Raw genomic sequence first — 56,343 nt, forward strand, 5'->3', positions numbered from 1 at the left:
ATCGCGCTGCCCACCGAGAAGGCGGCCCGGCTGGCGCTGCGGACCCAGCAGGTGCTGGCGTACGAGACGGACCTGACCGCCACCGTCGACCCGTTCGCCGGGTCGTACGTGGTGGAGGCGATGACCGCCGAGGTGGAGGCGGCGGCCACCGAGCTGATGGACCGGGTCTTCGACCACGGTTCGGCGGTGGACGCGATCGAGGCCGGTTTCCAGAAGCGGGAGATCGAGCAGTCCGCGTACCGGATCGCCCAGGAGATCGACTCGGGTGAGCGGGTGGTGGTCGGCCTCAACCGGTTCCAGGTCGACGAGGAGGAGCCGTACGAGCCGCTGCGGGTGGACCCGACCATCGAGGCGGCGCAGGGGGAGCGGCTGGCCCGGCTGCGCGCCGAGCGGGACTCCGGCGCGGTGGAGCGGGCGCTGGCGGAGCTGCGTGCCGCCGCCGAGGGCGACGCCAACGTGCTCTACCCGATGAAGGAGGCGCTGCGCGCCCGGGCCACCGTCGGCGAGGTCTGCGGCACGCTGCGCGAGGTGTGGGGGATCTACCGGCCGAGCGATCGGTTCTGACGGTTTTTCGACGGCGGTCCCGTCGGCGCACCCAGGTGCCCGGCGTGGGCCGCCGTCGTGCGTCCGGTAGCGGTCTGACCTGGGCAGACCGGGCCGGTGAGGCGTACCGTTGGTCCCCTTCCGGGCGACGGCGCCCGGCCGGTCACGGCGGGTTGCCGGGCGGTGGCGTCCGGTGCCGCGCGTGTGCGATTCGCCGATGCGGGTAAACCGGATCGGGTGAACGGGACGGACAGCCTGTGCGGTCGACGGCCGGGCGGTCATGTCACCGTCGGGAGTCTTCCGGCAGCCGACAGTTGTCGCGCAATTGTCCGAGCGGCAGTTAATTGCCGCGACTAATGCGACAATTCGGAACGACGGCCCGGTTTTTAGTGGCCGTTGAAACGGTTACGCGTTGTAGGAGGTGGGACGCAGATGGCGGGCTCCGACCGTGATCTACCTGCTGTCCCGCAGATAATCGAGCCCTCCCACCAGGGCATTCGTGACGCTGCGCGGTCCGACCGCTACGCGAAAGATGTTGCGCAGCGTCACCGCCGGAGGTCTAGGCTGTCTGCTGTTCTACCCGATGATCCATCCATCTCTAGTGATCGAGAATTCGACGTGACGAGTGCGTTGACGCTGCCTTCCGGCGGCCCGCTGGCGTCGTCCCGGCCCGGGGCGCCGACCGGTTCCCAGCCCCTGCCCTTCGAGCTCGACCATCTCCTCGCACTGCGCGTACCCGGCCTCATCGAAACGCGCCGGTACATTCACTCCCACCCGGAACTGTCCGGCGAGGAGTTCGAGACCGCCGCCCTGGTGCACCGCGAGCTGTCCCTCGCCGGGTTGAAGCCGCGCCTGCTGCCGAAGGGCAACGGCGTCATCTGCGACATCGACGGACGCCCGGACGGCCCGGTGATCGCGCTCCGCGCCGACATCGACGCGCTCCCGCTCAGCGACCCGAAGGACGTGCCGTACCGCTCGACGGTCGAGGGCGTCTGCCACGCCTGCGGCCACGACGTGCACACGTCGGTGATGCTCGGCGTCGGCATGCTGCTGGCCCAGCTCGCCGACATCGGCCAGCTCGACGGCCGGGTGCGGCTGATCTTCCAGCCGGCCGAGGAGATCCTGCCCTGCGGCTCGCTGGAGGTCATCGAGGCCGGCGGGCTGGAGGACGTGGCGCAGATCTTCGCGCTGCACTGCGACCCGAACCTGCCGGTGGGCAAGGTCGGCCTGCGGGTCGGCCCGATCACCGCCGCCGCCGACAACGTCACCGTCCGGCTCACCGGGCCGGGCGGGCACACCGCCCGCCCGCACCTGACCGTCGACCTGGTGGACGCGCTCGGCCGGCTGGTGACCGAGGTCCCGACCCTGATCAGCCGCCGGGTGCCGGCCAACAGCGGGCTGCTGCTGGTGTTCGGCCACGCCTCGGCCGGCACCCGTTACAACGTCATCCCCTCCGAGGCGTGCGCGGCCGGCACGCTGCGGGTGATGGACCGCGACACCTGGGACGAGGCGCCCAAGATCGTGGCTCAGGTGGTGCGGGACGTGCTCGCGCCCACCGGCGCCACAGTCGATCTGGAGTACCTGCGCGGCCGGCCGCCGGTGACCAACGACGCCCGCGCGATCGGCGTCCTCACCGCCGCCACCGCCGCCGCGTTCGGCCCCGACGGCATCGCCGAGACGCCGCAGAGCATGGGCGGCGAGGACTTCTCCTGGTACCTGGAGCACGTGCCCGGCGCGCTCGCCCGCCTCGGCGTGGGCCGGAGCGGGCCCAACGTGGACCTGCACCGGGCCTCGTTCGACGTGGACGAGCGCGCCATCGAGGCGGGCGTACGCCTCATGGTCCAGACCGCGCTGCGGGCACTGGCGGCGGCGCGCTGACCGGATCACCGGCCGGCCCGGACGGGAACGGCGGCATCGCGCCCAGGCCGGGCGGCGGCGTCCGCCGGGCCCGCCGGCGGCGGCGCCACAGGAGCAGCAACCACACCGGTACGCCGATCACCACCGCGAAGGGCAGCACCGCGCCGAGCACTGTGAGCGCAATGCGGGCCGAGGCCCGGAAGGCCGTCCAGCCGCCGTCCAGCCCGCTGAGGAAGCCCAGGTCGGCCTCCTCCTCGGCGGTGCTGGCGTCCGGCCCGAGCAACGTCACGGTGATGGTGGACAACGAGGTCAGGTCCGCCAGCCGGCGTTTGCGTGCCTCCAGCGCGGCCAGGTCCGCCTGACGGGTGCCCACCTCGTTCTCCAGCCGGACCAGCTCGTCCACCGAACTCGCCTGCGCGAGCAGCTTGCGGGCGCTCTCCACCCGCGCCCGCTGGGTGGCGATCCGGGAATCCAGGTCGACCATCTGCTCGGTGACGTCCTCGGTGCGGATCTCCCGGCGCTCCTGCCGGCCGAGGCCGGCGAGCCGGTCGATCACACCGGCGAACTTGTCCGCCGGCACCCGCAGCGTCAGCGTCGCCCGGGCCTCGGCGGACCGGCTCGTCCGCCGGTCGCCGCCGACGAACCCACCGGCCACGGTCACCGCGGTGACCGCCTCCCGCGCCGCGGCCTCCACATCGTCCACCCGGACCTGCATCGTCCCCGTGTAGATGATGGACCGCTGGTCGACCCGCAGATCCGCGCCGCCGGTGCCGCCGGGAGCGGCCTGGTCGCTGTCCGCGCCGCCCCCGGCGGGCTGCTCGCGCGCCGCGCCCCCGTCCATGGCCGGCGCGGCCGCATCGCCGCCACTGTCCTCGTCCGCGCCGCAGGCGCCCACGGCGAGCGCCGCGACCAGGCCCACCGCCACCAGGGCAAGGCCCCGGAATCGTCGTCCGCCCATTCCCCGTACTCCGATCGTCGAAGGCCCCGCGCGTCGGGACCGATACCTCGGACGTGGCGCGTGGTCGCGCCGGTTCCGGCAGACTGCGCTGAGGACATCACGATTCGGTATGCGAGGAGTCACGATGCAGGTGACCAAATACGCCCACTCCTGCCTGCGGCTGGAGCACGACGGTGCGGTGCTGGTCGTCGACCCGGGTGTCTTCAGCGATCCGGCGGCGCTCGACGGGGCGGACGCGGTGCTGATCACCCACGAACACCCGGACCACGTGGACGTCCCCGCGCTGACCCGGGCGCTGGAGCGGCGGTCCGTGCCGGTGCACGGCCCGGCGTCGCTCGCCGGGGTGCTCGGCGACGCCGCCGAGGCGCTGGTGACGGTCGAGCCCGGACAGTCGTTCACCGTCGCCGGGGTGCCGGTGCGGGCGTACGGCGGGCAGCACGCGGTCATCCACCCGGACATCCCGGTGATCCAGAACCTCGGCTACCTCTTCGCCGATGTGGTCTACCACCCGGGCGACTCGTTGTTCGTGCCCGACGACGTGCAGGTGGACACGTTGTTCGCCCCGATCCACGCGCCCTGGTCGAAGTTCTCCGAGGTGGTCGAATTCATCCGCGCGGTCGCGCCGCGCCGGGCGTACGCGCTGCACGACGCGCTGCTCAACGACAACGGCCTCGGCGTGCTGGACCGGCAGTACACCGCGTTGTCCAAGACCGACTACCGCCGTCTGGAGCCGGGCACCCGGATCGACGCCTGAACATGGCCGAGGTGCCCGCGGAGGTGATCCGGCGGCTCTACGCCGCGCCGCCGGACCGGTTCGTCGCGGCCCGGGACGCCGCCGTCGCGCAGGCCCGGCAGTCCGGCGACCCGCGTACCGCCCGGGAGATCGGCAAGCTGCGCCGGCCCACAGTGGCGGCCTGGCTGGTCAACCTGCTCGCCATCCGACGGCCCGAGCTGGTCGCCGACCTGACCCAGCTGGCCGAGTCGCTGCGCGCCGCGCAGCGCGACCTGCGCGGCGGCACGCTGCGGGAACTGTCCGCGCAGCGGCGCGCCGTCGTGGGCGCGCTCGTCGCCGAGGTACGCCGCCTGGCCGCCGCCGAACCCGCCGCGCCGCCGGCCGGCAAGCTGCCGCTGGGCGAGGTGGAGGCGACACTGAACGCCGCGCTCTCGGACACCGAGGTGGCCGAGCAGGTACGCGCCGGACGCCTGCTGCGGGCCAGCCACTACGCCGGGTTCGGCGAGGTGCCCCGCCCCCAACTGCGGCTCGTGACCGGAGGCGAGGAGGCGCCCGTCGTACCGGATCGGGCGGCCGAGCGGGCCGACGCGCGCCGGGCCCGCGACGAGCGGGCGGCGCGGGCCGAACGGGCCGGGCGGCGGCGCACCGCGACCCGCGAGCTGACCCGGGCCCGCACGGACCTGGAACGGGCCGAGAAGGAGCTGGCCACGGCGGACGCGGCCGAGCGCGACGGCGCCGCGACGCTGGACCGGATCGAGACGGAACTGGCCGAGTTGGAGCGTCGCCGCGCGGTGGCCGAGCAGGAGCTGAGCCGGGCCCGGCTGGCCCGCCGGGGCGCGGAACGGGCGGTCACCGCCGCCCGCCGCCGGGCCGGTGAGGTGGAAGCCGTCCTGGAGGCGCTCGACGCCGAAGAGGGGGATGCCGACACCGGTGACGAACAGGCAGACTGAGCGTGATGAATGGCCACGGTGGACTGACGGCGATGGACCGTCGATGACTCCGGAGCAACTCGCCGCCGCCTGCAAACCGCTGGTGCTCGAACTCGGGGAGGCGTTCAACCGCTGCCCGTCCACGCTGCGCCGGGCGCGGCTGCTCGGCATCTCCGGGTGGGCCTTCTACATCACCGGGCGGGCCGGGGCGCTCGGTGACGTCCGTGCCGAGACGGTCGCCGCAGCGCTGGGCTTCATCGCCCCGGAGGCGGTCACGGACGGCTGGGATGCCGCCGCGCGGACCGTCCCGCCGCTGGAGGTGGCCACCGCCAACCTCGCCGAGTGCTGCCGATGGGGTACGGCCCGGCTCGGTGACGGCGCCGAGTCGTCCCGGCTCGCCGCGCTGCTGGGCCGGGCGGTCGAGGCGGCGGACGGCAGCGGCATGCCGCTCTTCGCCGCCTGGCGGGCCATGCCGGTGCCCGACCCGTCACCGGGCGCGCGGGCGGCGGTCGGCATGCTGCTGCTGCGCGAGCACTTCGCCGGGGCGTACCTGCTCGCGGTGCGCGCGGCCGGGCTGACACCGCTGGAGGCGGTGCTGGCCGGGCCGGAGGGCGAGGCGGGAGCGGCCGCGTGCGGCTGGGCGCCCCCGTACCCGCCGGTCGGGCCGCTGGTGCGGCGGCGGCTCTGGGCCGAGGCGGTGACCGAACGCCTGGCGTCGGCGGCGTTCCGCGTGCTGAGCGCGGCCGAGGGCGCGGAGCTGCTGGTTCTGCTCGGCGCCGCGCGGCAGCGCGCCCGACGCGGATAAATGGGAGGCGGCCCCGCCGGTGCGGCTGTCAGGATCTGGCCCGTGACGCTCCCCGCCGGCTGGTCGGCCCGCCGCCCGACCCTCGACGACGTGCCCGCGATCCTGGCGGTGGTGCACGCCGCCGACACGTTCGCCGTCGGCCACCCCGACTTCGACGACGAGGACGTGCGATCCGCGCTGACCGCGCCGTTCGTCGACCCGGCGCGGGACTCCTGGCTGGTCACCGACCCGGACGGGACGGCGGTGGCCTGGTCGATCCTGGCCAACCCGAGCGGCGTGGGCCGGGAGTGGGTCGACGTGCTCGTCGACCCCGACCGCGGCGCCGACCTGCGCGCGCCGCTGCTGGCCCGGCTGCTGGAGCGGGTCGCCGAACGGGCCGCCGAACGTGGCCTGCCCGCGCTCACCGCCCGCGCCGGGGTCTACGCGCCGGAGACCCGCTGGGCGGGAGAGCTGACCGAGGCCGGGTTCACCCGGATCAAGCGCTACATCCGGATGAGCCGCTCGCTCGCCGACCTGCCCGCCGAGCCGGCGCCCCCGCCCGGGGTGACAGTGCGACCGCTGCGCGCCGACGACGAGAGCGACCTGCGGCTGTTCCACCGGATCTACGACACCGCGTTCCGGGACACGCCCGATCATGACCCGCTCGACTTCGAGCGGTGGCGGGACCTGCTGCCCTCGTACGGCAAGGTCTGGGACGAGTGGTTCCTGGCCGAGGTCGACGGCGAGCCGGCCGGCGCGCTCCAGTCCTCCGACCAGGCGCTCGACCAGGACCGGGGGTGGGTGCGGACGCTGTCGGTGCTGCCCGCGTACCGGCGGCGCGGGGTGGGCGCGGCGCTGCTGCGCCGGGCCTTCGCGGTCTACGCGGCGAAGGGCCGTGCCGGGGCCGGGCTCGGCGTCGACCTGGCCAACCCGACCGCGCCGGTCACGCTCTACCGCTCCGTCGGGCTGGTGGAGGAGCACTGGGCCGACATGTACGAGCGGAGCGTGCCCGCCTCGCGGGTGTGACCCCGCACCCCCGTCCCGGGGTCGCCGAGCGCTCCCGGGGGCGCTCGGCGCACACTGTCACTGTGGGAGACGCGCTACGCGGACGCGGTGCCGGTGGGGCGGGACCGCAGCTCGGTGACGTAGTCGTCCGGCGCGCCCGCCTTCTCCGCGGCGTTCGCCAGCTCCGACAGGTACCAGGCGGTGGGCAGTCCGCCCTCGTAGCCGTCGAACACGTAGACCCACGCGGTCACGTCGCCGTCGAGCGTCGAGACGCGCACCGTCAGCCGGCGGTACGTCTCGGCGGTCACGCCCTCGATCTCGTCGAGCTGCGCGGCGTCGTACGGGTGGATGTCGTAGAGGGCCACGAAGACCCGGTCACCCGGGGACTCGACAACGGTGCTGACCGAGCCCTCCCACCCGATGACGTCCTCGCCGGCGAAGGTGAGCCGCCACCCCTCCAGCCAGCCGGTACCCACCATCGGCGAATGCGGGCAGTAGGCGCGCATGCGGGCGGGGTCCAGGTTTGAGCCGTAAGCAGCGTAGAGACGCACGGCGACGACGATAGCCCGGCTGGCGGGTGGGGGAGAATACGACAGTGCGTGTCGAACCCGACGGGGAGAAGAAAGTCACTGTGAGCACAGACGAGGGGCTATTGCGGTGAGCGCGAGGAGTGCGGCGGAGCGGAGCCCCGCAGTCGCGAACGAAGGGACGGCTCTGTGAGTCAGATCGTGATCATCGGCGGCGGGCCGGCCGGGTACGAGGCGGCCCTGGTCGCCGCGCAGTTGGACGCCGAGGTCACGGTGGTCGAGGCGGAGGGGGCCGGCGGCGCCTGCGTGCTCTCCGACTGCGTGCCCTCAAAGACGTTCATCGCCAGCTCGGAGGTGGTCACCGGTTACCGGGACACCGAGGAGTTCGGCGTGCACTCCGACGGCCTGGAGGCGGTCACCGTCGACGCGCGGGCGGTGCACGAGCGGGTCAAGCGGCTCGCCCTGGCGCAGTCCGCCGACATCCACGCCAAGCTGGTCAAGGCCGGCGTCGAGTTCGTGGCCGGCACCGCCCGCCTGGGCGAGGACACGCTCGGCCACACCCACCGGGTGATCGTCACCCCGGCCGGCGGCGGCGAGGAGTACTCGATCGCCGCGTCGACGGTGCTCGTCGCGACCGGCGCGACCCCCCGCCAGCTGCCCACCGCCGTACCGGACGGCGAGCGCATCCTGACCTGGCGTCAGGTGTACGACCTGCCCGCCCTGCCCGAGCACCTGATCGTGGTCGGTTCCGGCGTCACCGGCGCCGAGTTCGCCAGCGCGTACCTGGCCATGGGCGTCAAGGTCACGCTGGTCTCCAGCCGGGACCGGGTCATGCCGCACGAGGACGCCGACGCCGCCATGGCGATCGAGCGGGTGTTCCGCAACCGGGGCATGAGCATCCTGAACAACTCCCGCGCCGAGGCGGTCCGCCGCGTCGGCGACGGGGTGGAGGTGCTGCTCTCCGACGGCCGTCAGGTCACCGGCTCGCACGCGCTGATCGCGGTCGGCTCGATCCCGAACACCGCCGACCTGGGCCTGGCCGAGTACGGCGTGGAGCTGGCCCGGGGCGGTTACGTGACAGTGGACCGGGTCTCCCGTACCAACGTGCCGGGCATCTACGCGGCGGGGGACTGCACCGGCGTGCTGCCGCTGGCCAGCGTCGCGGCGATGCAGGGCCGGATCGCCATGTGGCACACGCTGGGCGAGGCGGTCCGGCCGCTGCGGCTGCGTACCGTCGCGGCGAACGTCTTCACCGACCCGGAGCTGGCCACTGTCGGCGTCTCCCAGGACGAGGTGGACGCCGGCAAGACCCCGGCCCGCCAGGTGATGCTGCCGCTGTCCGGCAACGCGCGGGCGAAGATGGACGACCTGGCCGACGGCTTCGTCAAGCTGTTCTGCCGGCCGGCGAGCGGCCAGGTGATCGGCGGCGTGGTGGTGGCGCCGAAGGCCAGCGAGCTGATCCTGCCGATCACGATGGCGGTGGAGAACAACCTGACGGTGAACGAGCTGGCCCACACCATCACCATCTACCCGAGCCTGTCCGGCTCCATCACCGAGGCCGCCCGCCAGCTCATGCTCCACGAGCTGGAGTAGCCCCGTCCCGCCCATTCTTTCGTCGATCATGGAGTTGCGGCCCCCGATCCGACCGGAATGCCCGGTCTGTGCGGGGTCACAACTGCATGATCGACGACTCTGGTCAGGGCGAGGTGCAGGGCGAGGGTGGTTATGACGGCTGTCTCCGTGAGGATGAGCACGCGCTCGATCAGGCCGAGCAGGGCTCGGTCGCCCGGGTAGGCGGACCAGATCATCGCGCCTGCGAGCACCAGGCTGGCTGCGGTCAGGCCGCGCAGCCAGGCGGCGGCTCCGGCGACCGGGTGGCGGGCCAGCAGCCAGCCGGCCACGGGCAGGGCCAGGAACGACAGCACCGAGGCGTACCGGTGCACGTACGCGGCGGTGTCCATCGGCGTACCCGGCTCGTTCGTGGGCACCACCGCCGCGGCCAGCAACCCGGCCGACCAGGCGGTCAGCAACGCGAGCGGGACCAGGCCCGCACCGGCCCGGCGCAGCGCCGGCAGCAGCACGACACTGGCCGCCGCGAGCACCGCCATCGCGGTGTCGATGACGCCGCCCCGATCGGAGACGGCGAAGTCGCTGACGGTCAGCGACCAGGGATCCAGGTCGTCGCTGACCCCGACGTGACCGATCGTCGCGAGCACCGCCGCCAGGACGATCCCGCCGAGGGCCAACAGGCCGCTTCTCCGCGTTCCAGGCATACGGCCAGCCTGTCGCCGCAACCGCCCCAGACGGATCCGGGACCACCACCCACTTCGGTCCCCGGGTCGTCCCCTACCGGATCCCCGGAGACCCGCGTCAGGCTACGTCGAGACGAATGTTCCCGATCCGGGCGACCACATCAAGGTGTCCGCCGAGTCCGGTCACATAGGCGCGCAGAATCTCCAGGTTGACGCTCTCGCCGTTCTCGATCTGGCTGATCCGCGCCTGAGACAAGCCCGCCGCGTCCGCCAGCTGAGCCTGGGTCATGCCCAGCTGCTTGCGGATCTCCGCCAGCTGCGCGCCGCTGACCGAAGCCAGCATCTGCTCTCGCAACTGTCCCCGCCGGGCGACACGCTCGCTGTCGTCCCACGAGGGATCCACTCTGCGGGCCTTCGCCTTGACGTCGCGCCAGTTCGCCCCACCACTCATGGCTGTTCTTCCTTCAGGTTGATCAGGTGCTCCTGGAACCGCTCGTCCGCCAACGGAATGGCGAGCCGGTACCAACTCTGCCACTGCCCCGCCTTGTCCCCGGCCACCAGGAAGATGGCTTCCCGGGAGGGATCGAACGCGAAGATCATCCGAACCTCCGAGGTGCCGCTGGAACCTGGTCGTAGTTCCTTCATGTGGTGATAAGCGCTGCCCTTGAGTCGGTCAACCAGTGGCCGACCCAGTGCGGGGCCGTGCTCTGCCAGTAGGTCGAGCGCTTCGCTGACGAGGTCAGCGGTGCTCGGCTCACTCGAGCACAGGTCCAGGAACCAACGCTCGACCTCCGGATGAAGCCTGATCTCCCACACCTGGTCAATATAAACGGAACTTATATGCGGCGGGGGTCAACGCTCCAGACCGCGCGTCAGCTGCCGGTCGAGTCGGCGGTGGCCTCGGCGCGGGTCTGCCGGGCGCTGCTGATCCAGGTCATCGCCCACCCGGCCAGCGCGAACCCGGCCGCCGCCACGCCACCGATCAGCAGCAGCCGCCACGCCGAGTGGGTCAGCGCCGTGCCGCCCAGGTGACCGACGAGCGCGCCGTAACTGGACCAGGCGAGCGCCGCTGCCGCCTCGTAGGGCAGGAAGAGGCGGTACGGGTAGCGGCTGCGGCCGGCCGAGAAGCAGGCCGCCATCCGGCCGCCGGGCACGAACCGGCAGAGCAGGATCACCAGCGGCCCGGGCTCGCGTAGCCCGCGGGTGACCCGGGTGACGGCCCGGCGCGCCCGCCCGCGTGGCGTGGCACGTGCCGCCCGGCGGGTCGGCGTGGTGCGGCCGATCAGGTAGCAGGCCAGGTCGCCGATGAAGACGCCGGCCGCGCCGACCGCGATGGTGGCCGGCAGGCTGAGCCCGCCGTAGACGGTCAGCGCCCCACTGGTGATCATGACGAGCTGGGTCGGCACCACCGGAACGAAGGCGTCGGCGATCAGCAGGGTCAGCAGCAGCGCGTACGCCCACATGGGCGACGCGACGTCAGAGATGAGTTCGGCCACGACCGCCACCTCGCCGGAGTTCTCCGTTCGACCGGACCGAGCCTGACGCCGTGTCCGGCGTCACCACCACCGGCCCCACCTGGCGGTGACAGGCGACACCGGCGGGCCGTAGGTGTGAAACGAGCCGACCCGGCCGGACGTTACGGGTGGGCGAGGCCCCGGGACGGGGCGGCGGATCGACGGATCGCGGCGTACCGTTGGCGGGACGCGGCACCGGAGCCGTCGGGTCCCCCGTTCCCGATGCCCAGGCCGCGGCGGGTCGCCGACAGGTCCCGTGTCGGCGACCCGCACCCTCTCTCCGAAATCCAGGTGCGCCGGTGGCGTCCGCGCGTCTACGTTCGGGGCATGCGCAGCGCGGTAGTGACCACGACGCCGGGTGTTCCCGGCGCGCCGCACTGACGTTTCTGTCGACGAGGCCCCGGGGCGATCCGCTCCGGGGCCTCGCGGCGTTCCGGGCCTGCTCGCCTCCGGGTCGTACCCGATCAAGGAGAGCGACATGATCGACCACCGCAGGCTCGGCCGGGACCTGGAGCTGTTCGTCTCCGACCCGCTCGCGGGCGCCGGGCTGCCGATCTGGCTGCCGGACGGCGCCGCCGCCCGGCACGCCGTCGAGGAGTACGTGCGGGAGCTGGAGCGGCGGGCCGGCTACCGGCACGTCTACTCGCCGCCGCTGGGCAAACGGGAGCTGTTCGAGCTGTCCGGGCACCTGGGCTACTTCGCCGACGACATGTTCCCGCCGATGCGGCTGAGCGCCGACGACGAGTTCGTGCTGCGCCCGGCGCTGTGCCCGCATCACGCGCTGGTGTTCCGGGCCCGGGGGCGTTCCTACCGGGAGCTGCCGCTGCGCGTCGCCGAGCTGGGCGGGATGTACCGGGCGGAACGTTCCGGGGTGCTCGGCGGGCTGTCCCGGGTGCGTGCCATCTCGCTCAACGACGCGCACAACTTCTGCGCCCTGGACCAGGTCGGCGACGAGGTCCGCGAGATCCTGCGGCTGATCGGCGAGGCGCATGCCGCGCTCGGCGTCCGTCCCGCCGGGTTGCGGCTGTCGCTGCGTGGGCCGGGCCAGCGGTACGTGGGCGACGACGCGAGCTGGGCGCGGGCCGAGGACCTGCTGCGCGCGGCGCTCGACGGGGTGGACGTCGTGGAGGCGCCGGGTGAGGCCGCGTTCTACGGCCCGAAGATCGACATTCAGATCGTGGACGCGGCCGGCCGGGAGTCGACCATCTCCACCGTTCAGCTCGACTTCGACAAGCCGGAACGGTTCGACCTGTCGTACACCGACTCGGACGGCCGCCGGAAACGGCCGGTGATGGTGCACCGCAGCCTGGTCGGCAGCATGGAGCGGCTGTTCGCGTACCTGATCGAGGTGCACCAGGGCGCGTTCCCCGCCTGGTACGCCCCGGTGCAGGTGCTGCTGCTCCCGCTCGACGCGGCGCAGGCCGACGCTGCCGCCGGACTGGCCCGCCGTGCCGAGGTGGCCGGGCTGCGGGCCGAGGTGCAGCACGCCGGTTCGCTCGGCGCCCGCATCCGCGACGCGGCCCGCAGGCGCATCCCGTACACCGGGGTCCTCGGCCCCCGGGAGGCGGCCGACGGCTCGGTCTCGCTGCGTCTGCGCGACGGGCGGGTGCTCGACCCGATGCCCGCCGCGCAGGCGCTGGGCCTGATCGGCGCGGTGGTCGCGAGCCGGTCGGCCGGACTGCTCCCGCCCGGCTGACTCCGGCCCGCCCGGGTGCCGGCAAGGCACCCGGGCGGCGGCCGGTGTCGGGCCTGTGGCCGGATCCACGTCAGTTACCGACCGGCGTGCCGGCGCCGGCACGCATTCCGTTCGGCGGGCCGGCCGGGGCCGGCGCCGGAACCTCGTCGGTGATCACCGCGCCGGTGAACTGCGCCCGGTAGAGCCGGGCGTACGCGCCACCGGCGGCGACGAGCTGGTCATGGGTGCCCTGCTCCACGATCCGGCCCTGCTCCATCATCAGGATCAGGTCGGCGTCGCGGATGGTGGAGAGCCGGTGCGCGATGACGAAGCTCGTCCGGTCCGAGCGCAGCGCCGCCATGGCGCGCTGGAGCAGCACCTCGGTGCGGGTGTCCACCGAGCTGGTCGCCTCGTCCAGGATCAGCAGCGACGGCTCGGCCAGGAACGCGCGGGCGATGGTGATGAGCTGCTTCTCCCCGGCACTGACGTTGCCGCCCTCCTCGTCGATCACGGTGTCGTAGCCGTCGGGCAGGCTGCGCACGAACCGGTCGACGAACGTCGCCCGGGCGGCGGCGAGGATCTCCTCCTCGCTGGCGTCCGGACGCCCGTAGGCGATGTTGTCCCGGATGGTGCCGCCGAACAGCCAGGTGTCCTGGAGCACCATGCCGATCCGGCCGCGCAGGTCGTCGCGGCGCATCGTGGAGATGTCCACCCCGTCCAGCGTGATCCGGCCGGCGTCCAGCTCGTAGAACCGCATGACCAGGTTGACCAGCGTGGTCTTGCCCGCGCCGGTGGGACCGACGATGGCCACCGTGTGACCTGGTTCGGCGACCAGCGACAGGTCGTCGATGAGCGGCTTCTCCGGGTCGTACCGGAAGGAGACGTGCTCGAACTCGACCCGCCCGTGCGGGTCGGCGATCCGCGCCGGCTCGGCCGGGTCGGGGCTCTGCTCGTCGGCGTCGAGCACCGCGAAGACCCGCTCGGCCGAGGCCACCCCGGACTGCAGCAGGTTGGCCATCGAGGCGACCTGGGTGAGCGGCTGGGTGAACTGCCGCGAGTACTGGATGAACGCCTGCACGTCACCGAGGCTCATCGAGCCGGACGCCACCCGCAGGCCGCCGACCACCGCGATCGCGACGTAGCTGAGGTTCCCGATGAAGAACATCGCCGGCATGATGATCCCGGAGACGAACTGCGCGCCGAAGCTGGCCCGGAACAGTTCCTCGTTCTTGGCGTGGAAGGCGGCCTCGACCTCCTTCTGCCGGCCGAAGACCTTGACCAGCTCGTGCCCGGTGTACGCCTCCTCGATCTGGCCGTTCAGCTCGCCGGTGTGCTTCCACTGCGCGATGAACTTGCCCTGCGACCGCTTCGCGATCTGGCTGGTGACCACCACCGACAGCGGCACCGCGACCAGCGCGACCAGCGCCAGCAACGGCGAGATCCAGAACATCATCCCGAGTACGCCGACGACGGTGAGCAGCGACGTGAGCAGCTGGCTCAGCGTCTGCTGGAGCGTCTGCGACACGTTGTCGATGTCGTTCGTGACCCGGCTCAGCAGCTCACCCCGGGGCTGCTTGTCGAAGTACGGCAGCGGCAGCCGGTTGAGCTTGTCCTCCACGTCGGCGCGCAGCCTCAGCACGGTGCGCTGCACGACCCCGTTGAGCACCCAGCCCTGCGCCCACTGCAGGATGCTCGCGCCGATGTAGAGCACCACCGCGAACGCCAGCACCCGGCCCAGCGCGGCGAAGTCGATCCCGGTGCCGGGGATCACGTCCATCCGGGCCAGCATGTCGGCGAAGTTGCCGTTGCCCTCGGCGCGGGCTGCCTCCGCCGCCGCCTCGGTCGTGGTGCCGGCCGGCAGCTGACGGCCGATCACCCCGCTGAAGATGATGTCGGTGGCGTGGCCGAGCACCTTCGGCCCGACGACGCTGAGCCCGACGCTGCCCAGGGCCAGCGCGAGCACGCCGGTGAGCTGGAGCCGGTACGGTCGCAGCCGCCCCAGCAGACGGCGCGCCGACGGCCCGAAGTTCATCGCCTTCTCGGCCGGCATGCCCATGTTCATGTGCGGCGGTCCACCGGCGGGCCGGCGTCCGGCCGGAGGTAGTCGTGTGGGTTCGTTCTTCTGCTGCGGAACCGACGAGGTCATGCGGCCACCTCCGCCGTCTGCTGCGACGCCACGATCTCGGCGTACGTGGGACAGCTCTCCAGTAGTTCCTCGTGTCGTCCCATCCCGACGACACCCCCGTCCTCGAGCACGATGATCTGGTCGGCGTCGACGATCGTGGAGACCCGCTGGGCCACGATCACCACCGCCGCGTCCGCGGTGACCGGCTTGAGGGCGGCCCGCAGCCGGGCGTCCGTGCCGAGGTCGAGCGCGGAGAAGGAGTCGTCGAAGAGATAGATCTCCGGTTTGCGCACGAGCGCGCGGGCGATCGCCAGCCGTTGCCGCTGGCCACCGGAGACGTTCGTGCCGCCCTGCGCGATCGGCGCGTCCAGCCCGCCCGCCATGTCGGCGACGAAGTCGCGCGCCTGGGCGATCTCCAGGGCGGCCCACAGGTCGGCGTCGGTGGCGTCCGGATTGCCGTAGCGCAGGTTGCTGGCGACGGTGCCACTGAACAGGTACGGCCGCTGGGGCACCAGCCCGATCCGCCGCCACAGCTCATCCGGGGCGAGTTCCCGGACGTCCACGCCGTCGACCAGGACGGCGCCGGCGGTGGGGTCGACCAGGCGGGGGATCAGCGTCAGCAGCGTGGTCTTGCCGGCGCCGGTGGAGCCGATGATCGCGGTGGTCCGGCCCGGTTCGGCGCGGAACGAGATGTCGTGCAGGACCGGCGCGCTCGCGCCCGGGTACTGGAATCCGGCGCCGCGCAGCTCCAACTCGCCGTGGCCGGTGACCTCGGTGACCGGGTCGGACGCCGGCACCACCGACGAGTCGGTGTCCAGCACCTCCTCGATGCGCTCGGCGCAGACCGCGGCCCGGGGGACCATCATCAGCATGAAGGTGGCCATCATGACCGCCATCAGGATCTGCATCAGGTACTGCAGGAACGCGGTCAGCGCGCCGACCTGGATCTGGCCGGAGTCGACACGCGCCGCGCCGAACCAGAGCACCGCGACGCTGGAGACGTTCAGGACCAGCATCACGATCGGGAAGATCAGCGCCTGGAGCCGCCCGATCCGCAGGGCGGTGGCGGTCAGGTCGGTGTTCGCCGCCCCGAAGCGGTCGGTCTCGTACGGCTCGCGGACGAAGGCCCGGACCACCCGGATGCCGGTGATCTGCTCGCGCAGCACCCGGTTGACCGTGTCGATCCGGGTCTGCATGAGCCGGAAGCCCGGCACCATCCGGCGGATGATCAGGCCCAGCGCGACTGCGAGCACCGGTACGCAGACCAGCATCAGCCAGGAGAGCCCGACGTCCTCACGGAGCGCCATCACCACTCCGCCGACGCTCATGATCGGCGCGGCGACCAGCATGGTGCAGCTCAGCAGCACCAGCATCTGCACCTGCTGGACGTCGTTGGTGTTGCGGGTGATCAGGGACGGCGCGCCGAACCGGGCCACCTCGCGGGCGGAGAAGCTGTTCACCCGCCGGAAGATGGAACCGCGCACGTCGCGGCCGAAGCCCATCGCGGTCTTCGCCCCGAAGTAGACGGCGGCGATCGAGCAGGCGATCTGGAGCAGGCTGACCAGCAGCATCCAGCCGCCCGTACGCAGGATCTGGTCGGTGTCGCCGACGGCGACGCCGCGGTCGATGATGTCGGCGTTCAGGCTGGGCAGGTAGAGCGAGGCGATGGTGCCGACGAACTGGAACGCCACCACGGCGACCAGCCATCGTCGGTACGGGCGCAGGTGTGTGCGGAGCAGGCGGATCAACACGGATGGCTCCCCGTTGGCGGCTCGGTGTCGGACTCGCTGTCCCGGTTCAACCGACGGAGGTCCCCGTCGGACATGCCGGTGATGATTTCGATCAGGAACTCGCGGATCACCGCCCGTTTGTCCGGGTCGGCGTCGACAGACGTCAGTGGCCGATCGCTGTGGATCATGTCGATGATGGCGCGGGCGTGCTCGCCGCCCTTGTCGGTCAGGGCGAGCCGGACGGTGCGGCGGTCCTCGGGCGCGCGGCGTCTGCTGACGAAGCCGTCGCGTTCGAGGGTGTCCACGATGCCGGTGAGCGTGGCGGGCCGGACGAAGCACAGCTCGGCCATTTCCCGGTGGCTCGCGTCGCCGGAGCGGAGGAGGATCATCAGGACCCGCATGCCGGCGGACGTGAGCCCGTGGTGCTCGGCCAGGTAGCGCCCCCAGTGCTGCTCGACGACGTGACCGGCGATCGAGACCAGCCGGCCGAGCGGCGCGTGGTGCAGCGCGTCGGGAAAGCGTACGAGGGGCCCAGGATTCACGGCTGTCAGATTAGCCCCCGAACCATCAGGGCCCAAACTAATTTCTGAGAAGCTCCTCAGCCGCGTTCGGGACGCGCCCGGGACGGCTCGTCCGGCGCGGTGGCGACGTAGTCCCGCATGACGTCGGTGACCTCGCGCAGGAACGCCGCGGTGGCCTCGGCCTGCTCGGGGGTGAGCCGGGAGACCGCCCGGTCGACGCCGACGAGCAGCGGGCGCAGCGCCTCCAGCACCTCGCCGACGGCGCTCTCGGTCACCTGGAGGCTGAGCCGCCGCCTGTCGTACGGGTGCGGGGTCCGGGCGACGTGACCGGCCTGCACGAGCCGGTCCACGAGCGTGGTCGCCGAGGCCGACCGGATGCCGAGCCGGTTGCCCAGCTCGACCGGGCCCAGCGGCTCCGGGCTGGAGACCAGGTGGTCGATGGCCGCGGCGTCGGTCGCGTTGAGGCCCAGGCGGCGGGCCAGTGCGGCCCGGGTGTCACCGGCGATCCGCAGCACGTCGCGCAGCGCTCGGGAGGCCTCGCTGCTGGGCGGCGCGGCCGGCGCGGTCTCCCCGGTTGACGGCACCCCCTCCATGGGACAAAGCTAGCAGCCCGGGTAGCTAGAGAATCTAGCTAATAGAGGGGGCCGCACATGCGCAGCGACGGACGGGGACGCTGGTTCGGGCTGCTCGCCATCAGCCTCGGCGTCGCGATGATCATCGTGGACGCCACCATCGTGAACGTCGCGGTGCCGCAGATCATCCGCGACCTGGACATCACCTCCACCGACGCGCAGTGGGTGCAGGAGGCGTACACCCTGGTCTTCGCCGCGTTGCTGCTGGTCGCCGGCCGCTTCGCCGACCGGTCCGGGCGGCGGCGGATGTTCCTGGTCGGCGTCACCGTGTTCGTGGTCGCCAGCGTCCTCGCGGCGCTCGCCGGCTCCGGCGAGACGCTCATCGCCGCCCGGGTGCTCCAGGGCGTCGGCGGGGCGATGATGCTGCCCACCTCGCTCTCCCTGCTCAACGCCAACTTCACCGGCCGGGAGAAGGGCATCGCGTTCGCCGTCTGGGGCTCCACCATCGGCGGCGCGGCGGCGCTCGGTCCCCTGCTCGGCGGCTGGCTCACCACCACGTACTCCTGGCGGTGGGCCTTCGGCATCAACGTCCCGGTCAGCCTCGCCGTGATCGTGGCGACGCTGGTGCTCGTGGGCGAGTCCCGCGACGACCGGGCCGAGCGCGGCCTGGACCTCACCGGCGCGCTGCTCTCCGTGATCGGCATGACCGGCGTGGTCTTCGCGCTGATCGAGGGCCGCACCTACGGCTGGTGGGAGCGGGAGCGGCCGTTCAGCCTGTTCGGGCTGGACTGGACCGCGTCGATCTCGCCGGTGCCGGTGGCCGCGCTCCTGGGGCTCGCCGCGCTCGGGCTCTTCCTGGCCCAGCAGGTACACCGCAACCGGGCCGGCCGGCCGGCGTTGCTCGACCTGTCGCTGTTCGGCATCGGCTCGTTCCGCAACGGCATCCTGGCCGCCGGGATCGTCAGCCTGGGCGAGTTCGGCCTGCTGTTCGCGCTGCCGCTGTGGTTCCAGAACGTGCTCGGCTACAGCGCCTTCCGGACCGGCCTGGCGCTGCTGCCGCTCGCCGTCGGCAGCTTCCTGGCCAGCGGCCTCGGCGCGCCGCTCACCCAGCGCTGGGGCGCGGCCCGGGTGGTCCAGCTCGGTGTCGCCGCCGAGCTGGTCGGCGTGGCCGGGCTCGGGTTCGTGGTCGCGCCGGACACCAGCTGGTGGGCGCCGGTGGGCTTCCTGTTCGTGTACGGCGTCGGCGTCGGCCTGGCCACCGCCCAGCTCACCGGCGTCTCCCTGTCCGAGGTGCCGGTACGCCGCAGCGGCCAGGGCTCGGGCCTGCAGAGCACCGCCCGGCAGGTCGGCTCCGCGCTCGGCATCGCCGTGCTCGGCACCGTGCTCTTCGCCGGCCTCGGCGGACTGCTCGGCGACCGCCTGGCCGACCAGCCCGGACTCGACCCGGCCCAGCGGGACCAGGTGGTGAGCGCGGTCAAGGAGAGCGCGGGCGCGGCTATCGGCGGGCTGGAGGCGGACCCGCGTACCGCGCCGATCGCCGAGGAGGCGAAGGCGGCGTTCTCCGACGCCACCCGGTACGCGGCGTTCGCCGGAGCCGGGTTCCTGCTGATCGGCCTGGTCGCCTGCCTTCGCCTGCCCTCGGTGCGGCCCGGGGACGCCACGGCGCGTACCGAGGCGGAGCCGGCCCGGGCCTGAGCGCTCCGGCCGGGCGGCGGCTCACCTGCGGGGGCCGCCGCCCGGCCCGAGCCTGTGAGGCTCGCCGCCGACCCGGCGTGCGGCTCATACGGGAGGGGCGCCGCCGGCCTGGCGCGCGGCTCATCTGCCGAACGCGACCGCCAGCGCGGCGGCCACGAAGACGACCTGGAGCGCCGTGCGGGCGCCCAGCGGGGTCACCGGGCGGCCGGCGAGCGTGAGGCGGCGGCGCGCGGCAGACACGTTCGCCGGGAACATGGCCAGCATCAGCAACGCCAGCCCGGCCGCCGCCGGACGCGCGGTCGCCGGGACCAGTAGCGCGAGCGCGCCGCCGAGTTCCAGCACGCCGGTGACGGTGACCAGCAGGTCGGGCCGGGGCAGCGACGGCGGGACCATCGCGATCAGGTCCCTGCGCCGGGACGCGAAGTGGGCCACGCCGGTCAGCACGAACATCAGCGCCAGCCCGACCCGCAGCGCGGGGTGCCATCCGTCCAGGGCGTCCACGCCGAGCAGGCCGGCGACGCGGGCCAGCGCGGTGCCGGCGAGGAGTGCGATCAGGGGTGCCATTGTCGATCCCTCCGACGAGCATCTTGTCGGTGACAAGATTGCGCGACGGGTGTCATCTTGTCAATGACAAGTTAGGGTGACGGCATGGCCTCGTACCACCACGGTGACCTCCGTCGCGTCCTGCTGAGCACCGCGGCGGAGGCGATCGCCGAGACCGGGCCGGCCGCGCTGAGCCTGCGTGAGCTGGCCCGCCGCGCCGGGGTCTCGCACGCCGCGCCCGCACACCACTTCGGTGACAAGGCCGGGCTGCTCACCGCGCTCGCCACCGAGGGCTTCGACCTGCTCGCCGACGCGCTCCGGCAGGCCGGCGACGACCTGCTCGACACCGGCGTGGCCTACGTCGGGTTCGCGGTACGACACCGGGCGCACTTCGACGTCATGTTCCGGCCCGAGCTGTACCGGGCCGACGACCCGGAGCTGATCGCCGCCCGGGAGCGGTCGGGCGAACTGCTGCGCGGCGGGGTGGCCCGGCGCACCGGGCGGGAGCCGGACACCGACGCGCTGGCCGCCTGGTCGATCGTGCACGGCTTCGCCACGCTCTGGCTCTCCGGCGCGCTGCCGCCCCGGGTGGGCGACGACCCGGAGGCCGCCGCCCGTACCGTGATCAGGCGGTTGTTCAACTGAGCCGGCCGGGCGTCACCAGCTCGTCGGCAGCGGCATCCCCTCGGTGTAGCCGGCCGCGCTCTGCACGCCGACGAGCGCCCGCTCGTGGAACTCCTCCAGGCTGCGCGCGCCCGCGTACGTGAACGCGCTGCGCACGCCGGAGATGATCTCGTCGATCAGGTCTTCGACGCCGGGCCGGCTCGGGTCCAGGTACATCCGGGCCGACGAGATGCCCTCCTCGAAGATCGCCTTCCGGGCCCTGTCGAACGCGCTGTCCTCGGCCGTGCGGGCGCTCACCGCACGCGAGGACGCCATGCCGAAGCTCTCCTTGTAGCGCCGCCCGTCGGCGTCGGTGTACAGGTCGCCGGGGGACTCGTAGGTGCCGGCGAACCAGGAGCCGATCATCACGTTCGACGCGCCCGCGGCGAGCGCCAGCGCCACGTCCCGCGGGTGGCGTACGCCGCCGTCGGCCCACACGTGCCGACCCAGCGAGCGGGCCGCCGCCGCGCAGTCGAGCACCGCGGAGAACTGTGGACGGCCCACGCCGGTCATCATCCGGGTGGTGCACATCGCGCCCGGCCCGACACCCACCTTGACGATGTCCGCGCCCGCGTCGACCAGGTCGCGTACGCCATCGGCGGTGACCACGTTGCCGGCTGCCACCGGCACCGGCGGATCCAGCCGGCGGACCGCCCGCAGCGCCTGGAGCATCCGCTCCTGGTGCCCGTGCGCGGTGTCCACGACGAGCGTGTCCACCCCGGCCTCCAGCAGCGCGGCGGCCTTGCCGGTGACGTCGCCGTTGATGCCCACGGCGGCGGCGACGCGCAGCCGTCCACGGTCGTCGGTGGCCGGCTTGTACAGCGTGGCGCGCAACGCGCCCTGCCGGGTCAGCACCCCGACCAGGCGGCCCTGCGCGTCCACCACCGGCGCGATCCGCCGCCGGCCCGCCGACAGCCGGTCGAATCCGGTACGCGGGTCCGCGTCCGCCGGGACGGTGTGCAACTCGGTCGACATCACGTGCCGGAGCTGGGCGAAGCGGTCCACCCCGACGGTGTCCGCCTCGGTGACCACGCCCATCGGCCGACTGTCCGCGTCGACCACCACCACCGCGCCGTGCGACCGTTTCGGCAGCAGGTGGATGGCGTCGCCGACGGTCTCGGTCGGGCCCAGCGTGATCGCTGTGTCGTGCACCAGGTGGCGCTGCTTGACCCAGCCGACCACGTCGGCGACGACCTCGATCGGGATGTCCTGCGGGATCACCGCCACCGCGCCGCGCCGGGCCACCGTCTCGGCCATCCGCCGGCCCGCGACGGCCGTCATGTTCGCCACCACCAGCGGGATGGTGGTGCCGGTCCCGTCGGTGGTGGCCAGGTCGACGTCGAGCCGGGAGCCCACCTCGGACCGGTTGGGCGCCATGAAGACGTCGTTGTAGGTCAGGTCGTGCGCGGGGACCGCGCCGTGAAGGAACCGCACCCGGCCATCATTCCCGCCCCGGGCCGTGCCCGCCCCCGGTGGTGGCTCAGACCACCCGGCCTCGCGCTGTTAAGAAGGGGCCCCTTCTCTACCTCAGGCGTTAAGAAGGGGCCCTTCCTTGCATCTCAGGCGATGGTGCAGATCGCGGCGCCGGACGTGATCACCGCGCCGACCTCGGCGGCGAGCCCGCTCACCGTGCCGGCCTTGTGCGCGTGCAGCGGCTGCTCCATCTTCATCGCCTCCAGCACCACGACCAGGTCGCCCTCGGCCACCTCGTCGCCGTCGGCGACCGCGATCTTCACGATCGTGCCCTGCATCGGCGAGGTGAGCGTGTCGCCGCTGACCGCGGCGCCCGCCTTGCCTCCGCCGCCCCGGCGGGCCGGCTTCTTCGCGGCGGGCGCGGCTGCCGCCGTACCCGCGCCGAGCCCGGCGGGGAGGACGACCTCCAGCCGCTTGCCGCCCACCTCGATCACCACGGTCTCGCGCTCGGCCGGCTCGTCGGCGGCGCCCGGGGTGGCGGTGAAGGCCGGGACGGTGTTGTCCCACTCGGTCTCGATCCACCGCGTGTGCACGGTGAACGGCTCGGCGGTGAACGCCTCGTCGCGGATCACCAGGCGGTGGAAGGGCAGCGCGGTGGCCATGCCCTCGACCACCATCTCGTCGAGCGCCCGGCGGGCCCGCTCCAGCGCCTCGGCGCGCGTCTCGCCGACGATGATCACCTTGGCGAGCAGGGAGTCGAAGTTGCCGCCGATCACGTCGCCGGCCGAGATGCCGGTGTCCACCCGCACGCCCGGCCCGGAAGGCAGGCGCAGCGCGGTGACGGTGCCCGGCGCGGGCAGGAAGTTGCGGCCCGGGTCCTCGCCGTTGATCCGGAACTCGATGGCGTGCCCGCGCGGCGTCGGGTCCTCGGTGAAGCGCAGCTTCTCGCCGTCGGCTATGCGGAACTGCTCGCGGACCAGGTCGATGCCGGCGGTCTCCTCGGTGACCGGGTGCTCGACCTGGAGCCGCGTGTTCACTTCCAGGAACGAGATCGTGCCGTCCGCGCCGACCAGGTATTCCACGGTGCCGGCGCCGTGATAGCCGGCCTCGCGGCAGATGGCCTTGGCGCTGTCGTGGATCTGGGCGCGCTGGGCGTCGGTGAGGAACGGCGCGGGTGCCTCCTCGACCAGCTTCTGGTGCCGGCGCTGCAACGAGCAGTCCCGGGTGCCCACCACGATCACGTTGCCGTGCTGGTCGGCCAGCACCTGCGCCTCGACGTGGCGCGGCTTGTCGAGGTAGCGCTCGACGAAGCACTCGCCCCGGCCGAACGCGGCGACCGCCTCGCGGGTCGCCGACTCGAACAGGTGCGGGATCTCCTCCATGGTGCGGGCGACCTTGAGGCCGCGTCCGCCACCGCCGAAGGCGGCCTTGATGGCGACCGGCAGGCCGTGGTCGACGGCGAACGCCATCACCTCGTCCGCGTTGCCCACCGGGTCCGGGGTGCCGGGCACCAGTGGCGCGCCGGCCCGCTGCGCGATGTGCCGGGCGGTCACCTTGTCGCCGAGGTCGCGGATCGCCTGCGGGGTGGGGCCGATCCAGGTGAGCCCGGCGTCGATGACGGCCTGGGCGAAGTCGGCGTTCTCGGAGAGGAAGCCGTAGCCGGGGTGCACCGCGTCCGCGCCGGACCGGGCCGCCACGTCGATCAGCTTGTCGATGCGCAGGTAGCTGTCCGCGGCGGTGTCGCCCCCGAGGGCGTACGCCTCGTCGGCGAGCGTGGCGTGCAGGGCGTCCCGGTCGGAGTCCGCGTAGACGGCGACGCTCGCCAGGCCCGCGTCGCGACACGCGCGGATGACGCGGACGGCGATCTCGCCGCGGTTGGCGATGAGAACCTTGCGCACCTTGTGGCTCCTCCCGGGAGGTCGTTGCCGGGAGTTTAGCGGCCGACCTGCGGAGCCTAACGATCGCTCAGTGTGGGATGCGGCACTGTAGTCAAATTTGGCTATTACGCTTGTCCGGTGTCGGCAACGAGGATGATGATTCTGGGCCTGGTCCGGTGGATGCAGCCGGTGCACGGCTACGACGTGCGCCGCGAGCTGCTGAGCTGGAGCGCGGACAAGTGGGCCAACGTCCAGCCCGGCTCGATCTACCACGCGCTGCGCAAACTCACCGACGAGGGCCTGCTGCGGACCGTCTCGGTCGAGCAGGTGGGTGCCCGTCCGGCCCGCACCACGTACGAGGTGACGGCGAAGGGGGAGGACGAGTTCGAGACGCTGCTGCGCGCGCAGTGGTGGCAGGTCCAGGAGCCGCCGGACCCGTTCGTGGCGGCGTTCTCCTTCCTGCCGGCGATGCCGCGAGAGGAGGCCGCGGCGGCGCTGCGCAACCGGGCGAACCTCCTCCGGGCCGGGGTCGAGTCGATGCGCGCCTCGCTCGACTCGGACTGGGTGCGCAACCGCAAGCCGGTGCACGTCGGGTGGATGTTCGAGTTGTGGCTGGCACGGGCCGCGGCGGAAACGGCGTGGTGCGAGCGGATCGCGGAGCGGATCGAGTCGGGAGTGTCGTACCTGCCCGATGGGATGGAGCGGGCCGACGGCTGGTCGGGCTGGACCGATGGCTCGCGATGACACGACATAATCAACGTTGACTAGAAAAGCTATATCGCGTTAGCCTCGGCAGGAATCGCGGGGGATTCGTGCGTCCTCGCGGACGATCGGCGGCCGGTCAGGTCCGCCCGGACGACCAGGAGCAGAAATGATCGAGACCAGGGGGTTGCGGAAGTCGTACCGCTCCCGCGAGGGTCGCGAGACGAAGACCGTGGACGCGGTCCGCGGCGTCAACCTCGACGTCGCCGAGGGGGAGATCTTCGGCTTCCTCGGGCCCAACGGAGCCGGCAAGACCACCACGCTGCGCATGCTCGCCACCCTCATCGAGCCGGACGGCGGCCAGGCCACTGTGGCCGGGGCCGACCTGCGCAAGGACCCCGCCGAGGTGCGCCGCCGGATCGGGTACGTGGCCCAGGGCGGCAGCACCTGGGACGAGTCGACCGCCCGCGAGGAACTGGTGCTCCAGGCGCGCCTCTACGGCATCGGCAAGGCCGAGGCGAACCGGCGGGCCACCCGCGCGCTGGACGCCTTCCAACTCACCGAGTACGCCGACCGCAAGTGCAAGACCTACTCCGGAGGCCAGCGCCGGCGGGTCGAGATCGCGCTCGGCATCATCCACGAGCCGAAGATCGTCTTCCTGGACGAGCCGACCACCGGGCTCGACCCGCAGAGCCGCGCGCACATGTGGGACGAGATCCGCCGGCTGCGCACCGAGGGGATGACCGTCTTCATCACCACGCACTACCTCGACGAGGCGGACGCGCTCTGCGACCGCATCGCGATCATGGACCACGGCGAGATCGTCGCCGAGGGCACGCCCGCCGAGCTGAAGCGGGAGATCTCCGGCGAGGTGGTCATCGTCGGCCTGGACGCCCCGAGCACCCCGCGCGCCGCCGAACTGCTCGACACCGAGGCGTACGTGAGCAAGCTGGAGACCGTCGACGAGGGCGGCCTGCGTCTCTACGTCGACGAGGGCGCCACCGCCATCCCGCAGGTGCTGCGCCGCCTCGATCACGCCGGGCTGGACCTGCGCTCGATCGAGCTGCACCGCCCCAGCCTCGACGACGTCTTCCTCACCAAGACCGGCCGCTCGCTGCGCGAGTCCTGACCCCCGGAGAAGCTGTCATGAAACTCGCCCGCGACACCTGGCTGATCTTCCAACGCCAGACGCTGCTGCTCCTGCGTAACCCGGTGTGGATCTTCGTCGGCGTCTTCCAGCCGGTGATGTACCTGCTCCTGTTCGCCCCGCTGCTCAAGCCCGCGCTGAACGCCCCGACGCAGGCCGCCGCGTACAAGATCTTCGTGCCCGGCCTGCTGGTGCTGCTCGCCATCTTCGGCGGCCTGTTCCAGGGCTTCGGCCTGATCGCCGAGCTGCGCGCCGGCGTGATCGAGCGTTCCCGGGTCACCCCGGTCAGCCGGCTCGCGCTGCTGCTCGGCCGGTCACTGCGCGACGTGGTCTCGCTCATCGTGCAGGCAGTCATCATCACGCTGCTGGCGCTCGCGTTCGACCTGCGCGTCTTCATCGGCAACCTGCTCCTGGCGTACCTGATGCTCGCCCTCATCGCGCTTATGACCTCGGCCGTCTCCTACGGCATCGCGCTCAAGGTCAAGAGCGAGGACGCGCTCGCCCCGCTGATGAACACCGTCGCTCAGCCGGTGCTGCTGCTCTCCGGCATCCTGCTGCCGCTCACCTTCGCGCCCGGCTGGCTCCAGGGCGTGGCCAAGTGGAATCCGTTCTCCTGGGCGGTCGAGGGCACGCGCGCGCTGTTCAACGGCGACCTCGGCAACGACCGGGTCTGGCAGGGCCTCGGCATCATCGCGGTGCTCGCCGCCGCCGGGGTGTTCTGGGCCGCCCGCCAGTTCGCCCGCAGCGTCCGCTGACCAGGGGGCCCGGCGCGGTCCGCGCGGCTTGCCCGGCTTGCCCGGCCTGCCCGGCCTGCCCGGCTTGATCGACTCCACTTCGCCGAGGTGGCGGCATCCGCGCTCAGGGATACCGCCACCTCGGCGAAGTTGTGTTCGGCTGGCTCAAAGCACCCGGGCGAGCGTGACGCCGTCGGCGATCGGCAGCATGACCGCCTCGACGCGGACATCCGCGATCACCGCGTCGTTGAACGCGGCGATGGCCCGGTCGTCGGCGTTGCGCGGGGCCAGCACCCGGCCGTCGCGCAGCGTGTTGTCGACAGCGATCACCGCGCCGGGACGCATACGGGGCACCAGTTCGTCCCAGTAGATCGGGTAGCCGACCTTGTCCGCGTCGATGAACGCGAAGTCCAGGTAGCGCTCGCGGGGCAGCTCGCGCAGCGTCTCCGCGGCCGGGCCGATGCGCAGCTCGATCCGGTCCTGCACGCCGGCGCGCTCCCAGTAGCGCCGGGCCACACCCGTGTACTCCTCGGAGATGTCGAAGCAGGTCAGCCGCCCGCCCTCGGCGAGTCCGCGGGCGATCGCCAGCGAGGAGAGGCCGGTGAAGGTGCCCACCTCCACCGCCTGCCGTACGCCGAGCAGCCGGGTCAGGAACGTCAGGAACGCGGCCTGTTCGGGCGCGACCTGCATGACCGCTGCGGCGGGCAGGGCCGCCCGGGTCTCCTCGGCCAGCTCCCGGACGATCTCGTCCGGCGCGGACCCGTGGGCCACCAGATAGTCGTGCAGTTCCGGCGTGAGCGGCAGCGGCTTTGTGGTCATGTCCGGACGTTAGCCGAGATGCTCGATCTCCTGGCCCCCCGGCGCGACCTTCGTCCACAGGTCGACGATGCTCAGCTCCACCTCGCCGAGCAGCCGGCGCAGCAGCGGCAGCGACAATCCCACCACCGTGCCCGGATCACCCTCGATCCCGGTCAGGAACGCGCCGCCCAGCCCGTCGATGGTGAACGCGCCGGCCACCGCCAGCGGCTCGCCCGTCGCCACGTACGCGGCGATCTCCTCGTCGCTGATGTCGGCGAAATGCACGGTCGTCGACGCGACCGCCTCCGCCTGCGACTCGTGCGTCACGTCGATCAGACTGTGCCCGGTGTGCAGGACGCCGCTGCGCCCGCGCATCCGCTGCCAGCGCCGGGTGGCGTCCGCCGTGTCGTCCGGCTTGCCGAGGATCTCGCCGTCGAAGGCCAGCACCGAGTCACAGCCGAGCACGAGAGTGCGCTCGTCCGGCGACGGCCGCAGCCGATCGCGTACGGCCTGCGCCTTCAGCCGGGCCAACTCCAGGCACAGATCCTCGGCGCGCTCGCTGACCACCTGCGACTCGTCCACGCCGCTGACCAGCACGTCGGGCTCGATCCCGGCGGCCTGGAGCAACTTGCGGCGGGCGGGAGACTGCGAGGCGAGCACAAGGCGCACCGGTACGGAGGTCGACACCCCGCCGACGCTACCGGCTGACCCTCGGCGGTGGGTCGTCGGCACGTCGGCGCCGACGCCAGAACAGGTACCCGCCGCTCGCCGCCACCAGCACACCCAGGGTGGCGAGCCCGCGTACGGTCGCGCTGCTGTCGTCGCCCTTTTCCGGGGCTGCCTCCGCCGATGCCGGTGGCGTGACGTTCGAGGACTCGAAGCCGAGTGGGGGGACGTCGGCGGTGAGCGCCGCTACCAGGTCGATGACGCCGTAGCCGTACTGGTCGTCGCGGCCGGGCGGTCCCTTGTCGACGGCGGTGGCGGTCAGCCGGTGGGCGACTTCCTGCGCGGGGAGGTTGGGGTACTTGGAGCGGATCAGGGCAGCCGCGCCGGCAACGATCGCGGTGGCACTGGATGTTCCTGTGCCCTTCGAATACTTGCCGCCATAGCTGGTGCTGTAGATATCAACGGCTGGGGCAGCAATCTCGATGCTGGGCCCCGTGACTGAAATCGGGGCATGGTTTCCGGCCTGGTCGATCCCGCTTACTGCGATGACACCTTCCTCTGCAGCTGGGTAGCCAATCGCGGCGGCTTCAGGGAGGTTGCCAACGCCTGCGACAACGACTATGTCAGCGGCCAGTGCGTTCTTCACTGAACGAGTTAATTTTTCGCTTGTGACGCCTGCGCTGGAGATGCTTATTACTCCGGCGTGTTGCGTGACTGCGTAATCTATCGCCTCTGCGAGCTTGTCGGCCTCGCCGTAGTTGTCTGAAGTGGACGAGATGATTGGGAGAATTTTGGCCTCCGGCGCTATTCCTAGTGCGCCGATTTCCCCATCAGCGCCATGGGCGGCGATGAGTCCCGCCATGGCGGTCCCGTGGCTGTTTGCGTCCCGCAAGCCGTCTCCGGTGCCCGTCAGAATATTCTTGCCTTCAAGTAAATTTCTGGAGAGGTCCGGATGAGGGTCAACGCCAGTGTCGGGAACTGCCACTAGGACCCCCGCTCCGCGAGAGACCTTATGAGCTTCGTTAACCTTGAGGAAGGCTAGATGCCACTGATCCTTTCGGACCTGCGAAGTATCCGCGGGCGCGGCTGACTGCACTGCCTGGGTTGAGAAGAGGCTGACGACGGCCAAGATCGAGAGGGCTGCGCGCATGCTGAGTTGGTCAACGATCTCGGCCGATGGCTGGCCCTGGATCGATCGGACCATCGTCAGGCGGAGGCAGCACGACGGGACTGACCCCTTTATCGGTCTCCCAGGGGTGGTCAGGATCCCAGGGGCGAGATGCTCCACTCGTCTCGTTCTGGCGACCGGATCGGCCACTCATGGAGGGATAGCCGCCGAGAGGTGTTCCGCCCGTTGGACCCATCACTGGGTTTCTCCCAATTCCGGGGCGTGATCCAGCATTGCCAGCGGGTGCGGTGCCCGCGCCGCCACCTCCGATGACGCCGCCCACGGGATTCACCCTGCGGGGCGTGGCATTCTGCGAGGGTGGCTGCACGAGACCCGGGCCGAATGGTTGGCCGATCAATCCGTTCGGCTGCGTGCGGGGAAAGGAGTTCTTCGGCGCCTCTCCTGAAACTGGTCTGCCCGTGAGCGGGTTTGGTCGAGTATCTCGCAGAGACGGGTTAGCGCCCAGAGCGCCAGGAGTGGCCGGCGGAAGGGGAACCGAGTTCGGCAACGATGGGGAAGTCGATGGAGCGTGTGGTGTGGTGGTGCTTGGAGAAGGAATCAGAGCGGAGCCGGCGCTGCCAAGGATCGGTCCGACGCCCACGGTGGGGGGAGTTTGTGGCCTCTGGCCGGAAGTGCCGCCGAGTGGCGCTGGCTTCGTCCTTGGACTTGGGCTTGTGACAGCAACCGGAACGATCGGTGGAATAACAGGTGCTGCCCCGCTGGCCCCATAAACATCTGGGTTATTCGTCTCGATGCCAGGCCGAGGAGCGGCCGGCGGACGCTGAAGCATGACCTGGGCGTGCTGGAGTTCGCCGCTCAACCCCGTCATCAACCCGCGCGCCCGTACGTTCAACTGCTCCAGGTCGTCGTCCGTGACCGGGGGCCGTTCCGGCAACCGGCTACCAGCCACCGCCTTCGGGTCGTCGATCGTCGCCTCGTACGCCCGCTTCTGCCGCAGCTTCTTCTCGTACTCCTCGCGCAGCGGTTGCAGCTCGGCCCGCGCGCTGCCGATGGCGCGGGTGGCGGCGGCGAGCGCGTCGTAGTTCGCGGCGGCGGCGTCGTGGGTGCGCTGCACGCGGTCGATGAGCTGGTCGAGTTCGGCGATGTACGCCCGCGCGGCGGCGTTGGTCTCGGGCGGCCATGCCTCGGCGAGGCCGCGCCGGTATTCCCGCAGCCGGCTCAGGTGGGTCAGCGCGAGGTCGCAGACCTTGCGCCACCCGGCGACCTGCTTCCACTGGCCGGTGGTGTCCTGGTCCTGCACGCATGCCCACATGCTGAGGACGTCCATCAGCCGCCAGTCGGTCAGCCCGGAGGTGCGTCCGCTGCCCCGTTCGATCACGGCAGGATCACCCGGCTCTGTTCGGGGGCGGTGGGGTCGGCGAGCGGCGGCAGCGGGCGGGCGACGGTGCTCGACGGCCCGGCGAGCGCCCGTTCGACGTCGGTGACCCGGGCGGAGGAGAACGCGTCGGCGTCGCCGTAGTGGGTGGCGATCCGGCCGGCGGCGTCGGCGAGCCGGCCGGTGGCGGGCGCCAGGTCCCACACGGCGCTGACCGCTGCGGTCTGCGTGTCGTGGTGGGCCTGGAGGAAATGGACCAGCTCGATGAAGGCGTCGGCCGGGTTGGGTACCGGGGCCTTCATGTCGTCGGCGATGTAGGACAGATGCGGCGAGTAGTTGCGCGTCACCTCGTCCTGGAGTCGATCGGCGAACTCCCGCATCTGCCGGATGTCGGCCTCGATGCCGCCGTAGCCGCGCAGCCAGCCGGCTGGCTGGTTGTCCTCCGGGATCATCGGAGCCTCCTGCCCGTCACCACACGGTTTCCCTGAGTGAGGTTAGTGGCTCAACGTGGATCCCGGCAGCCCCGCCCGGCGCCGCGGGTGGAACCAGACGTCAGCGGGGCAGGCCGGAGGCCCGCCAGGCGCCGGCGCCGGCCACCGGGCCGGCGAGGGCGGGACGTGCGCTGCGTGCCCACTGCGACACGGGGGCCGGCGTGGCGGCCTGGGCCGGGCGGGTACGCACCATGATCGCGCCGACCAGAGCGGCCAGCTCCTCGGCGGTGGGCACGCCACGGACGATCCGGAACAGCGGCTCCTCGGCAGACATGACCCAAGAGTACGCGTCGCGAATTCGACCTTCGCCGTACAGTGGCGTGCCGACGGTGTGAGCGTCCGGGCGTCCGGGTACGGTTTCTGCGATGTCGAACGCGCTCCCCCAACTCGTCGCCGACCGGTACCGGCTTCTCACGCCGCTCGGTCAGGGCGGCATGGGCCGCGTCTGGAAGGCGCGGGACGAGGTGCTGCACCGGGACGTGGCCATCAAGGAACTGGTCCCGCCGCCCGGTCTCACCCCGGAGGAGCGCCGCGAGATGCGCGAGCGCTCGCTGCGTGAGGCGCGGGCGATCGCCCGCCTCAACAACGTCAACGTGGTCCGCATCTTCGACGTGCTGCGTACCGACGGCGATCCGTGGATCGTCATGGAGTACGTCGCGTCGAAGTCGTTGCAGGACACCATCGCCGAGGACGGTCCGGTCTCGGCGGCCAAGGCGGTCGAGATCGGCCTCGGCGTGCTGAACGCGCTGAAGGCCGCGCACAAGGCCGGCATCATGCACCGCGACGTCAAGCCGGGCAACGTGCTGCTCGGTGAGGACGGCCGGGTGGTGCTCACCGACTTCGGCCTGGCCACGATCCCCGGCGACCCGAACGTGACGCGCACCGGCATGGTGCTCGGCTCGCCCGCGTACATCTCGCCGGAGCGCGCCCGCGACGGCACGGCCGGGCCGGAGGCCGACCTGTGGTCGCTCGGCGCCACGCTCTACGCCGCGGTCGAGGGCAAGTCGCCGTACGCGCGCCCGTCGGCCATCGCCACGCTCGCGGCGCTCGCCACCGAGCCGATGCCGCCGCCGCGCAACGCCGGGCCGCTCAAGCCGGTGCTCCAGGGCCTGCTGCGCAAGGACCCGGACGAGCGGATCACCGCCGAGGTCGCGGAGCGCATGCTGCGCAAGGCCGCCGGTCGCCGGGCCAAGGGCATCTCGCTGCTGGACGGCGTACGCCGGCCCGGGCCGAACGGCCCGCGTGTGCCGCGCCCGCCGCTGGTGCCGGCGCCGCGCCCGGCCGAGCAGGCCGAACGCGCGGCGACCTCGGTCTCCGGGGCCGCCACCGGGGGTACGGCAGCGACGGTCGACCCGACGGCGAAGGTGCCGGCGCCCACTACGGACGCCGGTCCCACCGCGAAGGTGACGCCACCAGTAGCCGATCCGACCACCAAGCTCGACCCGGCGCCGTCGGCCGACGAGACCCGGGTGGACGACGAGGCCCGGGTCGACGGTGTCGACCCGGCGCTGGACGAGACGCGGCTCGACGGCGAGCCCGTCACCGACACCCCGGCGCCGGTCAGCCCGGCCGTGACCGGCTCCGCACCGGTCAGCCCGGCTCCGGCCCAGGAGGCGCCGTCGACCGGCCGGGCCACGGTGCTGCCGGTCGAGAAGTCCGCGCCCAACCGGCGCAACCTGCTGATCGGCGCGCTGGTCCTGCTGCTGCTGGTCGGCTTGGTGGTGGCCGTGCCGCTGCTGAACAACGGTGACGACGGCGACGGCGGTGAGCCGACGGCCGGCACCTCGGCGTCGGTGGCGCCGCCGCCCGCGCCGAGCGAGAGCGCGTCGCCGAGTGCTCCGGCGACGAGCGCGTCGGCCAGCCCCACGCCGTCGGCCAGCCCGTCGGCGTCCGGGGCCGCGTTGCCGGCCGGCTGGCGCCTCTACACCGGCCCGAACGGCTTCAAGGTGCCGATCCCGGAGAACTTCCAGGCCCGGGTCGGCGGCGACAACGTCGTGCTCTACGAGGTCGGCGGCAGCCGGCGGGTGCTGTTCATCCAGTGGACGCCGAACCCGAAGCCCGACGCGTACGCCGACTGGAAGGGCCAGGAGCCGTACCGCGCTTCCCGCGTCCGGGGCTACAAGCTGGTCGGCATCACCAAGTGCGACCCCTACTTCCGCACCTGTGCCGACTGGGACTGGCTGGAGACGCGCAACGGCGACACCCGCTTCCACGTGCGCAACCGTGGTGTGGCGACCGCCAGCAACCGGGGCTTCGCGCTGCGCTGGGAGGTCCCGGCGAAGGACTGGGACGCCAACCTGGCGAACTGGGAGATCATCACCAAGGGCTTCGTGCCGGACCGCAAGAACTGACCGGGAATCCCGCCGGTTACGAAACTCGCTCGCATGGCTTTCCGTTGTCGGGGGTATGAGTCCCTTCGACGACGGAAGGAGGTGCGACATGGGTTACCGACGCAGGGACACCGGCCCGCGGCTGGCACTGTGGATGCTCGTTGCGCTCGGCGACGTCGTGCTGCTCCTGATCGCCGCCGGCCTGTCCGCGCCGGTCGCGGTCCTCGGTGTGCTGACCCTCACGATCGCGGGTGTGGCGGTGTGGCGCTGGATGCGCCGGACGCCGGTGCCCGTGCCCGCCTCCGCGCGCCGCAGAGCCTGAGCTACGTACGACGCGACAGTGGGACCGCCTCGCAAGGAGGCGGTCCCACTGTCGTAAGCCGGTGGATCAGGTGTTGTTGGCCAGGGCGATCAGCCGGCTGCGGTCACCGTTCCAGTAGTTGCGGTCGACGTTGCCGCTGATCCCGGAGACGGAGCCGGTGCTCGTGTACTGCCAGAAGCTGTAGAACGGAGCTCCGGCCGGCAGGGTGCCGGGCGAGCTGGCCCAGCGGGCGATCCACAGCGGGTGGTTGGCCCACGGGCCGCTCCAGCTGCCGGTGCACTGGTTCCACCAGCTCGTCGTGGTGTAGATGACCGCGTACCGGCCGGTGCGGGAGCGGTAGGTGTTGAGGAAGTCCTGGACCCAGTTGCGCATGCCGGTGGTGCTCAGGCCGTAGCAGTAGCCGCCGCTGTATGGGTTGCCCTCCAGGTCCAGCGCGGCGGGCAGCGTACGGCTGTCGGCCGACCAGGCGCCGCCGTTGCTGGCGAGGTAGTTGGCCTGGGTGGAGCCGGCGGAGATGTTCGGCCGGGCGAAGTGGTAGGCCCCGCGGATCACCCCGGCGTTGTACGCGTTGACGTAGTTCGCGTTGAAGTTCGGGTCCTTGTAGCTCGTGCCCTCGGTGGCCTTGATGAAGGCGAACTGGATGCCCGCGTTGCGCACGCTGGTCCAGTTGATGCTGCCCTGGTAACGGGAGACGTCGATCCCGGGCGTGGTCGCGGCGGCGGCCGGTCCGGCGGTCGCCACGAGGGCCACGGCCGCGGTGGCGGCGGCGGCCAGGCCGGCAGCGAGGAGCCGGCGTACGGAGAGTCTGGTACGGGCCATGGTTTGCCTCCAGATGGGCGTCCGTCTATTGACGCCCATCTTTGGAGCTTAATGCCCTAGATCGCAATAGGGAGCAAGGAAATTTTCATCGACGGCCATCGTTCGCCCAGGTGGCGCGTCGATTGCGGATCAGCGGAGCGCGCTCGGGTCCATCGCCCAGCGGAACGGCTCGGTGACACTCAGCGTCTCGCCCGCCTTGGCCACCGCGTCCTCGACGTAGTGCGAGCCGTCGAGCCGGTGCAGCCGCAGCGAGTGGCTGTCGCCGTCCTGCTCGACAAGCAGGTACCACGGAATCCGGGCAATCGCGTAGAGCTGCATTTTGACCAGCCGGTCAGCGGCGGCGTTGCCCGGCGAGACGATCTCGCCGACAAGCGCCACGCGATCGGCGTCGAGGATCACGCCGTCGTCGTCGGCGTCGGTGACGACGAGATCCGGGATCACGATCCGGTCCACGCCAAGCCGCACATTGATGGCGTCATAGACGAACAGGCCGGACGGCTCGGCCGCCAGCTCCACGGAGTTCGCCAGTCGTCGCGCCACCCGCTGGTGCCGTCGGCTCGGGGCAGGACTCACGATCAGACTCCCGTCGAGCAGTTCGATGCGGTCGCGGCTGTCGCCCAACGCGAGGTAGTCGGCCTCGGTCCACGGACCGACGTGCGAGCTGTAGGGCTCCAAGGGAGCTGCGCTCACCGACCTCACCTCCGCTCCGGCGCCTCGTCCGATCAGTCTCACACTCTATGAGACTCGGCTGGTCGAGCGACACGGCTCGGGCCGGTAGGCTCCCCGCCCATGCCCCTGATCGACGGCCTCACCACGCTCTGGGAAACGCTGATGAGCGCCCAGCCGGACCCGCCGCCGCTGCTGGTGGTGCTCACCGCCGTGGTCGCGCTCGCCGTGGTCGCCACCCGGCTGCCGTGGCGGATCGCCCGTAACGCGGTCACCATCGCGCACGAGGGCGGCCACGCGCTCGTCGCGCTGCTCACCGGCCGGCGGCTGCACGGCATCCGGCTGCACTCGGACACCTCCGGGCTGACGCTCTCCGCCGGCCGCCCCACCGGGCCGGGGATGATCCTCACGCTGCTCGCCGGGTACGTCGCGCCGTCGCTGCTCGGTCTCGGCGGCGCGTGGCTGCTGGCCGGGAACCGGATCACGCTGCTGCTGTGGCTGGCGGTGGCGCTGCTGCTGGCCATGCTGGTGATGATCCGCAACCTGTTCGGCGTGCTATCGCTACTGGTCACCGGCGGCGTGGTGCTCGCCGTCTCCTGGTACACCTCGCCCGAGGTGCAGGCCGCGTTCGCCTGGGCGTCGGTCTGGTTCCTGCTGCTCGGCGGCGTACGACCGGTGTTCGAGCTGCACCGGCAACGCGCCCGGGGCCGGATGCCGCAGTCCGACGCGGACCAGCTCGCCCGGCTCACGCCGTTCCCGGCGCTGTTCTGGGTGGGCGTGTTCCTGCTGGTCAGCGTCGGGGCGCTGGTGGTCGGCGCGCTGTTGCTCGCCGGTCCGATCCTCACCGATGCCGGCCTGATCGGCTGACGGCGGCCCGCGCGCCACGTCCCGTCCGGGGGCGGCCACCGCCGAGGCGGGCAGAATCGGATCCGTGCGATACGTGATCATCGGAGCGGGCGCGGTCGGCGGCACCATCGGCGTACTCCTGGCCGACGCCGGCCACGACGTGACGCTCGTGGCGCGCGGCGCGCATCTGGAGGCGCTGCTGGAGCGAGGGCTCACGCTGCGGACGCCGGAGCGTGAGGTCACCAGCCGGCTGCCGGCGGTGGCCGGGCCGGACGGCCCGCCGCTGCCGGCCGACGCCGTGCTGGTGCTCACCGTGAAGTCGCAGGACACCGTGGCGGCGCTGACGGCGTGGGCGGACGCCCCGGTCGAGGGCGGCGGAACGGCCGGCGAACGGCTGCCGGTCGTGCTGGCCCAGAACGGCGTGGCGAACGAGCCGGCCGCGCTGCGCCGCTTCGCCCGCGTACATCCGGTCTGCGTCTGGCTGCCCGCAACCCACCTGGAGCCGGGCCTGGTGGTCGCCAACGGGCATCCGCACCCGGGCATGCTGCACATCGGCCGCTACCCGAGCGGCGCCGACGACACCAGCCGGGCGGTCGCCGCCGACCTGACCTCTGCGGGGTTCGTCGCGCCGGTCCGCGACGACGTGATGCGCTGGAAGTACGGCAAGCTGCTCGCGAACCTCGGCAACGGCCTCCAGGCGCTGCTCGGCCGGGACGTGCCCGAAGCCCTGTCGCACCGGGTACGCGCCGAGGGGGAGGCGGCGCTCGCCGGCGCCGGCATCGCGCACACCACAGTCGAGGAGGAGGCCGCCGAACGCGGTGACCTGGTGTCGCACCGGCCCGTCCGCGGCGAGGAGCGCTCCGGCGGTTCCACCTGGCAGAGCCTGGCCCGTGGTGCGGGCTCGGTCGAGACCGACCACCTCAACGGCGAGATCGTGCTGCTCGGGCGCCTGCACGGCGTGCCGACCCCGGCCAACGCGGCGGTGCAGACCGCGGTACGCCGGGCGGTCCGCGACCGGATTCCGGCCGGCGACTTCCCGCTCGGCGAGCTGGAGAAATTGGTCGGCTGAGCGGGCAACCCGCGCCGCGCCGCCAGGCGTGTCCCCTCACGAACACGGGGAGGTGGCAGGTGCCCGACAGCGACGGATTCGACGAGTTCTACCGGGGCAGCCGACAGCGGCTGCTCGGCTTCGTCTACGTGCTCACCGGCGACCTGGCCGAGGCGCAGGACGCCGTGCAGGAGGCGTACATCCGGGCCTGGCAGCGGTGGTCCACAGTGCGCGGATACGACGACCCGGAGTCCTGGGTGCGGGTGGTGGCGAGCCGGATCGCGGTGAGCCGTTGGCGCAGCCTGCGCAGCCGGGCCCGCGCCTACCTGCGGCACGGCGCGGTGGCGGACGTGCCGGCGCCGAGCACCGAGACGCTGGAGGTGGTCGCCGCGCTACGCCGGCTGCCCGAGGCTCAGCGCACCGCGATCGCGCTGCACTACCTGCTCGGCATGCCGGTCGCCGAGGTGGCCCGGGAGACCGAGGCCCCGGTCGGCACCGTCAAGGCCCGGCTGTCCCGGGGGCGGACCGCCCTCGCCGAGTTGCTCGCCGTGGTGGACCTGGAAGAGGAGGCGGCAGATGCCTGACGACGTCGCGCTCGTGGAGTTGCTGCACCGGGACCTGCTGCACGTCACCTGGCCGGATCCGGAGACGATCCGGGCCACCGCCCGGCGGCGCAGCCGGCGCTCCGCCGCGCTCGCCGCGGCCTCGGTGGTGGTCGTCGCGGCGCTGGCCGCGACGCTGGTGAACCGGGTCGGCGCGCCGCCGCCGTCACCGGCCGCCGGAGGCTACGACGGGCAGGCGGAGATCGTGGCCGAGGCGATGCTGGAACCGGCCGACATCCCGGTCCGGACCGGCGAGCGGCTCAGCGAGACCGGCGTCGACGAGCCGGTCCGGGTCGACGATCTGCTCCAGTTCTGCGCCGGGAAGCAGGGGCTGGCGGCGCAGGAGCCGCGCTCGCGCTACTCGCGGTCGCAGACCCTGATGGAACCGCCGACCGAGCCCGCGACCACCGTCGGAACGGTCCTCACCCAGGACGTCTACCGGATGCGGTCCGGAGCGGCCGGACGGTTCGTCGACGACCTGGAGGGCACTGTCGCGGCCTGCGGCGCGTGGCGGACGACGGGCCAGGTCTACACCGAGCGGGGGATGGCCGCCGCCGACGTCGTGCACCGCTGGTACGTCGCGGCGAGCGGCTTCGCCGGCGACCAGGCGCTGCTGCTGCGGCACGAGGTCGCCGTGCCGCCGGACGAGACGACGGGCCGGCCGCCTGGATACCACCCGATATCGCTCGACGACCGGCTGGTCGTACGGGTGGGCGACCTGGTGACGGTGCTGATCCCGTCCGGCCGGCTGCGGACCGACGTGCCGGGCGCCGAGGTGACCGAGGGACAGGTGCGGCAGCTGGCCCGGGTCGCCGCCGAACGGATGTGCGTCGCCGCGAACCCGGGTTGCTGACGCCGGTGCCCCCGCCGCTCTCCCGGCGGGGGCACCGGATCGACTCACAGCGGGATGTTGCCGTGCTTCTTCGGCGGCAGCGTCTCGCGCTTGGTCCGCAGCACCCGCAGCGCCCGCACGATCTGCACGCGCGTCTCGTGCGGCGGGATCACGCCGTCCACGTAGCCGCGCTCGGCGGCGATGTACGGGTTCGCGAGCGTGTCCTCGTACTCGGCGATCTTCTCGGCCCGGACGGCGGCCGGGCCCTCGGCGTTCGCCAGGTCCGAGCGGTAGAGGATGTTCACCGCGCCCTGCGCGCCCATCACCGCGATCTGCGCGGTCGGCCAGGCGAAGTTCAGGTCCGCGCCCAGGTGCTTCGAGCCCATCACGTCGTACGCGCCGCCGTAGGCCTTGCGGGTGATGACTGTGACCTTCGGGACGGTGGCCTCGGCGTACGCGTAGATGAGCTTCGCGCCGCGCCGGATGATGCCGTCCCACTCCTGGCCGGTGCCGGGCAGGAAGCCGGGCACGTCCACGAAGGTGAGCACCGGGACGTTGAACGCGTCGCAGGTGCGCACGAACCGGGCCGCCTTCTCCGACGCGGCGATGTCGAGCGTGCCGGCGAACTGCATCGGCTGGTTCGCCACCACGCCCACCGGGCGCCCCTCGACGCGACCGAAACCGACCACCATGTTCTGCGCGTACAGCGGCTGCACCTCGAGGAACTCTCCGTCGTCGAGCACGTGCTCGATGACCCGGTGCATGTCGTACGGCTGGTTGGCCGAGTCCGGGATCAGCGTGTCCAGCTCCCGGTCCTCCTCGGTGACGTCGAGGATCGCGGGGGCGTCGAAGACCGGCGGCTCGTCCAGGTTGTTCGACGGCAGGTACGACAGCAGCGCCTTGACGTACTCGATCGCGTCCTCCTCGTCGGTGCCGAGGTAGTGCGCGTTGCCGCTGCGGGTGTTGTGGGTGCGGGCGCCGCCCAGCTCCTCCATGCCGACGTCCTCGCCGGTGACCGTCTTGATCACGTCGGGGCCGGTGATGAACATGTGCGAGGTCTGGTCGACCATGACGGTGAAGTCGGTGACCGCCGGGGAGTAGACCGCGCCACCCGCGCACGGGCCCATGATCAGCGAGATCTGCGGGATGACGCCGCTGGCCCGTACGTTGCGGAAGAAGATCTCGCCGTAGAGCCCGAGGGACGTGACGCCCTCCTGGATCCGCGCGCCGCCGGAGTCGTTGATGCCGACGACCGGGCAGCCGATCTTCATGGCGAGGTCCATCAGCTTGACGATCTTCTCGCCGAAGACCTCGCCGAGGGAGCCGCCGAAGACGGTGAAGTCCTGCGAGAAGACGCAGACCTGCCGGCCGTCCACGGTGCCGTAGCCGGTCACCACGCCGTCCCCGTACGGGCGGGTCTTCTCCAGCCCGAAGTTGGTCGAGCGGTGCCGGGCGAACTCGTCCAGCTCGACGAACGATCCCTCGTCGAGCAGCATCTCGATCCGCTCGCGGGCGGTCTTCTTGCCCCGCGCGTGCTGCTTCTCGACCGCGCGTGCCGACCCGGCGTGCACCGCCTCGTCGAGCCGTCGCTCCAGGTCCGCCAGCTTGCCGGCGGTCGTGTGGATGTTGAACCCGGTCTCGGTAGTCACCCGTGGAATATAACGATGGTTCAGGTGTCTGAGGCTGTGCAGTACGCCTCATCCGGGCCGTAGGCTGGCGTGATGCCCGGCTCGCCGTACACGGATCTGGACCGACCGCCGCTCTCCGCGGCCCGGCTGCGGCGCGCGCTGGTCGCGCCGAACGGGCCCTGGCGCCGGTTGGAACTGCTGGCCGAGACCGGCTCGACGAACGCGGACGCGGTGGCCGCGGCGCGGGCCGGCGAGCCGGAGGGCCTGGTGGTGGTGGCCGAGCGGCAGACCTCCGGCCGGGGCCGGCGGGGGCGCGTCTGGCAGTCGCCGCCGCGCGCCGGTCTCGCCACGAGCGTGCTGCTGCGGCCCGGCGAGGCGGACGCCGAGCGTGGCTGGGCGCCGGTGCCGGTCACCGGGTACGGCTGGCTGCCGCTGCTGGCGGGTGTCGCGCTGGTCGAGGCGGTACGCCTGCTGGCCGAGCTGGACGCGCGGCTGAAGTGGCCCAACGACCTGCTGGTGGACGGCGCGAAGTGCGCCGGCGTGCTGGCCGAGGCGGTGCCGGGCGAGAACGACAGGCCGCCCGGGATCGTCGTCGGTGTGGGGCTGAACGTGACGCTGCGCGCCGACGAGCTGCCGGAGAACCCGACCGGGTTGCCCGCCACGTCGCTCCAGCTCGCCGGCGCCACCGCCACCGACCGGGATCCGCTGCTGCGGGCGCTGCTGCGCTCGCTCGCCGACTGGTACGAGCGCTGGCGTGACGCCGGAGGTGACGCGGAGGCCAGCGGGCTGCGCGAGGCGTACCTGGCCGGGTGCGCCACCATCGGCCGGCAGGTGCGGGTGCTGCTGCCCGACGGCAGCGAGGCGCACGGCACCGCCACCGGGGTGGACGCCGACGGGCAGCTCCTGGTCGAGACGGACGCCGGGACGCTGCGGCTCGCCGCGGGCGACGTGCTGCACCTGCGGTGAAAGGAAGGGCCCCCTCTTAACGCCTCCGGTAGAGGAAGGGCCCCCTCTTAACAACCACGGGCAGCCGCCCGCGCGGCCGATGCCGACCGGGTGCGCCGACCGGTTACGGTCAGCGCGTCCTGTTCTGCGAGGAGGTTCCCCCGTGGCGTTCCCCGAAGACGTGCTCACCGAGGACGAGCACGTCGTGTTGCACCTGCACCCGCACTGGAAGGCCCTGATCCGGCCGGTCCTGGTGCTCGTGCTCGCCGTCGCGGCGGTCGTCGCCGGCTGGCTCCTGCTGCCCGACGGCAGCGGCGGCACCATCGCGCTCTACGCGATCGCCGTGGTCGCCCTGGCGCTGGTGCTGTGGCTGGGCCTGTGGCCGTTTCTGGTCTGGCGCACCACGCACTACCTGTTCACGAATGAGCGCGTACTGCTCCAGCAGGGGGTGCTGTCGCGCAACCGGCGGGACCTGCCGCTGACCCGGATCAACGACCACGCCATGAACCAGCGCTTCGTGGAGCGGCTGCTCGGCTGCGGCACGCTGACCATCGAGTCGGCGGGTGAGCGCGGCCAGTCGGTGCTGCACGACGTGCCGGGCGTGGACCGGGTGCAGACGAAGCTGTACGAGCTGGTCGAGGCGCACCACGACAAGCACAGCCTGGGCGACGGCGAGATGCGCGAGATCCTCGCCGACATGACCGAGGGCAGGTCCCTGCGCGACCAGCCCTGACCGCGCCGCCGACGAAAAGGCCGGCACCCCCTTCCCGGGGTGTCGGCCTTCGGTCGTTCAGCGTCGCGCGCGGCGGGGCTGGAGTTCGGCGGCGAGTTCGGCGTCCAGGTCGGTGCCGAGCGCGCCGCCGAGCCCGGCGTCGGCCGGTGCCGGACGGCCCCGGGGTGGCGCGTAGTCGGGTCGCCCGGCGCCCGGGGGAGGTTCCTCCTCCTCCAGCTCGCTCACCGACTCGGCCAGCTCGGCCACCGGGTCCATCTCGGCGACGTTGTCCCACTCGTCACGCGGCACCGAGTGCCAGGTCTCCTCGGCGTGCTTGGGCACCGGCTGGAAGACGAACGTGCGGTAGGACCAGAAGCGGAACAGCGTGGCCAGCAGGACACCGATGGTCTTGGCGACGTTCAGCGCCAGCAGCCCGTGTACGCCGAGGCCGTACTTGGCCAGGGCAAGGACGCCGAGTTCGATGACGAGGCCGGCGCCGTTGAAAAGGAAGAACAGGACGTATTCCCGCCGGAGTGCCGATTTCGGCCGATCCCGGTACGTCCAGTGACGATTCATCAGATACGACGTGATCGTGGCGACAATCGTCGCGATTACTGTCGCTTTCAGCTGGCCGTCTCGGAAAACCGTGAGTGCCAGGGCATTGAACACCGCGTAATTGATGACGGTGTTGATGCCGCCGACGACGCCGAATTTGAGCGCCTCGTGGATGAACTTCTGCCAGCGCTCGGGCAGCAGACGGACTCCAGGCATGCGGAACACCTTAGGCAGTGGGCTGGGCCGGCTCGGCCCGGCGGGTCGGGATGGGCGGTTCGTCACGCCCCGGACTCTCGGTCGTGGCTCGTTGCCGGAACTGGTGGTGTTCCCGCGTCGACGAAGACGAACCGTCGGTACGACCAGAACCGGAAGAGCGTCCCGAGGCCGGTGCCGACGATGAAGCTGGCGATGTTGTCGGCCAGCGGGGTCTGGAACACCGCGGGCCAGACCGCGCCCAGCCCGTAGTGGCTGACCGCGAGACAGGCCACCGCGATACCGAGGCCGACCGCGTTGAAGAAGAAGAAGAGCGCGTACTCCCGGGCCGGGTTGGAGCGCTGCCGGTGCCGCCACGTCCAGAACCGGTTGCCGAGGAAGGCGACGGTCGCGGCGATCACCGTGGAGATGGTCTTCGCGGCGAGCGGCGGCATGTCCCGGCCGCTGGACAGGAGGTTGAAGAGGACGAAGTCGACCACGAAGGCGAAGCCGCCGACGGTGGCGAACTTGCTCAACTCGTGGATCAGGTGACCGAAACGGTCGAGTAGTGCTCCGATCGGACCCCGACGGGTCTGCGGAGCCCCCGGTTGGTCCCCGGTCATCGTCGCGGCCACCCGCCGAGAGTACCGGTTGTCGGGTACGCGGGCGGACCGCAACGGCGAGTCGGCCACGACGGCTTCGTCGTGGCCCTCGCGGCCGGGCCGCCCGGGTCGGGGATCTGTCGCCCGTTCTCGATGTCCGTGAGCAGAGGGTAACCCGCTGTGTGAATCTGTGGAGCCCATCACGGAATCGTCTTTCACGACATGTTCGTACGCTTCCCCGCGATCGGGCGTCGCGGTCACTCCGGTGACGGACCGGGCCGTCGAAGGTTCACCGCAGGATTTGCGTGAAACTGCGCGCGAAAGCGGGTATCAGATCGTGAAGCCGCAGCGTGGCCGTACCTTGTGCAGTTCTTCACAACCAGTCCCACTGACTGGCGAGGCAGTCCGGTTTACGCTGAGCCCAATCCCAGGTTTCCACGAGGCGGCGTACTTGCCCGCCAGAACTCGTGCACCCCATAGATCGGTCAGCGTCGACCACAAGGAGAAGTGACATGGTTGCTCCGGCTGCTGTTCGGGGTATCGATCAGGCCCCGACATCCCACCCCAAGCTGCTGGCCTGGGTACGTGAGGTCGCGGAACTGACCACCCCCGACCGCGTGGTCTGGGTGGACGGGTCTGATGAGGAGTGGCGCCGCCTCACCGACGAGCTCGTCTCCAACGGCACCCTCATCCGTCTGAATCCCGAGAAGAAGCCCAACTCGTTCTACGCGCGTACCGACCCCACGGACGTCGCCCGGGTGGAGGAGCGCACCTTCATCTGCTCCGTCGACGAGGCGGACGCCGGCCCCACCAACAACTGGATGGCGCCGGCCGAGATGAAGCGGACGATGACGGAGCTGTACCGCGGCAGCATGCGCGGGCGCACCATGTACGTCATCCCGTTCTGCATGGGGCCCATCGAGGCCGAGAACCCCATGTTCGGCGTCGAGATCACCGACAGCCCGTACGTGGTCGCCTCGATGCGGATCATGACGCGGATGGGGTCGGCGATCCTGGAGGCGATGGGCGACGACGCCGACTTCGTGCACGCGCTGCACTCGATCGGCGCCCCGCTCGCCCCGGGGCAGCAGGACGTGGCCTGGCCCTGCAACGAGACGAAGTACATCTCCCACTTCCCGGAGACCCGGGAGATCTGGTCCTTCGGCTCCGGCTACGGCGGCAACTCGCTGCTCGGCAAGAAGTGCTACTCGCTGCGTATCGCCAGCGTGATGGGGCGCGACGAGGGCTGGCTGGCCGAGCACATGCTGATCCTCAAGATCACCTCGCCGGAGGGCAAGGTCTACCACATCGCCGGCGCCTTCCCGTCCGCCTGCGGCAAGACCAACCTCGCCATGCTGGAGCCGACCATCCCGGGCTGGAAGGTCGAGACCATCGGCGACGACATCGCCTGGATGCGGTTCGGCCAGGACGGCCGCCTCTACGCGATCAACCCGGAGTACGGCCTGTTCGGTGTCGCCCCCGGCACCGACTGGAAGACCAACGCCAACGCCATGCGGACGCTGGACCGGGGCAACTCCATCTTCACCAACGTGGCGCTGACCGACGACGGCGACATCTGGTGGGAGGGCATGGGTGAGCCGCCGGCGCACCTGATCGACTGGAAGGGCAACGACTGGACGCCGGAGAGCGAGAACCTCTCCTCGCACGCGAACAGCCGCTTCTGCACCCCGATCACCCAGTGCCCGATCCTGGCCGACGACTACTACGACCCGAACGGCGTGCCGATCGACGCGATCCTGTTCGGCGGCCGTCGCCGGGACACCATCCCGCTGGTCACCGAGGCCCGCGACTGGGTGCACGGCGTCTACATGGGCGCCACGCTCTCCTCGGAGACCACCGCCGCCGCCTCCGGCGCGGTCAGCGTGGTGCGCCGCGACCCGATGGCCATGCTGCCGTTCATCGGCTACAACGGCGGCGACTACTTCCGGCACTGGATCGAGATGGGCAAGGGCGCCGACGGCGACGAGGCGAAGCTGCCCAAGATCTACTACGTCAACTGGTTCCGCAAGGACGCCGAGGGCAACTTCCTCTGGCCGGGCTTCGGCGAGAACTCCCGCGTGCTCAAGTGGGTCATCGAGCGGCTGGAGGGCCGGGCCGAGGCGGTGGAGACCCCGATCGGCATGGTCCCGGCGCAGGACGCGCTCGACGTCGAGGGTCTGGACATGACCCCGGAGGACGTCCGGATCGCGCTGAAGGTCGACGCGGACGAGTGGCGCAACGAGCTGCCGCTGGTCACCGAGTGGTTCGAGAAGTTCGGGGACAAGCTCCCCGGCGTGCTCTGGGCCGAGCTGGACGCGCTGCGCGCCCGTCTCGACGCGGAGCCGCAGAAGTAACAGGTGTGCCGGTTGCCCGCTGCGGGCACCATCGGATGCCATGAGGACGGCCGCTGAACCTGTCGAGGTCCGGCGGCCGTCCGCCGTCCGGGCGCTGACCACGCTGCTCGCCGTGACCGCGGCGGCCACCGTCGTGGTCGAGCTGCTCAACTACTGGTACGCCCCGGAGCAGGAGTTCGGCCTGGCCGTACGCACCGGCTGGGCGATGCTCCGGTCGCTCGGCTTCCTGCTGCTGATCGGGCAGGTGAACCAGGGCCGGGTCAGTGCCCGACCGTTCGGGCTGATCCTGGCGGTGACCACGATCTTCGCGGTCGGGCGGCTGATCGTGCCCCGGTCCGGGGTGCCCGCGCTGCCCGGCCTGGTCGGGTTCGCCGTGCTCACCGCGCTCTGCGTCGCCGTGGTGGTGCTGCTCTACCGTTCCGACGCGATCCGCGCGCACCTGGTCCGGCACCGCAAGGGCCTGGTCGTCGAGGGCGGGACGATCGCCTGGCGGGAGATGACGCCGAAGCGCCCGCAGGCGAACGGCTGGCTGCTCACCGCCCGGGTCGCGGCGTTCACCTACAGCCCGCTGATGCTGGTGCCGGCGCTCGTGGCGACCGGCGCCGTGCTGGACGGGCGGCTCGCCGCCGTACCGGCTCTGGTCCTGTGGTTCGGCGGCGGCATCGCGGTCAGCTACGCCGTGCTGTTCTGCACCGCGTTCCTGCTGCGCGACCGGGCCTGGGCGCGGAAGGCCCTGGTCGCGGTCACGCTCGGCGTCCTCGCGTTCGACCTGCCGCTGTGCTGGTGGCTGCTCGGTGTCGACGGCCTGATCCGCGACGGCGCCCCGCTGGTCACGGCGGCAGCCCTCTGCCTCTGGTCCCTCTACCGCGCCACCCGGCCCCGTTGATGCCGCCAACCCGATGATCGTCGCCCGTGGCGGGGGCCGGCGGGGGAGGATGAGGGGGTGTGGGACGTCGTGGTGGTCGGGGCGGGGCCGGCGGGAGCGGCCGCCGCGCTCGGCGCGCGGCGGGCCGGGGCGGCGCGGGTGCTGCTGCTGGACCGGTACGACTTCCCCCGGGACAAGGCGTGCGGTGACGGCATCGCCGCGCACGCGCTCGACGTCCTCGCCGAACTGGGCGTGACCGGGGCCGTCGACGGCTACCCGCCCCTGCCCGCGCTGCGCCTGGTCGGACCGAAGGGCGGCACCGTCGCCCGGACGCTGCCCCGGTCCGCGTACACGGTGCCCCGCCAGGTGTTCGACGCACGCCTGGTCGCGGCGGCGGTGGCGGCCGGCGCGGAGCTGCGGCGGCACACCGTACGCCGGGTGGAGATCGCCCTCGACCGGGTGGTGCTCGACGGTGAGCTGTCCGCGCGGGCGCTGGTGGGCGCGGACGGCGCCGGATCGGTGGTCCGGCGCGCGCTCGGGCACCCGGTAAACCCGGACCGGCACCTGGCGCTCGCCATCCGGGGCTACGCGCCGGCCCCGCCCGGGCCGCCCGAACAGCTCATCGTCACCTCGGCGGCGCGCTGGCCCGCGTACGCCTGGGCCTTTCCGATCGGCGACGGTCGCGCGAACGTCGGGTACGGGGAGGTGCTGCGCGGCGAGCCGCTGACCCGCGCGCACCTGCTGGCCCGGACGGCCGCGCTGCTGCCCGGCGTCGACCCGGCCACGGTGACCGACCTCCGCGCGCACCACCTGCCGTTGTCCACCCACCGCCCGGCGCCCGGGCGGGGCCGGGTGGTGCTGGCCGGGGACGCGCTGTCGCTGATCAACCCGTTCACCGGCGAGGGCATCTTCTACGCGCTGCGTTCGGGAGCGCTGGCCGGCGCGGCGGCGGCCGGCAATCCCGCCGAGGCCGCCTCCGGGTACGCGGCTGCGCTGCGCGCCCGGCTCGGCACCCACCTGCGGCACAGCTCGGCGGCGGCCTGGCTGGCCCGGCGTCGCTGGGTGGTCGACGCGGTGGTCGGCGCGGCCGGACGCGACGAGCGGGTCTACCGCACGGTGGTGGAGCTGGGGCTCGGCGACGGCCGGCTCGACGTCCGCACGCTCGCGGCGATCGCCGCTGACGTGCCGCGACCACGCCGGAGCGGCTCGCCGTCGGCTGATACGCCACCGAGACACTGATCTTTCTCACGGGTCGCTACCCTGCAAGGTGATGACTCTGCGGAAACTCCTCTACTCCGTGTACGAGCGCCGGCTGACGGCGAAGCTCGCGGGCAAGCCCGTACCCGCACACGTCGGCGTGATGTGCGACGGCAACCGCAGATGGGCCCGGGAGATGGGCTTCGTCGACCCGAACGACGGCCACCGGATGGGCGCCGAGCGGATCAAGGAGCTGCTCCGCTGGTGCGACGCGGCCGGCGTCGGGCACGTCACGCTGTGGCTGCTCTCCACCGACAACCTCTCCCGTCCGGCCGCCGAGCTGGACCCGCTGCTCCAGATCATCGAGGACCTCACCACCGAGCTGGCCGAGGAGGGCAACCCCTGGCGGCTGCGGATGGTCGGCGCGCTCGACGTGTTGCCGGCGCAGCACGCCGCCGCGCTCAAGGCCGCCGAGGAGCGCACCCGGAACCGCGACGGCGGGGCTCAGGTCAACATCGCGGTCGGGTACGGCGGGCGGCGCGAGATCGCCGACGCGGTCCGCTCGCTGCTGGTGGAGCACGCCGCGAACGGCGGCACGCTTGAGGAACTGGCCACCTCGCTCGACGTCGACCACATCTCCGAGCACCTCTACACCAAGGGGCTGCCGGACCCGGATCTGATCATCCGGACCAGTGGCGAGCAGCGGCTCTCCGGCTTCATGCTCTGGCAGAGCGCGCACTCGGAGTTCTACTTCTGCGAGCTGAACTGGCCCGACTTCCGCAAGGTCGACTTCCTCCGCGCCCTGCGCTCCTACGCCACCCGCCAGCGCCGTTTCGGCACCTGACCCGTTCGCCGTTCGGCGGCTGGTCACTGGGCCAGAAGTGTAAGGGTGTCGTCCGCCCCCCGGCGGCGTAGACCATCCGTTGCGCTGCTGTGGCGCGTGAATCAACCGCCTATTTTCGAGACATGGCCTTGAATAAAGCGCGGATCGCCGATGACGGTGCGGCGGAAGCTGCGAAAGATGCCGAGGAAGACGCCGGGCGATGGAATCGCCAGTTTCTGGTGACCGTGGTGATGCTGGTCGGCTTCGCCGCCCTGGTGGTGGCCATGATGGCGCTCGCGAACGGCAGTGACGCCGTGTGGCAACGACGAGTGTACGTGTTCGGTGCGGTCCAGGCGGTCGTGTTCACCGCGATCGGCTGGCTGTTCGGGCGCGAGGGCAGCCGGTCGACGGTGGCCGCCGCGAGGAAGGATGCGGAGGCCGCGAAGCAAGAGGCCGCCGCAGAACGCGCGACGGCCCACGAGGAGGCGAACCGCGCCGCCAAGGCCCGGCAGGTGGTGACGGAGACGACCGCGAAGGCCAAGGCGGTGCGGGCGGCGGCCCGCCTGTCACGGCAGCGGCCCCGGTCCGGAGTGCGGGATGTCGCCGCGCCGGCCGAAGGGCGAGAGACGGACGAATTCATCCAGTTCGTAGATGAATTGTTCGGCGACTTCGGTGACGGGGGGAATACCTGAGGTCGACATCGTTGTCTGGTCGGCCCGGCCTGCCGGCCGATCATCGTCTGCCCGGCGGAGCGGCGGGCACAAATGACGGAGAAGGCTTTCGCCGCTCAGGAGGGCCGACCTAGCCTCGGTTGGCTCATTGACGTCAGTCGCGACGGAAAGGAGACCGATGGATCTGCTCGACGTCACGAGGATGGCCACGGTCAAGTTGCAGGATGCTGCCGGCGGCATGTTGGGCAGTGGCTTCTTCGTCGCGCCTCGCACGATCGTCACCGCCGCCCACGTCGTACCGCCGACCTCGGGCCATGTGCTGGTCACCCCGGAGGGGGCGAACCCGGTCATCGCCACCGTCTTCTGGCGCGAACCGCGCATGCAGGTGCCCGGGCTGCGCGGCCTCCATCCCCTGCCGGACCTCGCCCTGTTGCGTCTCCCACCGGATGTGCGGCTCGACCACGTTTGCGTGGAGTTGGGGGCGGCCGACCGTCCGAGCGAGGTCTACGCCTTCGGATACAGCTCCTCCTTGGCCGACGAAAACGAGTACGCCCCGGACGTGGCCCGCCTGGAGTGCGAGGGTGTCCTGCGTCAGGAGGGCGTGCAGATCATCAAGCTGAAGGCGGCCGAGATATCGTCCGGAATGAGCGGTGGCCCGGCGCTGGACCTGGAGCGGGGATTGGTCATCGGCGTCACCAAGGCCACCCGCGGCCTCGACCAGCCGGTCGGCTGTTACGCCGTCAGCGTCACGGAGCTGGAGCAGCGGCAACCGGATGTTCGGGCCAGCAACAAGATCTTCCACCGAAGGGACCCGACCTGGCAGGCTGCCCGCACCGGCAACCTCATCGGCGCGGATCCGGCGCGGGTGACTCGAGCGATCGCGGAGACGGTGCTGCGGAACGCCGGCCGGCGCAGCAGCGGGCTCCCGCCCGGTGTGGACAAGGACGCCCTGCACCAGACGATCTGGGTGCGCCGTGTCGACCGGAACGGCGCGACGGAGGATCCCGGCCAGCTGGCGCGTTTCCGCTGGGACGCCGGCCGCAATCTCAGCAAGCTCGTGGTGGTGACCGGCGGACCGGGCTACGGAAAGTCGTGGCTGGTCTCCTACCAGGCGGAGAATCTTGCCCGGCAGTTGCTGGCGGAGGAAGAGGCGGCGCTTAGCGATCAACGCTGTCGGATTCCGCTGCTCCTCGACTGTTCGGCACTCGCCGCCCAGGTACAGCACGGCGACTTGAACCTGACGGAGTTCGTCCGAGCCGCGGTGCGGGCGACGATGCCGGAACTCATGTCGGCGGACGCGGTGGACGCGAGCGCGTCGTTACTGCTCAAGGCCGTGGAGGACGGTCGGGTCACGTTCTGCCTGGACGGCCTGGACGAGGTTCCGATGGCGCACCGGGGCGGTTTCAAGCGAGGCCTGCTGCTGTTGCTTTCGAAGAACAACCGGGTCTTCCTGACGTCGCGGCCGTCCGCGGTCGACCTGATCGAGGACATCTCGCCCGGCGACCGGGTCGATCTAGACGTGCTCGGCTTCGACCAGCGGGAGGCGGTCAGCTTCGTCCATGCCTGGCACCGGCAACGGCCGGCCGTGGAGAGCGTCCTCCTGGGGCTGCTCGCCGAACCGCAGTTGGCCCGACTCGTCAAGGTGCCGTTGCTCCTGTCGTTCCTCTGCCGGGTGGTGGACTCCGACACGGCCGGACAGAACATCCCGGATTCTCCGTCGGGCCTGTACCGCGCTGTCTGCCTGCACCTGCTGTCCGGCCGCTGGCGGGGAAACGCCGGGCGGACCAGCGTCGCACCGGCGCGACTCGCCGATCCGCTACGACGGCTCGCGATGTTGTCCCGCGTCATCGGCGGAATGCAGGATCGCTGGCGGGTCAATGGTGAGATCGTTCCCCGGTCCGACTTCACCGATGCGCTACGGCGGGACCCGAGCTACGAGAGCGTCCATCGGGCCGCCGTACTTCGGCTGGAGGAGTCCGATGGTGCGGATCGGGAACACAGCGCCGAACGCGAGGACGCCGTCGTCTGGGAACTCATCCATGACGGAGTGCTGCTCGACACCACCAGCGCGGATCTCGTGCCCGGCTTGCGGTTCAGCCACCCCGTGATCCGGGAGTTCGTCCTCGCGAACTACTTCGCGTCGTTGACGGAGGCCGAACGAGCCGAGAGTCTCGACCGGCACCTGTGGTTCGACCCCGGCTGGCGGCAGGTCATCGTCCTTGCCGCGCAGCTGATTGATTCTGCTCCGCTGGTGAAACACCTCTTCGCCGGCCGCACGGATCTCTGGGTGCACAAGCGAGGTCTGGCCGCCGAATTGATGGCGGGCGTACGAGGTGACGCGGTCGAACTCGAACTCACCACCCGGCTGATCGAGTCACTGGAGGCCAGTGCGGGATCGGAGATCCGGTTCGAGCGGCAGCAGGCGGTCGCCGCCCTGGGTGTCGTCGTCGGTGCTAACCCGACCGGACGCGACTGGGCGATCCGGCAGCTCCAGCGGCTCACGGCGGAAGAGTCGGACCCGATCACCGACCTGGACCAGGAACTCGCGGTGCGGCTGGCCGGGGACGACTTCGAGGGAGCGCTGAGGATCTCCAGGCGGATGCTCGGCGCCGGCGAGGTGACGGCCGGAAGCAAGAACGGCATCATCGCCGGTCTTGCCCGCAGCGGCGGTCAGGACCAGCTTTCGGTGGTCATGGAGCACATCAACCGGACGCAGGATTTGGGTGCCCTGCGCTCGTTCCTGGGTGGGATCGGAGCCCGGCACACCGAGGGGATCGCGGCCGCGCTGGACGTGCTGCGACAGCGTCGGCTCACCGCACCGGCGGCCGGGGCCGTCGCCACCACGTTGACCAGTTGCGGCGAGAAGGCGGTCGCCGAGTTGCTGTCGATCGCCGGCGACTACACCATGTCGTGGTCGACCCGGGCGCAGGTGTGCGAGGTGTTGATCCGAGCCGGCGTGTCCAGCGTGCACGACACCGCGATGCGGCTCGTCAAGAGCCCAAATCTCCCGGCGAACGCTCGGGTCGGCTTGGTGGTCGCGCTTCTGGAGGACGGCGTGTCCGAAGCCCTGCCGGATGCCGCCGGTCTCATGCTGGACAACAGTGTCGGGTGGGGGCCGCGGGAAAGCCTCGCCCGGGCGCTCCTCGGACTCGGCGACGCCGGCGTGGACCTGTTGACCACACAGATGACCTTCTACGGAGTTCCGCTCGAACTCAAGATCTGGCACATCTGCGCCCTGGTCGAGGCGCGCCGTCCGGAGGCGCTGGAGGTCGCCGCACGGCTGCATTCCGATGTCGGGGTACCGGCCTGGATACGGGTCCTTCTCGTACGAACCCTGATGGAGCACGACCAGAGCCTGGTGAGTGAGACCGCGCTCGCCGACCTCATCGCCAGCGCTGAGCTGACCTTCCCCTATCGGGTGGACCTGGTGGTGCAGTTGTTCCGGCTCGGCAGCACGTCCGCGACGTCGATGCTGCGCAGCCTGCTCTCGCTGCCGGAGCTCAATGAGCACCTCCTGGCCTGGCAACGCGTGGGGTTGCGGCTCGCGGCATCCGGCCGTCTCGCCCAGGAGGCGCTGCGCGTTCTGTCGGTGGATCCGGCGGTCGTGCCGTGGGCGCGCTGTCAGGCGCTGATCAGCCTGGCCAACGTGCCGGACATGGTGCTCCGCGAAGCGTTCAATGCGGCGCTGCCCGGTCTGGAGGGCTTCTGGCGCACACGGACCCTGCTCGCTCTGGGGCGGCTCGGCGCAGCCCCGGCCTTGGACGAACTGCTCGGTGAGGTGGTCACGCACCGTGGGGGCTATCGGATCCTCTACGAGTACCTGACCCGTGCCTGGGCCGATCCAGGGACCTTGACGGCCTGTTTGGAATCGGGCGAGCGGATTCTGAGGGAGTCCGCTCCTCACGGGGCCGTCCGGCAGGACGCCCCGACCGACATCGGGGAGGGAACCATCAAGCTGAATTTCGATTTGCTCAGGAGCCTCGATGTACGGTTCGATTCCGAGGTCGAGGCGTCGAGCCAGTTGCGATGGATCCACGACCGCCTGCAGGCCGAGGTGGGGCTCCGGTTGGCCCAATTTATGGTGCCGGAGCAGATCGACGAGTTCGACGAGTTTCAGTCCCGGGGCGACGACGCGGCAGGCCTGGCGTGGCTCGAGGCGGAGTTCCCGGAATACCGCATAGTTGTCCGGAAAACCTTCGAGGAACTGTGCACGGCGATCCGCAGCGGTGTCGTCCAGGTGCCGCGCTTGGGAGCGGAGGCACGCAGCGGTGTGCCGCTGCGCGTGCTCTCGGATCATGCCCGGGCTCTCGCACAGTGGCTCGGGTTGGCCGTCGTCGGCCGATGGGCGGACTGGGCGAGGTATGCCCGGGAGAACCTTGAGGTGATCACCGCTCCCGCGTCCCGAGAGGCCATGGCCGCCGCATGCCGGCTCGCGACGGAGTGGGGGCTGCACGAGGCACATCTTTTCGCCATGGAACTGAACGCCGACGAGGGTGCTCCGGTGTTTGACGAACTGGCCGGGGATGTGGAGTTCGCTCTCAACGAGGCCCGCAGGGCACTGGATCGCGAGGACTTCGACCGGATGCGACTGGCCGCGGCCTTCGCCTTCGTTCGGTTCCCGAGCGCCGCGTCCTATTTCTACGCCGCGGTCGCCTGGGCCGAGAAGGAGGACGGCATGGCTCTCGCGGAGCAGCTGATGCGGAATAGCGGTAAGGATGCGGATGCGTCGCAGGTGACCGACGGTGTGGCCACACTCCGCGAGCTTCAACAGCGACTGGACTGGAGTGAGGACCGTCTCCACCGCCTCGTAACCGCGCTGGAGGACGGCGGGGACGAGGGCGGGGACGACGACGCGTCGGTCGCTTCCCCCGACGGCGAGTGATCGGTCAGCGGAGGTGGCGCAGGGCGTCGGTGAGGAAGTCGGCCAGGGCGGCGGGGGAGTCCAGGGTCAGGTCGGCGGCGTCGGCCACCTCGTGCCCGGTCTCCGGGTTGGCCACTGCGACGCAGACCCCGAGGAAGCCGGGGTCGGCGGCGGCACGGGCGCGCAGCGCGGCGAACGCCTTGATGTCGGAGACGTCGTCACCGAAATACCAGGCGCCGCCGGCGTCCCGGACCGTCTCGCCGATCACCATGCCCTTGTCCCGGTCGACGGGGGGCTTGAGTTCCAGCACCATCCGGCCCGGCTGGGCGCGCAGGCCCAGCCGCTCGGCCTGGGCCCGGCCCCACTCCTGCACCAGCTCACCGAGCTGCGGCGCGGTACGCCAGTGCAGCGCGACGGAGAGCCGCTTGAACTCGACGAGCGCGCCCGGCGGCAACTCGGCGCGGGCCTGCTCGGCCAGCTCGGACATGGTCGGCACCCAGGGCAGGGCGGCCGGCTCGGTGACCGTCTCGCCGCCGGAGTGGCTGTGCTCCAGGCCGTAGAGCCCGTACAGGTCGATGCCCGAAAGGCCGCCGAGGTGGTCACGGAGGAAATCCACCGGGCGGGCGGAGACGATGGCGATCCGCCGCACGTGCGGGGCGAGCGCCTCCAGCGCGGTGAGCACGTTCGGCGCGGGCCGCACGGCCGTCGGGTCGTCGTCGACCGGCGCCAACGTGCCGTCGAAGTCGAAGAAGAGCACGACGTCCCGTGCACGGTCGGCGGTCGCACGCCAGGCGTGCTCCGCGTTCAACGGGGTCTTCGGCTGCTGGTTTCCCAGATTCAACGGCGGCACGCGCGTCAGCGTACCCCGCGTCCGGCGGCGTATTCGTGGCCGAGATGTGACGTCGAAACGGCGTGGGGTCAGCGTTCGGCGGCTCCTCGTCCCCGGCGCCCGAACGGCACCACGGCCGCGTCCTGCCCGTGGCTGAGCAGGTAGCCCTCCACGAAGCCGGTGTTGCGGTCGCCGGTGTGCGCCTCGATCTCGTTGAGCCGCGCCACCAGGAACTCGGTGAGCGCGCTGACCCGGTCGTTGAGACGATCGTGCAGCTCGGCGACGACGGCGAGGATCACCGCGGTGCCGGCCGTGGTGAGCGCGAAGAGGTTGACGACCAGGGGAAGCTGCCCGCCGTCCAGTACGCCGACCACCACGTTGCCGGTCACGCACGATGTCAGCGACACCACCGCGACCACGACTGCCAACCATTTCAGGGTCATGGACAGACCCCTCCTTCTGTCCCGCAGGGCTGGGTTCGGCTGTGTCCCGTCCCCCCGCCGATGACGAGCCCTTAGCAGTACAAACGTGGACGCTAGCGGGTCCGTTCCGTCCCCGAGGCGAAACGATCGGGTCCGACCTTCCGTTCTTTCGCCATCTGAGGAACTACCCGGCTTGTTTACCCCTATTTCGGACACCGCCCGGCAGAGTCGGGCGGTATGCGAGGTAACGGATGGTTTCTCGAATGTGGAACTTCTCCGCGTCCGACACGGTCGGGTCGACCAGCCGGCGCAGCAGCGCCTCCACGTCCGGGTCCATCGGCGGCGGGGTGGGCGTGGCCCGTGGGCCGGCGGCGCGGTCCCAGCCGAGCGCGGTGAAGGCGGCGGCCGGGTCGAGCCCCAGGCCCTCGCAGAAGGCGACCACCCGCTCGGCCTCGGGGTCGCTGGCCCAGTCCCCGCGGACCCAGCGGTTGATGGTCTGGCGGGAGACGCCTGTGCGCCGGGAGACCTCGGTGCCGCTCCAGGCCCGCAGCGCTCGTGCGTCGTCGAGGGCGCGGCGGACGAAGGTGGCGAAGGCGATCTTCCGCGCGTTGGCCGTCTCGGTCACCCCGTGACGGTACGGCCAGTCGGTCCCGTCGGGCGGTCTCGGCACGCTGCTGTCACGCCGACGTGACGGTGATCGCGCATTTCCGGTAAACGATCCAGGGCTGCTCCTGAGGGGTGTCACCTGGGCAGAATAGATGGACACGAGTACGGCGGCAACGGCCTGAAAAGCTGATACTGTCACGCTCATGAGACAACTTACGGTGTGTCACGTGTTTGAGACGACGAGTGCTCACATGCGTCACTCCGCGGGTGCCGAGGGGGTCTCGTGACCGAGCTCGCGACCCGCGCCCAAGCCTTCGGGCTGATCGCGGACGGCGTGTCCGCCGGGCTGAGCGCCCCGTGGCGTCTCTATCTCGCCCGGGGTTGCCGGTACCTCTCGCTCAGCGTCGGTGACCGGGGGGAGTGGGACGCCTGGCGTACCCACCTCGGCTGTCCCGAGCTGAGCGTCCGGGTGTACGACTCCGGCGGCGAGATCCGCCGGGCGTCGGTGGCCGAGGTCATCCTCGACGGCTGCCGGATCAGCGTCGAGCTGGTCGAGGAGGTCAGCACCGACGACCTGGAGCGGCTGCTGGTGGTCGACCCGCTGCCCGGGGCGGACGAGCGATGACCCCTTTTCTCGCCGTGGTCCTCGTGCTGGTGC

Annotated in this window: 56 protein-coding genes (2 of these 56 running past the window's edge); 29 read left to right on the plus strand and 27 right to left on the minus strand. The window is 71.6% G+C overall.

Going from position 1 to position 56,343, the window contains the following annotated elements; genetic code table 11:
• Positions 1-564, plus strand: partial view of a methylmalonyl-CoA mutase gene (locus tag MicB006_RS04190; RefSeq protein WP_116503940.1) — the 3' end only. The gene continues 1,020 nt to the left of window position 1, outside the view; only the last 564 of its 1,584 coding nucleotides appear in the window; its start codon lies beyond the left edge, outside the window; its stop codon occupies positions 562-564.
• A 597-nt stretch (positions 565-1,161) separates the two neighbouring features.
• Positions 1,162-2,421, plus strand: coding sequence for an amidohydrolase (locus tag MicB006_RS04195; RefSeq protein ID WP_116503942.1), 1,260 nt, complete (start codon positions 1,162-1,164; stop codon positions 2,419-2,421).
• On the opposite strand, the gene MicB006_RS04200 is transcribed toward MicB006_RS04195, so the two are convergent.
• Complete coding sequence (locus MicB006_RS04200) at positions 2,378-3,358, minus strand: DUF4349 domain-containing protein (protein ID WP_116503944.1); 981 nt, start codon at positions 3,356-3,358, stop codon at positions 2,378-2,380. The genes MicB006_RS04195 and MicB006_RS04200 overlap by 44 nt on opposite strands.
• A gap of 124 nt (positions 3,359-3,482) precedes the next feature.
• Between MicB006_RS04200 and MicB006_RS04205 the strand changes: the two genes are divergently transcribed.
• From MicB006_RS04205 to MicB006_RS04220, 4 genes are read left to right on the plus strand one after another with little or no spacing between them, the layout of a single operon-like run.
• A complete protein-coding gene (locus MicB006_RS04205; protein WP_116503946.1) occupies positions 3,483-4,112 on the plus strand; it encodes an MBL fold metallo-hydrolase in 630 nt (209 codons plus the stop codon).
• A 2-nt stretch (positions 4,113-4,114) separates the two neighbouring features.
• Complete coding sequence (locus MicB006_RS04210; protein WP_116503948.1) at positions 4,115-5,041, plus strand: hypothetical protein; 927 nt, start codon at positions 4,115-4,117, stop codon at positions 5,039-5,041.
• Positions 5,042-5,084: 43 nt separating this feature from the next.
• Complete coding sequence (locus MicB006_RS04215) at positions 5,085-5,825, plus strand: hypothetical protein (RefSeq protein ID WP_073825157.1); 741 nt, start codon at positions 5,085-5,087, stop codon at positions 5,823-5,825.
• A 42-nt stretch (positions 5,826-5,867) separates the two neighbouring features.
• The gene (locus tag MicB006_RS04220; protein WP_073825154.1) at positions 5,868-6,830 is read left to right on the plus strand and encodes a GNAT family N-acetyltransferase; all 963 of its coding nucleotides are present in this window, start codon (positions 5,868-5,870) and stop codon (positions 6,828-6,830) included.
• Positions 6,831-6,904: 74 nt separating this feature from the next.
• Here MicB006_RS04220 and MicB006_RS04225 read toward each other — a convergent pair whose 3' ends face one another.
• Complete coding sequence (locus MicB006_RS04225) at positions 6,905-7,360, minus strand: gamma-glutamylcyclotransferase (protein ID WP_030501227.1); 456 nt, start codon at positions 7,358-7,360, stop codon at positions 6,905-6,907.
• 165 nt (positions 7,361-7,525) lie between these two features.
• Here MicB006_RS04225 and MicB006_RS04230 point away from each other — a divergent pair, with 165 nt between their 5' ends.
• A complete protein-coding gene (locus tag MicB006_RS04230) occupies positions 7,526-8,929 on the plus strand; it encodes an NAD(P)H-quinone dehydrogenase (protein WP_116503950.1) in 1,404 nt (467 codons plus the stop codon).
• A 26-nt stretch (positions 8,930-8,955) separates the two neighbouring features.
• On the opposite strand, the gene MicB006_RS04235 is transcribed toward MicB006_RS04230, so the two are convergent.
• From MicB006_RS04235 to MicB006_RS04250, 4 genes are all read right to left on the minus strand, one after another.
• Positions 8,956-9,609: a DUF998 domain-containing protein gene (locus MicB006_RS04235; protein WP_116503952.1), complete on the minus strand. Its 654-nt coding sequence runs from the start codon at positions 9,607-9,609 to the stop codon at positions 8,956-8,958.
• Between the two features lie 97 nt (positions 9,610-9,706).
• Positions 9,707-10,039: a helix-turn-helix domain-containing protein gene (locus MicB006_RS04240; RefSeq protein WP_116503954.1), complete on the minus strand. Its 333-nt coding sequence runs from the start codon at positions 10,037-10,039 to the stop codon at positions 9,707-9,709.
• Positions 10,036-10,404 (minus strand): type II toxin-antitoxin system RelE/ParE family toxin, encoded by a 369-nt coding sequence (locus tag MicB006_RS04245; RefSeq protein WP_116503955.1) that lies wholly within the window; start codon positions 10,402-10,404, stop codon positions 10,036-10,038. Before MicB006_RS04245 ends, MicB006_RS04240 begins: the two co-directional genes overlap by 4 nt.
• Before the next feature lie 56 nt (positions 10,405-10,460).
• Complete coding sequence (locus MicB006_RS04250) at positions 10,461-11,084, minus strand: DedA family protein (RefSeq protein ID WP_116511161.1); 624 nt, start codon at positions 11,082-11,084, stop codon at positions 10,461-10,463.
• 496 nt (positions 11,085-11,580) lie between these two features.
• On the opposite strand from MicB006_RS04250, the gene thrS reads away from it, so the two are divergent.
• Complete coding sequence (gene thrS / locus MicB006_RS04255) at positions 11,581-12,798, plus strand: threonine--tRNA ligase (protein ID WP_116503957.1); 1,218 nt, start codon at positions 11,581-11,583, stop codon at positions 12,796-12,798.
• A 70-nt stretch (positions 12,799-12,868) separates the two neighbouring features.
• Here the strand turns inward: thrS and MicB006_RS04260 are convergent, their stop codons facing one another.
• From MicB006_RS04260 to MicB006_RS04275, 4 genes are read right to left on the minus strand one after another with little or no spacing between them, the layout of a single operon-like run.
• Positions 12,869-14,923 (minus strand): ABC transporter ATP-binding protein, encoded by a 2,055-nt coding sequence (locus MicB006_RS04260; RefSeq protein WP_116503959.1) that lies wholly within the window; start codon positions 14,921-14,923, stop codon positions 12,869-12,871.
• The gene (locus tag MicB006_RS04265; protein WP_116503961.1) at positions 14,920-16,653 is read right to left on the minus strand and encodes an ABC transporter ATP-binding protein; all 1,734 of its coding nucleotides are present in this window, start codon (positions 16,651-16,653) and stop codon (positions 14,920-14,922) included. Before MicB006_RS04265 ends, MicB006_RS04260 begins: the two co-directional genes overlap by 4 nt.
• Entirely contained in the window at positions 16,647-17,174 is a 528-nt protein-coding gene (locus MicB006_RS04270) for a MarR family winged helix-turn-helix transcriptional regulator (protein WP_073825132.1), read from the minus strand. Before MicB006_RS04270 ends, MicB006_RS04265 begins: the two co-directional genes overlap by 7 nt.
• A gap of 56 nt (positions 17,175-17,230) precedes the next feature.
• Positions 17,231-17,746: a MarR family winged helix-turn-helix transcriptional regulator gene (locus MicB006_RS04275; RefSeq protein ID WP_116503963.1), complete on the minus strand. Its 516-nt coding sequence runs from the start codon at positions 17,744-17,746 to the stop codon at positions 17,231-17,233.
• A 57-nt stretch (positions 17,747-17,803) separates the two neighbouring features.
• Between MicB006_RS04275 and MicB006_RS04280 the strand changes: the two genes are divergently transcribed.
• A complete protein-coding gene (locus MicB006_RS04280; protein WP_116503965.1) occupies positions 17,804-19,420 on the plus strand; it encodes an MFS transporter in 1,617 nt (538 codons plus the stop codon).
• Positions 19,421-19,540: 120 nt separating this feature from the next.
• Here MicB006_RS04280 and MicB006_RS04285 read toward each other — a convergent pair whose 3' ends face one another.
• Entirely contained in the window at positions 19,541-19,984 is a 444-nt protein-coding gene (locus MicB006_RS04285) for a DoxX family membrane protein (RefSeq protein WP_116503967.1), read from the minus strand.
• Positions 19,985-20,068: 84 nt separating this feature from the next.
• Between MicB006_RS04285 and MicB006_RS04290 the strand changes: the two genes are divergently transcribed.
• A complete protein-coding gene (locus tag MicB006_RS04290; protein ID WP_116503969.1) occupies positions 20,069-20,608 on the plus strand; it encodes a TetR/AcrR family transcriptional regulator in 540 nt (179 codons plus the stop codon).
• A 12-nt stretch (positions 20,609-20,620) separates the two neighbouring features.
• Here the strand turns inward: MicB006_RS04290 and MicB006_RS04295 are convergent, their stop codons facing one another.
• Both MicB006_RS04295 and MicB006_RS04300 read right to left on the minus strand, forming a co-directional pair.
• Positions 20,621-22,060 carry a GuaB1 family IMP dehydrogenase-related protein gene (locus MicB006_RS04295; protein ID WP_116503971.1) on the minus strand — a complete coding sequence of 480 codons (1,440 nt, stop codon included), beginning with the start codon at positions 22,058-22,060 and terminating at the stop codon, positions 20,621-20,623.
• A 125-nt stretch (positions 22,061-22,185) separates the two neighbouring features.
• Positions 22,186-23,937 carry a biotin carboxylase N-terminal domain-containing protein gene (locus MicB006_RS04300; protein ID WP_116503973.1) on the minus strand — a complete coding sequence of 584 codons (1,752 nt, stop codon included), beginning with the start codon at positions 23,935-23,937 and terminating at the stop codon, positions 22,186-22,188.
• A 132-nt stretch (positions 23,938-24,069) separates the two neighbouring features.
• Here MicB006_RS04300 and MicB006_RS04305 point away from each other — a divergent pair, with 132 nt between their 5' ends.
• From MicB006_RS04305 to MicB006_RS04315, 3 genes are all read left to right on the plus strand, one after another.
• Positions 24,070-24,660: a PadR family transcriptional regulator gene (locus MicB006_RS04305; RefSeq protein WP_116503975.1), complete on the plus strand. Its 591-nt coding sequence runs from the start codon at positions 24,070-24,072 to the stop codon at positions 24,658-24,660.
• 127 nt (positions 24,661-24,787) lie between these two features.
• Complete coding sequence (locus tag MicB006_RS04310) at positions 24,788-25,747, plus strand: ATP-binding cassette domain-containing protein (RefSeq protein WP_116503977.1); 960 nt, start codon at positions 24,788-24,790, stop codon at positions 25,745-25,747.
• Positions 25,748-25,764: 17 nt separating this feature from the next.
• The gene (locus MicB006_RS04315; protein ID WP_116503979.1) at positions 25,765-26,520 is read left to right on the plus strand and encodes an ABC transporter permease; all 756 of its coding nucleotides are present in this window, start codon (positions 25,765-25,767) and stop codon (positions 26,518-26,520) included.
• Positions 26,521-26,664: 144 nt separating this feature from the next.
• Here MicB006_RS04315 and MicB006_RS04320 read toward each other — a convergent pair whose 3' ends face one another.
• The 6 genes from MicB006_RS04320 to MicB006_RS04345 form a co-directional block, all read right to left on the minus strand.
• Positions 26,665-27,318: an O-methyltransferase gene (locus tag MicB006_RS04320; RefSeq protein ID WP_116503981.1), complete on the minus strand. Its 654-nt coding sequence runs from the start codon at positions 27,316-27,318 to the stop codon at positions 26,665-26,667.
• A gap of 9 nt (positions 27,319-27,327) precedes the next feature.
• A complete protein-coding gene (locus tag MicB006_RS04325) occupies positions 27,328-27,984 on the minus strand; it encodes a nucleoside triphosphate pyrophosphatase (RefSeq protein WP_116503983.1) in 657 nt (218 codons plus the stop codon).
• Between the two features lie 10 nt (positions 27,985-27,994).
• Complete coding sequence (locus MicB006_RS04330) at positions 27,995-29,113, minus strand: S8 family serine peptidase (protein ID WP_116511163.1); 1,119 nt, start codon at positions 29,111-29,113, stop codon at positions 27,995-27,997.
• A gap of 10 nt (positions 29,114-29,123) precedes the next feature.
• Positions 29,124-30,470: a hypothetical protein gene (locus MicB006_RS31790; RefSeq protein ID WP_161565908.1), complete on the minus strand. Its 1,347-nt coding sequence runs from the start codon at positions 30,468-30,470 to the stop codon at positions 29,124-29,126.
• Positions 30,467-30,919 (minus strand): hypothetical protein, encoded by a 453-nt coding sequence (locus MicB006_RS04340; RefSeq protein WP_073825088.1) that lies wholly within the window; start codon positions 30,917-30,919, stop codon positions 30,467-30,469. The genes MicB006_RS31790 and MicB006_RS04340 overlap by 4 nt, the downstream gene beginning before the upstream one ends.
• 100 nt (positions 30,920-31,019) lie before the next feature.
• The gene (locus MicB006_RS04345) at positions 31,020-31,232 is read right to left on the minus strand and encodes an acyl-CoA carboxylase subunit epsilon (protein ID WP_030501250.1); all 213 of its coding nucleotides are present in this window, start codon (positions 31,230-31,232) and stop codon (positions 31,020-31,022) included.
• A 91-nt stretch (positions 31,233-31,323) separates the two neighbouring features.
• On the opposite strand from MicB006_RS04345, the gene MicB006_RS04350 reads away from it, so the two are divergent.
• The gene (locus tag MicB006_RS04350; protein WP_116503987.1) at positions 31,324-33,309 is read left to right on the plus strand and encodes a serine/threonine-protein kinase; all 1,986 of its coding nucleotides are present in this window, start codon (positions 31,324-31,326) and stop codon (positions 33,307-33,309) included.
• Positions 33,310-33,397: 88 nt separating this feature from the next.
• Entirely contained in the window at positions 33,398-33,610 is a 213-nt protein-coding gene (locus tag MicB006_RS04355) for a hypothetical protein (RefSeq protein ID WP_073825077.1), read from the plus strand.
• A 66-nt stretch (positions 33,611-33,676) separates the two neighbouring features.
• Here MicB006_RS04355 and MicB006_RS04360 read toward each other — a convergent pair whose 3' ends face one another.
• Together MicB006_RS04360 and MicB006_RS04365 are read right to left on the minus strand one after the other, a co-directional pair.
• The gene (locus MicB006_RS04360) at positions 33,677-34,429 is read right to left on the minus strand and encodes a GH25 family lysozyme (RefSeq protein WP_043326667.1); all 753 of its coding nucleotides are present in this window, start codon (positions 34,427-34,429) and stop codon (positions 33,677-33,679) included.
• A gap of 129 nt (positions 34,430-34,558) precedes the next feature.
• Positions 34,559-35,119, minus strand: coding sequence for a Uma2 family endonuclease (locus MicB006_RS04365; RefSeq protein ID WP_225980638.1), 561 nt, complete (start codon positions 35,117-35,119; stop codon positions 34,559-34,561).
• 99 nt (positions 35,120-35,218) lie between these two features.
• On the opposite strand from MicB006_RS04365, the gene MicB006_RS04370 reads away from it, so the two are divergent.
• The 4 genes from MicB006_RS04370 (at position 35,219) to MicB006_RS04385 (ending at position 38,444) form a co-directional block, all read left to right on the plus strand.
• The gene (locus MicB006_RS04370; RefSeq protein WP_116503991.1) at positions 35,219-35,962 is read left to right on the plus strand and encodes a M50 family metallopeptidase; all 744 of its coding nucleotides are present in this window, start codon (positions 35,219-35,221) and stop codon (positions 35,960-35,962) included.
• 64 nt (positions 35,963-36,026) lie between these two features.
• Positions 36,027-37,010 carry a ketopantoate reductase family protein gene (locus tag MicB006_RS04375; RefSeq protein WP_116503993.1) on the plus strand — a complete coding sequence of 328 codons (984 nt, stop codon included), beginning with the start codon at positions 36,027-36,029 and terminating at the stop codon, positions 37,008-37,010.
• Positions 37,011-37,069: 59 nt separating this feature from the next.
• Positions 37,070-37,573 (plus strand): SigE family RNA polymerase sigma factor, encoded by a 504-nt coding sequence (locus MicB006_RS04380; RefSeq protein ID WP_030501256.1) that lies wholly within the window; start codon positions 37,070-37,072, stop codon positions 37,571-37,573.
• The gene (locus MicB006_RS04385; protein ID WP_116503995.1) at positions 37,566-38,444 is read left to right on the plus strand and encodes a hypothetical protein; all 879 of its coding nucleotides are present in this window, start codon (positions 37,566-37,568) and stop codon (positions 38,442-38,444) included. The genes MicB006_RS04380 and MicB006_RS04385 overlap by 8 nt, the downstream gene beginning before the upstream one ends.
• Before the next feature lie 44 nt (positions 38,445-38,488).
• Here MicB006_RS04385 and MicB006_RS04390 read toward each other — a convergent pair whose 3' ends face one another.
• Complete coding sequence (locus MicB006_RS04390; RefSeq protein WP_116503996.1) at positions 38,489-40,072, minus strand: acyl-CoA carboxylase subunit beta; 1,584 nt, start codon at positions 40,070-40,072, stop codon at positions 38,489-38,491.
• A 72-nt stretch (positions 40,073-40,144) separates the two neighbouring features.
• On the opposite strand from MicB006_RS04390, the gene MicB006_RS04395 reads away from it, so the two are divergent.
• Together MicB006_RS04395 and MicB006_RS04400 are read left to right on the plus strand one after the other, a co-directional pair.
• A complete protein-coding gene (locus MicB006_RS04395) occupies positions 40,145-41,017 on the plus strand; it encodes a biotin--[acetyl-CoA-carboxylase] ligase (RefSeq protein ID WP_116511165.1) in 873 nt (290 codons plus the stop codon).
• Positions 41,018-41,159: 142 nt separating this feature from the next.
• Positions 41,160-41,729 (plus strand): PH domain-containing protein, encoded by a 570-nt coding sequence (locus tag MicB006_RS04400; protein ID WP_116503998.1) that lies wholly within the window; start codon positions 41,160-41,162, stop codon positions 41,727-41,729.
• 57 nt (positions 41,730-41,786) lie between these two features.
• Here the strand turns inward: MicB006_RS04400 and MicB006_RS04405 are convergent, their stop codons facing one another.
• Together MicB006_RS04405 and MicB006_RS04410 are read right to left on the minus strand one after the other, a co-directional pair.
• A complete protein-coding gene (locus MicB006_RS04405; RefSeq protein WP_116504000.1) occupies positions 41,787-42,479 on the minus strand; it encodes a GtrA family protein in 693 nt (230 codons plus the stop codon).
• Between the two features lie 62 nt (positions 42,480-42,541).
• Positions 42,542-43,078, minus strand: coding sequence for a GtrA family protein (locus MicB006_RS04410; protein ID WP_116511167.1), 537 nt, complete (start codon positions 43,076-43,078; stop codon positions 42,542-42,544).
• Positions 43,079-43,569: 491 nt separating this feature from the next.
• Between MicB006_RS04410 and MicB006_RS04415 the strand changes: the two genes are divergently transcribed.
• The 6 genes from MicB006_RS04415 (at position 43,570) to MicB006_RS04440 (ending at position 53,849) form a co-directional block, all read left to right on the plus strand.
• Positions 43,570-45,411: a phosphoenolpyruvate carboxykinase (GTP) gene (locus MicB006_RS04415; protein ID WP_116504002.1), complete on the plus strand. Its 1,842-nt coding sequence runs from the start codon at positions 43,570-43,572 to the stop codon at positions 45,409-45,411.
• 40 nt (positions 45,412-45,451) lie between these two features.
• Positions 45,452-46,297, plus strand: coding sequence for a hypothetical protein (locus tag MicB006_RS04420; RefSeq protein ID WP_116504004.1), 846 nt, complete (start codon positions 45,452-45,454; stop codon positions 46,295-46,297).
• A 57-nt stretch (positions 46,298-46,354) separates the two neighbouring features.
• Positions 46,355-47,515: a geranylgeranyl reductase family protein gene (locus MicB006_RS04425; protein WP_116504006.1), complete on the plus strand. Its 1,161-nt coding sequence runs from the start codon at positions 46,355-46,357 to the stop codon at positions 47,513-47,515.
• A 31-nt stretch (positions 47,516-47,546) separates the two neighbouring features.
• Entirely contained in the window at positions 47,547-48,317 is a 771-nt protein-coding gene (locus tag MicB006_RS04430; protein WP_073825033.1) for an isoprenyl transferase, read from the plus strand.
• 89 nt (positions 48,318-48,406) lie between these two features.
• On the plus strand, positions 48,407-48,988 hold the full coding sequence (locus MicB006_RS04435; RefSeq protein ID WP_152037818.1) for a hypothetical protein: 582 nt from the start codon (positions 48,407-48,409) through the stop codon (positions 48,986-48,988).
• A 157-nt stretch (positions 48,989-49,145) separates the two neighbouring features.
• The gene (locus MicB006_RS04440; RefSeq protein ID WP_116504009.1) at positions 49,146-53,849 is read left to right on the plus strand and encodes a trypsin-like peptidase domain-containing protein; all 4,704 of its coding nucleotides are present in this window, start codon (positions 49,146-49,148) and stop codon (positions 53,847-53,849) included.
• 4 nt (positions 53,850-53,853) lie between these two features.
• On the opposite strand, the gene otsB is transcribed toward MicB006_RS04440, so the two are convergent.
• The 3 genes from otsB to MicB006_RS04455 form a co-directional block, all read right to left on the minus strand.
• A complete protein-coding gene (gene otsB, locus MicB006_RS04445) occupies positions 53,854-54,678 on the minus strand; it encodes a trehalose-phosphatase (protein WP_116504011.1) in 825 nt (274 codons plus the stop codon).
• Positions 54,679-54,746: 68 nt separating this feature from the next.
• Positions 54,747-55,100 carry a hypothetical protein gene (locus MicB006_RS04450; RefSeq protein ID WP_026268070.1) on the minus strand — a complete coding sequence of 118 codons (354 nt, stop codon included), beginning with the start codon at positions 55,098-55,100 and terminating at the stop codon, positions 54,747-54,749.
• A 163-nt stretch (positions 55,101-55,263) separates the two neighbouring features.
• Complete coding sequence (locus MicB006_RS04455; protein WP_030501268.1) at positions 55,264-55,704, minus strand: helix-turn-helix transcriptional regulator; 441 nt, start codon at positions 55,702-55,704, stop codon at positions 55,264-55,266.
• 264 nt (positions 55,705-55,968) lie between these two features.
• On the opposite strand from MicB006_RS04455, the gene MicB006_RS04460 reads away from it, so the two are divergent.
• Both MicB006_RS04460 and MicB006_RS04465 read left to right on the plus strand, forming a co-directional pair.
• A complete protein-coding gene (locus tag MicB006_RS04460; RefSeq protein ID WP_013284064.1) occupies positions 55,969-56,310 on the plus strand; it encodes a hypothetical protein in 342 nt (113 codons plus the stop codon).
• Positions 56,307-56,343 carry the 5' end (the start) of a hypothetical protein gene (locus MicB006_RS04465; protein WP_116504012.1) on the plus strand. 389 nt of this gene lie beyond the right edge of the window, so only the first 37 of its 426 coding nucleotides appear in the window; it begins with the start codon at positions 56,307-56,309; the stop codon falls past the right edge of the window. The genes MicB006_RS04460 and MicB006_RS04465 overlap by 4 nt, the downstream gene beginning before the upstream one ends.

Source organism: Micromonospora sp. B006 (genome assembly GCF_003408515.1).
Taxonomy (GTDB): domain Bacteria; phylum Actinomycetota; class Actinomycetes; order Mycobacteriales; family Micromonosporaceae; genus Micromonospora; species Micromonospora echinospora_A.

Bases quoted from the DNA above. Each gene is read 5' to 3' on its own strand.
- MicB006_RS04260 (WP_116503959.1), bottom strand. From the start codon at position 14,923: ATGACCTCGTCGGTTCCGCAGCAGAAGAACGAACCCACACGACTACCT.
- MicB006_RS04420 (WP_116504004.1), top strand. From the start codon at position 45,452: ATGAGGACGGCCGCTGAACCTGTCGAGGTCCGGCGGCCGTCCGCCGTC.
- MicB006_RS04385 (WP_116503995.1), top strand. From the start codon at position 37,566: ATGCCTGACGACGTCGCGCTCGTGGAGTTGCTGCACCGGGACCTGCTG.
- MicB006_RS04210 (WP_116503948.1), top strand. From the start codon at position 4,115: ATGGCCGAGGTGCCCGCGGAGGTGATCCGGCGGCTCTACGCCGCGCCG.
- MicB006_RS04200 (WP_116503944.1), bottom strand. From the start codon at position 3,358: ATGGGCGGACGACGATTCCGGGGCCTTGCCCTGGTGGCGGTGGGCCTG.
- MicB006_RS04315 (WP_116503979.1), top strand. From the start codon at position 25,765: ATGAAACTCGCCCGCGACACCTGGCTGATCTTCCAACGCCAGACGCTG.
- MicB006_RS04405 (WP_116504000.1), bottom strand. From the start codon at position 42,479: ATGCCTGGAGTCCGTCTGCTGCCCGAGCGCTGGCAGAAGTTCATCCAC.
- MicB006_RS04340 (WP_073825088.1), bottom strand. From the start codon at position 30,919: ATGATCCCGGAGGACAACCAGCCAGCCGGCTGGCTGCGCGGCTACGGC.
- thrS (WP_116503957.1), top strand. From the start codon at position 11,581: ATGATCGACCACCGCAGGCTCGGCCGGGACCTGGAGCTGTTCGTCTCC.
- MicB006_RS04320 (WP_116503981.1), bottom strand. From the start codon at position 27,318: ATGACCACAAAGCCGCTGCCGCTCACGCCGGAACTGCACGACTATCTG.
- MicB006_RS04205 (WP_116503946.1), top strand. From the start codon at position 3,483: ATGCAGGTGACCAAATACGCCCACTCCTGCCTGCGGCTGGAGCACGAC.
- MicB006_RS04215 (WP_073825157.1), top strand. From the start codon at position 5,085: ATGACTCCGGAGCAACTCGCCGCCGCCTGCAAACCGCTGGTGCTCGAA.
- MicB006_RS04360 (WP_043326667.1), bottom strand. From the start codon at position 34,429: ATGGCCCGTACCAGACTCTCCGTACGCCGGCTCCTCGCTGCCGGCCTG.
- MicB006_RS04370 (WP_116503991.1), top strand. From the start codon at position 35,219: ATGCCCCTGATCGACGGCCTCACCACGCTCTGGGAAACGCTGATGAGC.
- MicB006_RS04395 (WP_116511165.1), top strand. From the start codon at position 40,145: ATGCCCGGCTCGCCGTACACGGATCTGGACCGACCGCCGCTCTCCGCG.
- MicB006_RS04430 (WP_073825033.1), top strand. From the start codon at position 47,547: ATGACTCTGCGGAAACTCCTCTACTCCGTGTACGAGCGCCGGCTGACG.
- MicB006_RS04235 (WP_116503952.1), bottom strand. From the start codon at position 9,609: ATGCCTGGAACGCGGAGAAGCGGCCTGTTGGCCCTCGGCGGGATCGTC.
- MicB006_RS04415 (WP_116504002.1), top strand. From the start codon at position 43,570: ATGGTTGCTCCGGCTGCTGTTCGGGGTATCGATCAGGCCCCGACATCC.
- MicB006_RS04345 (WP_030501250.1), bottom strand. From the start codon at position 31,232: ATGTCTGCCGAGGAGCCGCTGTTCCGGATCGTCCGTGGCGTGCCCACC.
- MicB006_RS04290 (WP_116503969.1), top strand. From the start codon at position 20,069: ATGGCCTCGTACCACCACGGTGACCTCCGTCGCGTCCTGCTGAGCACC.
- MicB006_RS04330 (WP_116511163.1), bottom strand. From the start codon at position 29,113: ATGCGCGCAGCCCTCTCGATCTTGGCCGTCGTCAGCCTCTTCTCAACC.
- MicB006_RS04275 (WP_116503963.1), bottom strand. From the start codon at position 17,746: ATGGAGGGGGTGCCGTCAACCGGGGAGACCGCGCCGGCCGCGCCGCCC.
- MicB006_RS04410 (WP_116511167.1), bottom strand. From the start codon at position 43,078: ATGACCGGGGACCAACCGGGGGCTCCGCAGACCCGTCGGGGTCCGATC.
- MicB006_RS04305 (WP_116503975.1), top strand. From the start codon at position 24,070: ATGATGATTCTGGGCCTGGTCCGGTGGATGCAGCCGGTGCACGGCTAC.
- MicB006_RS04310 (WP_116503977.1), top strand. From the start codon at position 24,788: ATGATCGAGACCAGGGGGTTGCGGAAGTCGTACCGCTCCCGCGAGGGT.
- MicB006_RS04350 (WP_116503987.1), top strand. From the start codon at position 31,324: ATGTCGAACGCGCTCCCCCAACTCGTCGCCGACCGGTACCGGCTTCTC.
- MicB006_RS04240 (WP_116503954.1), bottom strand. From the start codon at position 10,039: ATGAGTGGTGGGGCGAACTGGCGCGACGTCAAGGCGAAGGCCCGCAGA.
- MicB006_RS04355 (WP_073825077.1), top strand. From the start codon at position 33,398: ATGGGTTACCGACGCAGGGACACCGGCCCGCGGCTGGCACTGTGGATG.
- MicB006_RS04450 (WP_026268070.1), bottom strand. From the start codon at position 55,100: ATGACCCTGAAATGGTTGGCAGTCGTGGTCGCGGTGGTGTCGCTGACA.
- MicB006_RS04280 (WP_116503965.1), top strand. From the start codon at position 17,804: ATGCGCAGCGACGGACGGGGACGCTGGTTCGGGCTGCTCGCCATCAGC.
- MicB006_RS04440 (WP_116504009.1), top strand. From the start codon at position 49,146: ATGGATCTGCTCGACGTCACGAGGATGGCCACGGTCAAGTTGCAGGAT.
- MicB006_RS04285 (WP_116503967.1), bottom strand. From the start codon at position 19,984: ATGGCACCCCTGATCGCACTCCTCGCCGGCACCGCGCTGGCCCGCGTC.